The organism is Streptosporangium sp. NPDC048886 (assembly GCF_055586905.1).
Window position 1 is genome coordinate 57672 of the sequence record NZ_JBVJHH010000012.1, and the last position, 40487, is coordinate 98158.

At 72.7% G+C, this 40487-nt stretch carries 36 protein-coding genes (1 of these 36 only partly in view); 21 read left to right on the forward strand and 15 right to left on the reverse strand.

Annotation, left to right across the window (positions count from 1 at the left end; genetic code table 11):
- Together ACZ6R6_RS16650 and ACZ6R6_RS16655 are read left to right on the forward strand one after the other, a co-directional pair.
- Positions 1-763 carry the 3' portion of an MFS transporter gene (locus ACZ6R6_RS16650; RefSeq protein WP_470094157.1) on the forward strand. 590 nt of this gene lie to the left of the window's left edge, so only the last 763 of its 1353 coding nucleotides appear in the window; its start codon lies beyond the left edge, outside the window; the stop codon is at positions 761-763.
- A gap of 101 nt (positions 764-864) precedes the next feature.
- On the forward strand, positions 865-1869 hold the full coding sequence (locus ACZ6R6_RS16655) for an enolase C-terminal domain-like protein (protein WP_470094159.1): 1005 nt from the start codon (positions 865-867) through the stop codon (positions 1867-1869).
- On the opposite strand, the gene ACZ6R6_RS16660 is transcribed toward ACZ6R6_RS16655, so the two are convergent.
- A complete protein-coding gene (locus tag ACZ6R6_RS16660) occupies positions 1857-2090 on the reverse strand; it encodes a hypothetical protein (protein ID WP_470094161.1) in 234 nt (77 codons plus the stop codon). The two genes, ACZ6R6_RS16655 and ACZ6R6_RS16660, sit on opposite strands and share 13 nt — an antisense overlap.
- Before the next feature lie 239 nt (positions 2091-2329).
- On the opposite strand from ACZ6R6_RS16660, the gene ACZ6R6_RS16665 reads away from it, so the two are divergent.
- Together ACZ6R6_RS16665 and ACZ6R6_RS16670 are read left to right on the forward strand one after the other, a co-directional pair.
- Positions 2330-2638: a hypothetical protein gene (locus ACZ6R6_RS16665; protein WP_470094163.1), complete on the forward strand. Its 309-nt coding sequence runs from the start codon at positions 2330-2332 to the stop codon at positions 2636-2638.
- 70 nt (positions 2639-2708) lie between these two features.
- Positions 2709-4640: a hypothetical protein gene (locus tag ACZ6R6_RS16670; RefSeq protein ID WP_470094164.1), complete on the forward strand. Its 1932-nt coding sequence runs from the start codon at positions 2709-2711 to the stop codon at positions 4638-4640.
- A 14-nt stretch (positions 4641-4654) separates the two neighbouring features.
- On the opposite strand, the gene ACZ6R6_RS16675 is transcribed toward ACZ6R6_RS16670, so the two are convergent.
- Positions 4655-5131: a hypothetical protein gene (locus ACZ6R6_RS16675; protein WP_470094166.1), complete on the reverse strand. Its 477-nt coding sequence runs from the start codon at positions 5129-5131 to the stop codon at positions 4655-4657.
- A gap of 495 nt (positions 5132-5626) precedes the next feature.
- On the opposite strand from ACZ6R6_RS16675, the gene ACZ6R6_RS16680 reads away from it, so the two are divergent.
- Together ACZ6R6_RS16680 and ACZ6R6_RS16685 are read left to right on the forward strand one after the other, a co-directional pair.
- On the forward strand, positions 5627-5875 hold the full coding sequence (locus tag ACZ6R6_RS16680; protein WP_470094168.1) for a helix-turn-helix domain-containing protein: 249 nt from the start codon (positions 5627-5629) through the stop codon (positions 5873-5875).
- 84 nt (positions 5876-5959) lie between these two features.
- A protein-coding gene (locus ACZ6R6_RS16685; protein ID WP_470094521.1) for an IS5 family transposase occupies positions 5960-6747 on the forward strand; the annotation gives its coding sequence in 2 pieces (ribosomal slippage) (positions 5960-6293 and positions 6293-6747; 789 coding nt in all).
- Positions 6748-6765: 18 nt separating this feature from the next.
- Here the strand turns inward: ACZ6R6_RS16685 and ACZ6R6_RS16690 are convergent.
- The gene (locus ACZ6R6_RS16690; protein WP_470094170.1) at positions 6766-7536 is read right to left on the reverse strand and encodes a phosphotransferase family protein; all 771 of its coding nucleotides are present in this window, start codon (positions 7534-7536) and stop codon (positions 6766-6768) included.
- Between the two features lie 189 nt (positions 7537-7725).
- Between ACZ6R6_RS16690 and ACZ6R6_RS16695 the strand changes: the two genes are divergently transcribed.
- Both ACZ6R6_RS16695 and ACZ6R6_RS16700 read left to right on the forward strand, forming a co-directional pair.
- Positions 7726-8259: a DUF5753 domain-containing protein gene (locus ACZ6R6_RS16695; protein WP_470094523.1), complete on the forward strand. Its 534-nt coding sequence runs from the start codon at positions 7726-7728 to the stop codon at positions 8257-8259.
- Entirely contained in the window at positions 8250-8450 is a 201-nt protein-coding gene (locus ACZ6R6_RS16700) for a DUF397 domain-containing protein (protein ID WP_470094172.1), read from the forward strand. The genes ACZ6R6_RS16695 and ACZ6R6_RS16700 overlap by 10 nt, the downstream gene beginning before the upstream one ends.
- A 282-nt stretch (positions 8451-8732) precedes the next feature.
- On the opposite strand, the gene ACZ6R6_RS16705 is transcribed toward ACZ6R6_RS16700, so the two are convergent.
- Positions 8733-10217: an LCP family protein gene (locus ACZ6R6_RS16705; RefSeq protein WP_470094174.1), complete on the reverse strand. Its 1485-nt coding sequence runs from the start codon at positions 10215-10217 to the stop codon at positions 8733-8735.
- A 142-nt stretch (positions 10218-10359) separates the two neighbouring features.
- Between ACZ6R6_RS16705 and ACZ6R6_RS16710 the strand changes: the two genes are divergently transcribed.
- Positions 10360-11241 (forward strand): crotonase/enoyl-CoA hydratase family protein, encoded by an 882-nt coding sequence (locus ACZ6R6_RS16710; RefSeq protein WP_470094176.1) that lies wholly within the window; start codon positions 10360-10362, stop codon positions 11239-11241.
- 4 nt (positions 11242-11245) lie between these two features.
- Positions 11246-12211: an alpha/beta hydrolase gene (locus tag ACZ6R6_RS16715; RefSeq protein ID WP_470094178.1), complete on the forward strand. Its 966-nt coding sequence runs from the start codon at positions 11246-11248 to the stop codon at positions 12209-12211.
- Here the strand turns inward: ACZ6R6_RS16715 and ACZ6R6_RS16720 are convergent.
- On the reverse strand, positions 12195-13685 hold the full coding sequence (locus ACZ6R6_RS16720; RefSeq protein WP_470094180.1) for an alpha/beta hydrolase family protein: 1491 nt from the start codon (positions 13683-13685) through the stop codon (positions 12195-12197). The two genes, ACZ6R6_RS16715 and ACZ6R6_RS16720, sit on opposite strands and share 17 nt — an antisense overlap.
- 183 nt (positions 13686-13868) lie before the next feature.
- On the opposite strand from ACZ6R6_RS16720, the gene ACZ6R6_RS16725 reads away from it, so the two are divergent.
- The 3 genes from ACZ6R6_RS16725 (at position 13869) to ACZ6R6_RS16735 (ending at position 19883) form a co-directional block, all read left to right on the forward strand.
- Positions 13869-14996: an exonuclease SbcCD subunit D gene (locus tag ACZ6R6_RS16725; protein WP_470094182.1), complete on the forward strand. Its 1128-nt coding sequence runs from the start codon at positions 13869-13871 to the stop codon at positions 14994-14996.
- Entirely contained in the window at positions 14997-19010 is a 4014-nt protein-coding gene (locus tag ACZ6R6_RS16730) for an AAA family ATPase (protein WP_470094184.1), read from the forward strand.
- A gap of 306 nt (positions 19011-19316) precedes the next feature.
- Positions 19317-19883 carry a TetR/AcrR family transcriptional regulator gene (locus ACZ6R6_RS16735; protein ID WP_470094186.1) on the forward strand — a complete coding sequence of 189 codons (567 nt, stop codon included), beginning with the start codon at positions 19317-19319 and terminating at the stop codon, positions 19881-19883.
- Positions 19884-19986: 103 nt separating this feature from the next.
- On the opposite strand, the gene ACZ6R6_RS16740 is transcribed toward ACZ6R6_RS16735, so the two are convergent.
- The 4 genes from ACZ6R6_RS16740 to ACZ6R6_RS16755 are packed head-to-tail and all read right to left on the reverse strand — an operon-like array spanning position 19987 to position 26846.
- Positions 19987-21333 carry a threonine/serine exporter family protein gene (locus ACZ6R6_RS16740; RefSeq protein ID WP_470094188.1) on the reverse strand — a complete coding sequence of 449 codons (1347 nt, stop codon included), beginning with the start codon at positions 21331-21333 and terminating at the stop codon, positions 19987-19989.
- 41 nt (positions 21334-21374) lie between these two features.
- The gene (locus ACZ6R6_RS16745; protein ID WP_470094189.1) at positions 21375-24443 is read right to left on the reverse strand and encodes a coiled-coil domain-containing protein; all 3069 of its coding nucleotides are present in this window, start codon (positions 24441-24443) and stop codon (positions 21375-21377) included.
- Positions 24444-24457: 14 nt separating this feature from the next.
- On the reverse strand, positions 24458-25639 hold the full coding sequence (locus ACZ6R6_RS16750; protein WP_470094191.1) for a hypothetical protein: 1182 nt from the start codon (positions 25637-25639) through the stop codon (positions 24458-24460).
- The gene (locus ACZ6R6_RS16755; RefSeq protein WP_470094193.1) at positions 25629-26846 is read right to left on the reverse strand and encodes a hypothetical protein; all 1218 of its coding nucleotides are present in this window, start codon (positions 26844-26846) and stop codon (positions 25629-25631) included. Before ACZ6R6_RS16755 ends, ACZ6R6_RS16750 begins: the two co-directional genes overlap by 11 nt.
- 148 nt (positions 26847-26994) lie before the next feature.
- Between ACZ6R6_RS16755 and ACZ6R6_RS16760 the strand changes: the two genes are divergently transcribed.
- The 3 genes from ACZ6R6_RS16760 to ACZ6R6_RS16770 all read left to right on the forward strand — a co-directional run bounded on the left by ACZ6R6_RS16760 (position 26995) and on the right by ACZ6R6_RS16770 (position 29312).
- Positions 26995-27150, forward strand: a complete 156-nt coding sequence (locus tag ACZ6R6_RS16760; RefSeq protein WP_470094195.1) for a hypothetical protein — start codon at positions 26995-26997, stop codon at positions 27148-27150.
- An 8-nt stretch (positions 27151-27158) separates the two neighbouring features.
- Complete coding sequence (locus ACZ6R6_RS16765) at positions 27159-28394, forward strand: winged helix DNA-binding domain-containing protein (RefSeq protein WP_470094197.1); 1236 nt, start codon at positions 27159-27161, stop codon at positions 28392-28394.
- Positions 28395-28880: 486 nt separating this feature from the next.
- Positions 28881-29312, forward strand: coding sequence for a DUF732 domain-containing protein (locus ACZ6R6_RS16770; protein WP_470094199.1), 432 nt, complete (start codon positions 28881-28883; stop codon positions 29310-29312).
- Here ACZ6R6_RS16770 and ACZ6R6_RS16775 read toward each other — a convergent pair.
- The gene (locus ACZ6R6_RS16775) at positions 29309-29476 is read right to left on the reverse strand and encodes a hypothetical protein (protein WP_470094201.1); all 168 of its coding nucleotides are present in this window, start codon (positions 29474-29476) and stop codon (positions 29309-29311) included. The two genes, ACZ6R6_RS16770 and ACZ6R6_RS16775, sit on opposite strands and share 4 nt — an antisense overlap.
- 367 nt (positions 29477-29843) lie before the next feature.
- Here ACZ6R6_RS16775 and ACZ6R6_RS16780 point away from each other — a divergent pair, with 367 nt between their 5' ends.
- The 4 genes from ACZ6R6_RS16780 to ACZ6R6_RS16795 all read left to right on the forward strand — a co-directional run bounded on the left by ACZ6R6_RS16780 (position 29844) and on the right by ACZ6R6_RS16795 (position 32729).
- A complete protein-coding gene (locus ACZ6R6_RS16780) occupies positions 29844-30014 on the forward strand; it encodes a hypothetical protein (RefSeq protein ID WP_306868099.1) in 171 nt (56 codons plus the stop codon).
- A 212-nt stretch (positions 30015-30226) separates the two neighbouring features.
- Positions 30227-30679, forward strand: a complete 453-nt coding sequence (locus tag ACZ6R6_RS16785; protein WP_470094203.1) for a hypothetical protein — start codon at positions 30227-30229, stop codon at positions 30677-30679.
- A gap of 64 nt (positions 30680-30743) precedes the next feature.
- Positions 30744-31886 (forward strand): Scr1 family TA system antitoxin-like transcriptional regulator, encoded by a 1143-nt coding sequence (locus tag ACZ6R6_RS16790; protein WP_470094204.1) that lies wholly within the window; start codon positions 30744-30746, stop codon positions 31884-31886.
- Between the two features lie 81 nt (positions 31887-31967).
- Complete coding sequence (locus tag ACZ6R6_RS16795) at positions 31968-32729, forward strand: SAM-dependent methyltransferase (protein WP_470094206.1); 762 nt, start codon at positions 31968-31970, stop codon at positions 32727-32729.
- Here ACZ6R6_RS16795 and ACZ6R6_RS16800 read toward each other — a convergent pair.
- On the reverse strand, positions 32716-33879 hold the full coding sequence (locus ACZ6R6_RS16800) for a cytochrome P450 (protein WP_470094208.1): 1164 nt from the start codon (positions 33877-33879) through the stop codon (positions 32716-32718). The genes ACZ6R6_RS16795 and ACZ6R6_RS16800 overlap by 14 nt on opposite strands.
- 262 nt (positions 33880-34141) lie before the next feature.
- Between ACZ6R6_RS16800 and ACZ6R6_RS16805 the strand changes: the two genes are divergently transcribed.
- Positions 34142-34798 carry a response regulator gene (locus ACZ6R6_RS16805; protein ID WP_470094210.1) on the forward strand — a complete coding sequence of 219 codons (657 nt, stop codon included), beginning with the start codon at positions 34142-34144 and terminating at the stop codon, positions 34796-34798.
- A gap of 32 nt (positions 34799-34830) precedes the next feature.
- On the opposite strand, the gene ACZ6R6_RS16810 is transcribed toward ACZ6R6_RS16805, so the two are convergent.
- From ACZ6R6_RS16810 to ACZ6R6_RS16825, 4 genes are all read right to left on the reverse strand, one after another.
- Positions 34831-36831 (reverse strand): prolyl oligopeptidase family serine peptidase, encoded by a 2001-nt coding sequence (locus tag ACZ6R6_RS16810; protein ID WP_470094211.1) that lies wholly within the window; start codon positions 36829-36831, stop codon positions 34831-34833.
- On the reverse strand, positions 36828-38633 hold the full coding sequence (locus ACZ6R6_RS16815; protein WP_470094213.1) for an ATP-binding cassette domain-containing protein: 1806 nt from the start codon (positions 38631-38633) through the stop codon (positions 36828-36830). Before ACZ6R6_RS16815 ends, ACZ6R6_RS16810 begins: the two co-directional genes overlap by 4 nt.
- On the reverse strand, positions 38630-40315 hold the full coding sequence (locus tag ACZ6R6_RS16820; protein WP_470094215.1) for an ABC transporter ATP-binding protein: 1686 nt from the start codon (positions 40313-40315) through the stop codon (positions 38630-38632). Before ACZ6R6_RS16820 ends, ACZ6R6_RS16815 begins: the two co-directional genes overlap by 4 nt.
- Before the next feature lie 77 nt (positions 40316-40392).
- Positions 40393-40487 (reverse strand): SapB/AmfS family lanthipeptide (locus ACZ6R6_RS16825; protein ID WP_470094525.1); only part of this gene is annotated, 95 nt, incomplete at its 5' end.

The following is a 40487-nucleotide window of genomic DNA, read 5'->3' on the forward strand; positions in this document are numbered from 1 at the left end:
GCCGGCCGACGACGGCCCCGAGGTGGGCGAGCGCACCCCCATCATGCGGCGGCTGGGCTGGGCGGCGCTGACGGCCGTGGGCGCCGCGCTCATGCAGTACGGCGGAGCGGCGCGCGGCGCCGGGCTGATCCTGCTGGCCGCCGGGCTGCTCGTCCTGGTGCTCACGCTGCCCCGGCTGCTGCCGCCCGGCACCCTGCGCGCCGCGCGGGGCCTGCCCTCGGTGATCGCCCTGCGCGGGATCGCCGCCGGCACCGTCTTCGGCGGCGAGGTGTTCCTGCCGCTCATGCTCACCGGGGAGCGTGGCCTGTCGCCCGCCCAGGCCGGGATGGTGCTCACCGGTGGCGCGCTCGCCTGGTCCTTCGGCTCGTGGGTCGTCGGGCGCAAGCGCTACGACCGGGTCCTGATCCTGCGGACCGGCCCCGCCCTGATCGCCACGGGCATCGTGCTGATGGCCCTGACCGTCTTCGCGGCCGTCCCCGTGGCCCTGGCCTTCGTCGGCGAGGCCGTGCTCGGGTTCGGCATCGGGATCGTCTACCCGACGCTGTCGGTGCTCGTCCTGGAGCTGTCGCGCCCCGGTGAGGAAGGCGAGAACAGCGCCTCGATGGGGATCGGGGAGTCGGTCTTCACCGTGGTCACGGTCGCCGTCGTCGGCGCGATCGTCGCGGCCTTCGGCGCGGCCGGGCCCGTCTACCTCGTGTGCTTCGCGCTGACCGCGCTCATGGCGAGCACGGGCGTGCTGGTCGCGGGCCGGTTCAGGGACTGACCCCGTGGCACTATGGGAAGAACGCCGCCCTCCTCCGCGTTGAGGGGGAGTCCCGCCTCCGGGCGGGATTCGCGTTTTCCGAGCAGAGATGAGGGAAATTCATGCCGCGCGTGCGCGAGCTTGAGATGTTCCGCCTGGTCCTGCCGTACGGCAGGCGGCCGGAGAGCATCCTCGTCCGGCTCACCGACTACGGGGGCATGACCGGTTGGGGAGAGGTCGTCGACCCCGACCCGAAGACCTGGGCCTCCCTGGAGGAGGGGCTCGCCCACGCGCTGATCGGCGTCGACTGGGAGCACCCCGACGAGCTGGGCGCCGTCCCCGGCGGCCCCGCGGCCGACATGGCCTGCTGGGACCTGTGGGCCAGGATGCGCGGGGTGCCGCTCTCCCACGCGCTGGGCGGCAGCCGCACCTCGCTGATGGCCACCGTCAGGATCGGCGCCGAGCGCAACCTGGAGAGCCTGGTCGCGCGGGTCAACCGCCATGTCTGCGCCGGCTACGCCCACATCACCCTGGACGTCCACCCCGGCTGGGACATCGAGCCGCTGCGCGCCGTCCGTCAGGCGTACCCGGCGCTGGGCATCGGCGTGGACGCCCGTGGCGCCTACACCGACGTCGGCGCCCTGGAGGCGCTGGACGCCTACACGCTCTCGTCCATCGAGCGCCCGTTCGCCGGTCTCGCCGACCACGCCGAGCTGCAGGAGCGGGTCGCCGCCCCGGTCCTGCTGGAGGTGTCCTCGCTGGCCGAGCTCGACGAGGCCGTCCTCGTCGGAGCGGGCCGGGCGCTGCTGCTGCGCCCGGCCGTCCTGGGTTCCCTGCGCGAGGTGCGGCGGGTCCACGACCGCGCCCTGGCGGCGGGCTGGGAGATCGCCTGCGCCGGTGGCCAGGGCACCGGCCTGGCCCGGGCGGCCACGGTGGCCGCGGCCAGCCTGCCCGGCTGCGGCCTGCCCTGCGACGTGGCCGAGCCGCCGCGCAGCGCGCAGATCGTCACCCCGCCGGTCGGCGCCTCCGGCGGCGTCGTGGCCGTGCCGCTCACCCAGCCGGGCCTCGGCCACACCGTCGACGTGGCCCGTGTCCGCCGTCTGGCCAAGGAGTCCTACGCCGCCTGAGCGCCGCCGGCGCTCTCCGGCAGCGGGGCGCCGGCCGGCGTCGTGGAACACGGGAAGGTCATGATCGGAGCCCGACTCTCCTTGATATGACAAATGGTGATGTGTGACACCTGGATGATGACGGCCGCGATGGCCGGAGGCGTGCCCGGACGGCCGGTGGAGAACAGCGCGGAAACGGCGCCGGAAAACACCTGTGACGCGGCCTCGGCGGCGTTTTCCACCGCGTCGACGTGTCCTTCGAACAGTGACGTCCGTTACTCCGATTCTGTCGGGTGGAGTAGTCGTTTCGGCGTGAGATGGAATGACCGAAATATCAGACCAATCCGCTCTCGTGGTTATAGCTCCAAGGGTAGAAACGCGATGCCGGCGGCGTCTTGGCCTTGCCGGCATAGACGATCTATACCCGGTGTGGTATTAATTTTTTCTTTCATCACGGGGTCCTGGAGAGGACGGGGGCGGCGTGGCCGAGCCGATGGTGCCCAATCCCCGGCACGCGGAGCTGCAGCGCCTCCTCGTGGAGGCCGAGGGCAGGGCTCAGGACGTACGGCAGGCCTATCAGCGCGCCTCCTCGGCGATGCGGTCGGGGAAGGTCTGGACGGGGCCGACCGCCGCCAGGTGGACCACCGAGCTGGAAGAGCGGCACCAGCGGCTGGGACGGCTCGCGCAGCGCGTGGTCGACGCGATCGAGGAGGAGCTGCGCCGCACTCCTCCGCTGGTGACCGAGTCCCAGGCGAACGCCGCGCGCCGGGAGATGGCCGGGCGCACATGACCGTCGTGACCATGAGGGGGAACGCTCCATGGCACCCACCGCCGAGTTCTGCGGCATCGATCCCGAGGGGATGGGGCAGCTCGCCACCTCCTTGAGCGGTGCGGCCGACCGGCTGACCGCGTTCAGCAAGGAGTTCGAGGGAAAGCTCCGCCAGCACGGGATCAGCACCCCCGCGCTGCGGGAGATCGCCGACATCGCCGACTGGGGCGGCACACAGGTCTCCATGCTCCACGGCCGGATCGATCTGATCAACGACCTGGGCAAGGGCGCCCCGGAGCTGGGCGGCGGAGGCGACCGGTCGCCGCTCGTCCGCCTGCCCGACGAGCTGGAAGGCTTCGAGACCGCCCGAGGCCTGGCGAGCATGTACGGCAACGACATCCTCGTCAACCACGGCGGCGAGCTCCAGGCCGCGCTCATCCACGAGCACGCCGACGAGGTCGCCAAGCTGGCGGAGAACCCCCAGGCCGCCGCCGCCTTCTTCGCCCTGCTGCCGGCGAAGGCCCGCGACAGCCTGGCGAGCCTCATCGCGAGCACCGGCAGCAAGACCGCCAAGAAGGACCTGGCCGCCTTCAGTGCGGCCCTCGGCGCCGCCCTGCGCGCCCCCGCCCTCATCCCGGCATTCGCCAAGGTCAGAAACGACCTGGTGAAGCCGACCGACAAGACCACCGCCTGGAACCGGCTCGCTCTGCTCAAGGGCGCCAACGCCCCCTCCGGCGTCCGCAGCGTGGCGGCCCGCGGGCTGGTCCTGGACGGTTTCACCAAGGATCCCCGCCAGGACCGCCGCGCCGTCGGCCCCATCGAGACGAAGGCGTACGGATACTCCTCCGACCTGGTCGCCATGGGACTGGAGGTGCTCGCCGGAGACGGCGCCGCCGTGCGGGACGCGTTCACCAAGATGGGCGGTACGGACGTCAAACTGAGCCAGGTCGACAAAATGAAACAGCTCCTCGACTATGCCCAGACGATCGACACCGGAGACGAGGTGGCCGACGCCTTCGGTCGGGTCATGGAGGCGGGCGCCGAGGCCACGACCGAGAAGGCCGGCCAGCACAGCCCGGCCGCCGCCGCCTTCACCCTGGACGCGATCAGAGCGGCGGGCTCCTTCGGACAAAATCTGCCGTATACAGCCAAGGAATCCATGGGAGTGATCGCGAAGTCGTATGTGCATGAGTTGATTTCGGGCGGGCGCTTCGACAAGGCCGTGGATCGGGCATCGGGGCTGAAAGTTCCGGAGCATTGGAAACCTCTTCCTGGGGTGACCCCGGCGTTCTACCTCAGTCCCGGCGACACCTCTCAATTCATGAAGACCTTCGTCGGTGAGAAGAAGCTCGCCGACGAGTTCAACTCGACGGTGGCGAGGTTCCGCCATGACACCTTGCTGACCGCCGCCCGTCTGGACGCGCGGAGCGACAACAATTATTTCCGTGACATCTCGATGATGTTCGGCGACTTCGGTAGCGTCGCGTTCAGGACGACGGTAGACGTGCTCGGTGAGGAGGACGCGGTTGCCGACCTGGCGCGCGACTTCACCAAGAACACCGCCGGGTTTTTCCTCGGTGGGATTCCTGTCGTAGACCAATTTGCCGAACTCGGATGGGATCTCGCTCAGGCATACATCGTTAGCTCTCTCTCGGATGACTGGGCCGACAGCTTCGAGACACAGGTCGAAGCGGCCACCGAGAAACGGTCTGACCTCGCTAAACGCATGAAGTACGACATAGCGCATCTTCTCCACAGCGGCGGATACCCGGCGAGTGAACCTCCCAAGGAGCTCATCAGCGCGACTACCGGCGCCCTAAAGACATATGACGAGTTCGTGGTCGAAGCCAGGCGTGAGGTCACCGGTGACGGGAAATGGGAGCAAAAGCTCCAGGAGAAGCTGGCCGTTTACGAGGCATGGATGGACGGCAACGGAAAGCTCGATGATAAAATTGAAAACTCCTCACGGGCCCAGACCAGCGATTTGGCTGAGAACCTACTGAAGGCCCGGACCGGTGACTGACGTGGTCGATTCTCTCAGCGTTGCAGACAGACGGTCTGCGCGTGCAGCCGCCAGGTCGGGGCTTCTGGTGCCACATACACGTTCACGATGATCCCTATCTCCTTGCTGCCATGGATGAATCGCCCTTCCGGGGCGTCTGCCTGGCTTATGTCATATTCCATTCGGTAACCCAGGGTTTGGGAAAGGGTGTTTTCCATGAGCCTCTGGGCTCCGTCCAGGTGAGAGTCCAGCACTTCTTCCTTGCCGCGCTGGTAATCGGCCGTTGCCCGCAGTACCCGTCTGAACCCATCCTTGGCGCAGGGAATGTCCTTGTCCGGACGCTGCAGGATGCGCAGCTTCTTGAGTGGGTTCTTAAAGACGTCGTCGACCTCCAGTTGCTGGGTGTCTTTCTGTAGCTGCGCTGCCACTTCCTTCAATGAAGGCTCGGAAGTGCATCCAGACGCCACCATCACCAGCGCCAAACCGATGGCCAGTAGGCGGGCGACGCGCATTCAGTACCTCCGGGGTGATGGTTTCCGAGACGTACCAATCTTCACCCACTCGGCACGCTTCCGCCACACCCTTCCCGTACCTGGTTGCCGGGGATGGCCGTCTTTGAGGCGATAGCAGGCCTTGCCTCTCGACCTCGAGGCGGCCTTGTCGTCACTGGCCAGAGTCGCGATTCGTCCGGCCGGCGGCTCGCCTGTCGTCATGATTCCCCCTTCCGGATGCTTTCAGATGTTTATGATCCGGGTGTTGAAGAGCACTGTTGTATCCATGTGTGGCCTGGTTTCTCTCTGTTAGAGAAAGTGACGAACTGCTTTCTTCCTCGTGCTGTCGCAGAGAGAGTGTCTGTGTCTAGAATGATTTACCGGCGGTTGGTCGGCTATCGGATCGACAATCCAGAGTAGAGCGGATAATAACAGTCGTTAGTCTACCTGGATCGAGTTCGGTGTCATCGGTCGGCATTAAGTCCATTTTTTCTAATTCGAGAGGAAATATGATGGATGGTGCCCCTCTCTCGACCCGGGTCCCCTCGCGTGCGGTTCGGCGCCGAGATGTGTCGCCTGCGGGAAGCCGCACAGCTCTCGCGGACTGCCGTGGCCTCCCGACTCGGCTGCACCCAGACCCAGGTGTGTCGCCTGGAGAAGGCCACCCGCACCCCGTCAAGGTCCGACGCTGAACGACTGGACCGCCTATTCGAGGCGGCCGGCAATGTCTCCTTCACCCGGCTTTACCAGAGCATTGTCGCTTAGAAGCCCTAACAAAATGATCTAGGAATACCGGTGATCATCTACAGGTTGATCACCTATGTGAGGAAGGGCGAGCAGCCGCCGTGGATCATCCCGGATGAGTTGTGGGCGCGGTTCGAACCGTTGTTGCCGGTCTTGCCACGCCGTACAGATCATCCGGGCCGCAAACGCCTGGACAACCGGAAGGTCCTGTCGGGCATCTTGTTCGTGCTCTACACCGGTATTGCCTGGGAGTTCCTGCCCCAAGAGCTGGGCTTCGGCTCAGGGATGACCTGCTGGCGGAGGCTACGGGACTGGCATCAGGCCGGGGTGTGGCAGAAGCTGCACGGACTACTGCTGGCCGAGCTGCATGCCACGGGCAAGCTTGACTGGTCCAAGGGGGTGATCGACAGCTCCCACATCCGGGCGCTGAAGGGCGGCCCAAAACAGGGCCGAGCCCGGTCGACCGCGCCAAGACGGGCTCCAAGCACCACATCATCGCCGACGGCAACGGCATCCCCCTCGCACTCAGCCTGACCGGCGGCAACCGCAACGATGTCACCCAGCTCATGCCGCTGCTGCGGGCAATCCCGCCGGTGCGTGGCCAGCGGGGTCGGCCCCGCCGGCGACCGAAGGCGTTGTACGCCGATCGGGGCTATGACCATGACAAGTACCGCCGGATGGTCTGGGCCGCAGGGGTCAAACCGGTCATCGCCCGCCGTGGCACCCCGCACGGCTCCGGCCTGGGTAGGCATCGCTGGGTGATCGAGCAGACGATCGCCCTGTTGCATTGGTTTCGCCGCCTGCGCATCCGCTGGGAGATTCGCGACGACATCCACGAAGCCTTCATGACCCTCGCCGCCGCCATCATCTGCTGGCGACGCCTCATCCACTGATCGTTCCGATAGGACTTCTCATAGCAGTCGGGCCCGCGCAGCCTCACAGCGGGATCTCAGCACGTCGATCTCACAGCCCGGCGCGAACGGGTCGAAGCCGTGCTCGACCAGCCAGCGAACATTCAGCAGGCTTCGCAACGACCACCACGCGCGGATCACGTCGAGGTCGACGTCGGTGCCGTAGCCGGCGACGACGTCGCCGAGGTGCTCCTCGTGCCCGAGCGTCAAGGTGGCGAGGTCGTACAGGGCATCACCTTGGCCCGCCTCGGACCAGTCGATGATGCCCGTGATCCCGTCGCCGTCGACGAACACGTGATCGATCTGCAGGTCGCCGTGCGTGAAGGCCGGTGTCCACGGCCGGAGCGCGGCCTCGGCGACCTGGCGGTTGCGGGTGACCAGGTCAGCGGGTAGGACGCCGTTCGTCACGAGCCACTCGCACTCGCCATCGAGATCCGCCGCCAACTCGTCGAGGCCCCGGCCGGCCTGGCCGGGCCTGGGCGGCAACGGCGCGTCGTGCAACCTCCGGATGGCGGCGCCCGCCGCGGCCCACGCCGCCGGGGACGCGGTCGACGGCTCGCCGAGGCGGCCGAGCGCCGTCCCCGGGACTGCGGCGATCGCGAGCACCGGCGGCTTGTGCCACAGGACCTTCGGGGTCGGGACCGGCGCCAGGGCCATCGCCTCGACCTCGACGTCGATGCGCGCCTGATCGGCGTCCACCTTCAGGAACACGTCGCCGACGCGCAGGGTCGCGCGCTCGGAATGGGCGACGACCATTTTGACCTCATCCATGGGCGACCAGTATCCCGGTGATGATCGTCGACGTCACCGGGTTTATCGCGTGCGATTGCGCGGCTGACCGCGTCCCGCTACCAAGCAGCCTCGTGCGCGACACCGACCGCTGACCAGGTCAAGTCCACCACTTTTGTTAGGAGCCCTTAGTCCCGCAGCCCGGCCTGGTTCCACGACTGGGCCGAGGAGATCGAGCCCACCGCCCTTGTCCTCCGCTCTTGGGACCCTCTTCTCGTCCCGGGCCTTCTCCAGACGGAGTCCTACGCCCGACACATCTTCAACCTGGAGCCCCGAGCAACTCCCGAGGCGGTGGAGGAGCGAGTCCAGGCTCGGATGCGGCGGCAGCAGATCCTTGATCGGGACAATCCTCCCTTCGTCCCTGTGCTTATCGACGCAGGCGTGCTGCGCCGAAAGGTCGGTGAAGCCGAGGTGATGTGCGGGCAGCTCGATCACCTGCTGAAAGTTTCTGAGCGCCCATCTGTCTCCGTCCAAGTCGTCGACCCGGAATGCCTCCCCGGCTTGGCCGACGCTTTCATGATCGCTGAGCTTCCGGGCGGGCAGCCGATCACCATCCACGCAGACTCGCCAGCTCAGGGGCACGTCACGAATGACTGTGAATTCGTAGCTTCCATTCAGGAACGATATGAGGCGATACGACTGTGGGCCTATCCTGAGCGCATATTCCTCAAGATGATCGAGGAAGTGAGACGCGAATGGACCTGAGCGCCGCCATCTGGCGGAAGTCGTCGCGCTCTGGAGACAGCGGTGGCCGGTGTGTGGAGGTCGCCGCCAATCTCCCCAGGGTGGTCGCGATCCGCGACAGCAAGAACCCTGACGGTCCCAAGCTGCTCTTCACCCCCGCCGGGTGGGGAGCGTTCATCGGCGGCGTCAAGTCCGGCGAGTTCGACCGCTGATCTGGTCTCGGTCAGGAGAAGCCGTCCATCCTAACCAGGAGGCCGGTCCTGGCCGAGATCAGGGCAACGCCACCCTCTTCATCGATGTCAGCCCGTCAGAAGAGAGCCCCGTCCGGCGGGAACAGGCCGTCCCCGACTCATCCGGGGGCACGCCGGAGGATGAGGACGCGCTGACTCATTGGCAGGATCTCCGGCGTGAGCGATGTCTGCTCTTCGTGGCATGCACCCGAGCCCGCGACGCGTCGTACGTGTCGCACAGCGGCAAGGCGAGCCCGTTCATCGTCAGCCGCAGCCCTCGGTGATGCTCTTGGGGGCGGTCGCGTCCGCCTTCCCGGTGACGGGCCGGGAGGTGGGGGCGGGTGTGGCGGTGGACCGGGGGTCGGGCGTGGTGGCCGAGGTGGCGGTGGACCGGGGGTCGGGCGTGGCGGTCGCGGTGAGGTGCCGGCGGGGGGTGGCCGAGGCGCGGACGGCCTTGGCGGTGACGGTGCGGATCTTGGCCCAGTCGGGATAGCCGGTGTTGATCAGCGGTGGCACGAACTGCACGCTGGTCACCTTGGCGCCCTTCACCTTCAGGGCCAGCGGGACCAGGTGCTCCAGCATCGGACGTGGGATGTCGGTCCGCAGGAGTTCCTTGGTGGCCAGCGCGATCCGGTTGAACCGGGACAGCACGGTCGCCGGGTCGGCCTGGGCGAGCAGGGCGCCCAGCACGCAGCGCTGGCGTCCCATCCGGACGAAGTCGCTGCTGTTGGTGCGCGAGCGGGCGAACCACATCGCGTCGGCCCCGCGGAGCTTGCGGGTGCCCGCCTTGACCAGGCCCTCGTTGTACTTCCCGAAGACCACGTCCTGCGGCACGGTCAGCCGCACGCCTCCGATCGCGTCGATCAGCCGGGCGAAACCCCACATGTTCACCAGGGCATACCAGTCGATCTTCAGGCCGAGGGTGTAGCCGATCGTCTCCATGAGCGTCCGGGTGCCCTGGTTCCTGCGCCCACCGAAGATCTCCGGGTGGGCGTCGGAGTATTCCCAGACCGCGAACAGCAGGTCCTCGCGCGAGCCGTCCGGGTTGGCCGGCAGCCGGAAGCCGTCGGGGAAGCGCCTGGCCATCGGCGAGCCCGGGACGAAGCGGACGTTCTCCAGGTTGCGCGGCAGGCTCAGCAGCACGGTGTTGCCGGTCTCGACGTCGATGCTGGCCACGTTGATGCTGTCGGTCCGCACGCCCACCCGGTGGGTGTCGGCGTCGCCGCCGAGCAGCAGGATGTTCACCCGGTCCCGGCCCGCCCACGGGTCGTCCTCGCCGGTCGAGCTCGACGGGCGCGGCGGCGTGGCGGGGGCGCTGAAGACCTCCTCCAGTGCCGACTGCGAGACCGCGGCGTACTGCCCGACCAGGCCGAAGGGCACGAGCATGACGACCGCGAGCACTCCCGCGAGGGTCCCGGCGACGGCCTGGCCGGCCCGGGGGAGCGTGCCCGGGTTGAGTACCACGAAGGAGTGCACGACGAGTGCGGACCAGGCGGCGCCGAGCGCGATGGAGGCCACGGTGACGGCGGTCAGCCAGGAGGAGGCGACCAGCTTCCCGGCGAGGTCGCCGAGATCGGCGGTGAGCGCCACCCACAGCAGGGCCAGCAGCAGCGCGGCGTAGACCGACAGCAGCACCAGCCCGGTCCTGCGCCATCCGGCGCGCAGGTGCGCGGCCCCCGGCGCGATGGCGGACAGGGCCGTCCATCCGATGACCGCGCCGACCCCGGACGGCCTTGATCTGTCCCGCACCTGCTCCCCAATTCCTCCGCGACTTGGGCGTCGCACGGGAGATGGTAGGGCGGGGATCGGAGCCCGTGGGCGGCGAATGGGTGAACAGTATGAGAAGCAATCCGGCTTTATCGTGATATTTCCACTGGAATAAGGTTCTGCCATGCCTTTCACCGAGATCGAGTACGGCGTGGCCGACGGGGTCGCCACCATCACGCTGAACCGCCCCCACCGCCTCAACGCCTTCACCTACGTCATGCGCGGCGAGCTGATCGAGGCCTTCGACCGGGCGGACGCCGACGACGAGGTGCGCGCGGTGGTGGTCACCGGACAGGGCCGGGCCTTCTGCGCCGGAGCCGACCTCGGCGGCGGCGGCGACACCTTCAACCATCGCAGGAGCGAGGAGATGTACGGCGGTGAGGACACCGTCGACGGCTCGCCCCGCGACGGCGGCGGCACGGTCGCGCTCCGCATCGCCCGCTCCCTCAAGCCGGTCATCGGCGCCGTCAACGGTCCGGCCGTGGGCGTCGGGGTGACGATGACGCTCCCCATGGACGTCAGACTGGCCTCCGACACCGCCAGGTTCGGCTTCGTCTTCGCCCGGCGCGGGATCGTGACCGAGGCGGCCTCCAGCTGGTTCCTGCCCCGGATCGTCGGCATCGCCCAGGCCATGGAGTGGGCCGTCACCGGCCGCGTCTTCTCCGCCTCCGAGGCGCTCCAGGGCCGCCTGGTCTCCAGGGTCCACGCCCCGGAGGAGCTCCTGCCGGCCGCCTACGCGCTGGCCCGCGAGATCGCCGACAACACCTCGGCGGTCTCGGTCGCCGCCATCCGGCGGCTCATGTGGTCCGGCCTGTCGGCGGCCTCCCCGTGGGAGGCCCACCGCGCCGACTCCTTCCTCATGAACGCCCTCGGCGCCGCCCCCGACGCGGCCGAAGGCGTCACGGCCTTCCTGGAGAAGCGCCCGGCGGAGTTCCCGATGAGGGTCAGCGAGGATCTTCCGGACGCGGTCCCCTCCTGGCCCGTCAACCCCTACGGACTAGCCTGACCGCATGCTTGACGTTCTCGGTCCCGACTACGAGCTCACGGTCCTGCCCATGGCCGACGACTACGAGGGGGCGGTGGTCGCCTCGCTGGTACGGCGGCGCGCCCCCGAGCCCACCGGCAGGGCCGTTCTCTATGTCCACGGCTTCACCGACTACTTCTTCCAGACCCATCTGGCCGACCACTTCGTCGCCCGGGGCATCGACTTCTACGGTCTGGACCTGCGCAAGTACGGCCGCTCGCTGCTGCCGCACCAGACACGGGGGTTCGTGCGCAGCGTCACCGAGTACTTCCCGGAGATCGACGAGGCGATCAGGATCATCCGTGAGGACGACGGCCACGACGAGGTGATCCTCAACGGCCACTCCACCGGCGGCCTGGTCGCCGCCCTCTGGGCCGACCGGGTCCGGGGCCGGGGGCTGATCCAGAGCCTGGTGCTCAACAGCCCCTTCCTCGACCTCAACGTCCCCTCGCCCCTGCGGATCGCCGCCGACCTGCTCAAGGGGCCGTTGTCCAGGATGCCGGCCCGCGCCGTCCTGCCCCTCGGGCTGGCCACCGCCTACGGCACGAGCCTGCACCGCGACCACCACGGCGAATGGGACTTCGACCTGGAGTGGAAGCCGATCGGCGGGTTCGCGGTGCACGCCGTCTGGCTGGCCGCGATCCGCCGGGCCCAGCGGCGCCTGCACGGCGGCCTCCAGGCGGACGTCCCGATCCTGGTGCTCTGCGCCGAGAAGGGCCTGCGGCTGCGCGACTTCGCCCCCGAGGCGCAGGGGGCCGACATCGTGCTCGACCCCGGGCAGATCGCGCACTGGGCGACCAGGATCGGCCCCCACGTGACGTGCCTGCGGGTGCCGGGCGGCATACATGACCTGGTGCTGTCACCCGGGCCCGCGCGCAAGCAGGTGTTCGCCGAGATGGACCGCTGGCTCACCTGCTATCACGGGAACTCACCTGCTACCACGGGAACGTGAAGAGGCTGTAGTAGGCCGCCGCGACCAGCAGCAGGCCGGTGCCGCCCAGCACGCCGGCGATCGCGACGCTCTGCGGGCGGCTGGGCTGCCAGCCGTCCCGCAGCCCCGAGACGACGGCCGCCACGGCGGTGACCTCCTGCAGCAGCATGAGCACCGCCAGGATCCGGATGACCAGCCAGCCGGCGAGCACCGCCGGCCAGGCTCCGGCCTGGTTGACCGAGAACAGCACCAGCAGCGTGATGAAGGCCAGCACCGAGACCAGCAGCCCGAGCCCGGTCCAGGCCATCCGGCGGAAGCGGCGCCGGATGGGCTGCCAGATCAGGGCGTTGGCCTCGGCCGACAACCGCCGGCCGCGCAGCCGTACCACCATCTCGGCCACCGGGCCGACCACGTAGCCCACCGCGGCCAGGCAGAGCGTGAGCCCGAGGACCGTGCCCCCGGCGTACCACGGAGCGGTGGGGACCTCGCTGGCCTCGTAGCGCTGGACCGGGGTGGCGCCCGCGATGTGCACCACCGGCCTGGCCGTGCCGGGCAGGCCCTTGACCCAGTTGGCCAGCGTCTCCAGATAGCCGGGCGCGAACGGCCCGCCGTGGATGCGCATGCCGTGGTCGGCGCCGGCGAGGTAGCGGATCGTGTAGTCGGCGTTGCCGCCCTCGGCGAGCGCGCCGGTGAGCGCCTTGCTGCTCTCCACGAACGGGATCGACGGGTCACGTGTGCCGTACAGGGCCAGGACCGGCTGGTGGATCCCGCGCAGCGCGGGCAGGCCGTCGTAGCGCAGGAAGTTCATGTGGACCGCGCTCATCGCCCGGATGATCAGCTCACGGACCCCTCTGGGCGCGTACAGCCGGTCGAGCTGCTCGCCCATGGCCCAGGTGACCTGCCGCATGGGCGAGACGTTGGGGGCCGAGACCAGCACGGTGAAGCCGACGTCGTCGCTCTTGGCGGCCGCGATCGGGACCACCCAGCTCCCCTCGCTCACCCCCCAGAGCCCGATCCGGGCCGGGTCGACGTCGGCGCGCGTGCGCAGCCGGGCCAGGACCCGCAGCGCGTCGTCGGCCAGCAGCCCGAAGTCGCGGTCGCGGAAGTCGTAGCGGACGGTCCGCTTGTCGTAGACGAGCGTGACGATGCCCGCCCTGGCCAGCAGCTCCGCCTGCGTGGTGAACTCGCCCCGCACGCCGGGCCCGGCGCCCTGCACGAAGACCAGGGCCGGGTGCCTGCCGGGGGTGAGCGGGGCGCGGATCGTGGCTTCGAGGGTGGTGTCCCCGGCGTCGACGGTGATGTCCTGCGTGACGATCTGTCCGGCCGTCGCGACGGGCCTGGTCTCGGCCGCGGGCTGGGCGGGCAGCGTCTGGAAGACCGGGTCCACGGTCAGCGGCGGCGGATCGAAGGGGGGCGGCAGAGCGTAACCCACCGTGGCGAGAGCCACCAGGATCAAGCCCGCGGCCACGCTCAACACGCCTCGGCCAGCCCGCATGCCGATCCGCTCCCCGATCGTCGCCCGCCTCCGTGAGGACCGTATGCCGGTATCGTTCCCTCTGATCAATAAGCGTACTCACCTTCCCGATCCCACGACAGAGGGCGAGCGGTTGACAGGGGGCGCGATCGGTGTGGTCAGAGTGGACGCATTTGTGACTGGGGCCTGTTAGCTTCAAGCGACATGCGGGTGCTGCACACATCGGACTGGCATCTGGGCCGTCCGTTCCATCGCGAGAGCCTCCTGGCCGCCCAGGGGGTCTTCGTCGACCACCTGATCGAGACGGTCAGGGCGGAGCGGGTCGACGTGGTCGTCGTCTCCGGCGACGTCTACGACCGGGCGCTGCCCTCGGTCGACGCGGTCGACCTGTGCGACCAGGCCCTGCGGCGGCTGGTCGCCGAGCGGGTGCGCACGGTGCTGATCAGCGGCAACCACGACTCGGCGCGCCGTCTCGGCTTCGGCGCCGACCTGATCGACGCCGCGGGCGTCCACCTGCGCACCGACCCGGGGCGGGTGGGCGAGCCCGTGGTCGTCGGCGACGTGGCGTTCTACGGCATCCCCTATCTGGAGCCGGAGCTGATGCGCGGGCCGTGGGAGCTGTCCGAGCGCACCCACACCGCGGCGATCGGCCACGCCATGTCCCTGATCCGCGCCGACCTCGCCCGCCGGGGTCCCCGGTCGGTGGTCCTCGCCCACGCGTTCGTGACCGGAGGGCAGGCCAGCGACAGCGAGCGCGACATCAGCGTCGGCGGGGTGGCCCACGTCCCGGTCTCGGCCTTCGACGGCGTCGACTACGTGGCGCTGGGCCATCTCCACGGACGCCAGAAGATGAGCGAGACCGTCCGCTACTCCGGATCCCCCATCGCCTACTCCTTCTCCGAGGCCGGCCAGGTGAAGGGCTCCTGGCTGGTGGACCTCGACTCCGGGGGGCGGGTGAGCGCGGAGTTCGTCGAGGCCCCGGTACCCCGGCCGGTCCACCGGCTCCGCGGCCGGCTCGACGACCTGCTGACCTCGGCCGAGCACGCCCGGTACGAGGACCACTGGCTGCAGGTGACGCTCACCGACCCGGTCCGGCCGAAGGGCGCCATGGAGCGGCTCAGGTCCCGTTTCGAACACACCCTCGCGCTCTCCTTCGAACCCGAGGGCGGCGTCCGGGAGGCCGTGGCGCGCCCGAAGCTGGCCGGGCGCCCCGAGATCGAGGTCGCCCTCGACTTCGTCCGCGAGGTGCGCGGCGAGGCCGCCGACGCCGAGGAGATCCGGTTGATCCAGGAAGCCGTCGAGGCCGGCCGTACCAAGGAGGCGATGGCGTAGATGCGCCCGCACCGTCTGTGGATCAGCGCGTTCGGCTCCTTCCCCGGTGAGGAGGAGGTCGACTTCGACGCCCTCGCCGAGGCCGGGCTGTTCCTCATCCACGGTCCCACCGGCGCGGGCAAGACCACCGTGCTGGACGCCCTCTGCTACGCCCTCTACGGCAGGGTGCCCGGCAAGCGCGACAGTGCCAAGAGTCTGCGCTGCGACCACGCGCCACCGGACCGGGGGCCCGCCGTGGCGCTGGAGGTCACGGTCAGGGGACGGCGGTTGAAGATCAGCCGGTCGCCTGCCTGGCAGCGCCCCAAGCGCCGGGGGACCGGCACCACCAGGGAGAACGAGAAGGCCCTGCTGCAGGAGCTCGCCCCCTCGGGGGAGTGGACCGGGCTGACCACGCGGGTCGATGAGGCGGGGGAGTTCATCGGCACCCTGCTGGGCATGAACGCCGAGCAGTTCTTCCAGGTCGCGATGTTGCCGCAGGGGGATTTCGCCAAGTTCCTGCGCGCCGACGGCGAAGACCGGCGCCGGGTCCTGGAGCGCCTGTTCTCCGTCAGGATCTACGCCGCCGCCGAGTCCTGGCTCGCCGAGCGCCGGACCGAGGCCCACCGCGAGCAGCAGGCGTTCCGCAGGGAGGTGGACTTCGTCGTCAAGCGGCTGGAGGAGGCCGCCGGCCCCGACCTCCTCGCGTCGATGGCCGCCGCCGCCCCACGGGCCTCCGGTGCCGGGCAGGCCGGGCCGCCGGCCCTGCCCGGCCCGTCCGACCCGCCCGAGGACGGCGGCGGACCGCCGGCCGTGGCGGTCTCGGTGGTCTCGGTGGAGGACGATCCGCTGGGCTGGGCCGGGGCGCTGGAGGAACTGGCCGCCGGCACGGTCGCCCGGCTGAGCCGGGGCCACGGCGAGGGCGAGGCGGCCGTACGGCAGGCGCGCGCGGAGCTGGAGCGGGGCGCCGCGCTGGCCGAACGGCGGCGCCGCCACGCCGAGGCGCTGACGCGGAGCCGGGCGCTGGAGGAGAGCGCCGAGGAACGGGCCGACCTGGAGGCCATCCTGGCGGAGGCGGTCCGGGCCGACCGGGTGCTGCCCCTGATCCAGGCGGTCGAGCAGCGGGCCGAGGCGGCGGCCAAGGCCCACCGGCTGGCCGCCGACGCCGTGGCCCGTGCCCTCCCCCTGATCCACACCGACCTGATCCACACCGACCGGGACGCGGCCCCGGACCGCCTGGCCACTCTCGACCATCCGGCTACCCCGGACCGCCTGACCACTCCGGATCATCCGGCCACCCGCGACCGCCTGGCCGCCGCGGGGCACCGGGTCTCCCCGGACCAACTGGCCGAGCTGGAGCGCGACCGGCACCGGGAGATCACCCGGCTGAGCGAGCTGCGGGCCGAGGAGCCGCGCCTGGCGAAGATCGTCCAGGACCGCGAGGCGGCCGCCCGCGAGATCACCGGCCTGACCGCCGCGCTGGCCGCGGCCGACGCCCGCCTGGCGCTCCTGCCCGGCCTCCGCCGCGACGTGGACGCCCGCCTCACGGCCGCCCGCCTGGACGCCGCCCGGATCCCGGCCGCCGAAACGGCCAGGGAGGCCGCCGCCGGCCGCCTGCGGGCCGCCGAGCAACGCGACGGCCTCGCCGCCGCGCTGGCCGCCGCCCGCGACGAGCTGGCGGCCAGGTTCCGCGCCCTGCCCCCCGCTACGGGCGGCACCGGCGCGCCCGCCGTCCCGGACGGGGCTGCGGCCCGTGAGCTGCTGGCCTCCTGGGAACGCGAGCGCAGAGAGGAGCTCGCCGGGCTGGAGGGCCTGCGCGCCGACGAGGCCAGACTCACCGAGCTGGCCGGGCTGCTCGCCGGGCTCCACACCGGGCTCCGCGACGCGGCCGGGCAGGAGTCCGCGCTCCGCGAGAGTCAGGAGAGGCTGCCCGCCGCGCTGGCGGAGGTCTCGGCGAGGCTGGCGGCGGTCAGAGCCCGGACGGCCAGGATCCCCCTCGCGCAGGCGGAGGCGGACGCCGCCGCCGCCCGGCTCGACGCCGTCCGGCGGCGCGACGCCCTCGGCGCCGAGCTGGAGGCCGCGCGCGCGGCCCAGGCCGGAGCCACCGACCAGGCCCAGCGGCTCCGGGAGCGTCACCTGGACCTCCGTCAGGCCAGGATCGACGGCATGGCCGCCGAGCTCGCGCTCAAGCTCGCCCCCGGCGAACCCTGTGCGGTCTGCGGCTCGCCCGACCACCCGGCCCCGGCCGCCCCCGCCGCCGCGGCCCCCACCGCGCAGGACGAACGCGCCGCCCAGAGCGCCTACGACGCCGCCACGGACCGGCGCCGGGCCGCCGAGAACACCGTCACGGCCCTGACCTCGCGGCTGGAGGAGGCCCGCGCCGCAGCGGGCGGGCTGAACGCCCAGCAGGCGCAGGAGATCCTCGCCGGGGCCCGGCGGGAGCTGGAGTCCCTGACCGCGGCCGCCGGTGCCGAGACGGCGCTCAGCACGGAGTCGGACCGCCTGGCGGCCGAGCTGGAGGGCACACAGGCCCGGGCCGCGGAGATCGCCCGGACGCTGGCCGAGGGGCGGGCCCGCCAGGCCGGGTGGCAGGCCGAGCGCGACCGGCTGACCGCCCGCCTGGAGGAGGCCCGGGGTGCCGACCCCACCGTCCAGGCCCGCCGCCGCCGCCTCACCGAGGAGGCGGCCCTGCTCGGTGCCGCCCTCACCGTGGCCGTCCGCGCCGCCGACCTCGCGGCCGGTCACCGCGAGGCGAGCGAGAGGACCGAGCTCACCGCGGAGCACGCGGCGCGGGAGCTCCGGGAGGCAGAGGCGGAGCTGGCCCGGCTGCGGGAGTCGGCCGGGGCCGAGCCGGCGCTGGCGGCGGAGGCGGACCGGACCGCGGCCGAACTCGGTGAGCTGGAGGAGCGCTCGCGCGCGCTCGCGGTCACGCTCGCCGCCCGCCGCGCGGACGTGGACACGCTCACCGCCGACGGCGAGCGGCTCGTCGCGCGCATCGACGGGGCCCGCGGCGAGGACCCGACCCTGGCCGCCAGGCTGGAGCGGCTGGCCGACGAGGCAGAGCTGCTCAAGGAGGCGGTCGAGGCCACCCGGGAGGAGCGGATCACCGCCGCCGAGCTCGCGGCGGCCCGGACGCGGGCGCAGGGCGCCGCTGCGGAGGCGGGTTTCCTCGGGCTCGACGACGCCCGCGCGGCGCTGCGCCCTCCCGCCGAGCAGGAGGAGAAGGCCGCCCGCCTCCGCGAGCTCGACAAGGAGCGCCTCGCGGTCGCCGCGGTGCTGGCCGATCCGGAGCTGGTCGCCGCCGCGGCCGGGCCCGAGCCCGACCTCGACGGGCTGCAGCGCGCGCGGGACGCCGCCGAGACCGCCCACGCCGGGCTGCTCTCCGCCCGGCACCGGGCCGAGACCCGCCAGGCGCGGCTGGCCGAGCTCCGCGCCGAGCTGACCCGGTGCCTGGAGAGCTGGCTGCCCGCCGCCGAGCGGCACCGCCTCGCCGACCGGCTCGCGGCTCTGACCGGAGGGAACTCCACCGACAACCAGTGGAACATGCGGCTGTCGTCCTACGTGCTGGGCGAGCGCCTGCGCCAGGTGGTCGAGTCGGCCAACGAGCGGCTCGACCACATGTCGGGCGGCCGCTATCTCCTCGAACACAACCTCAGCCGCTCGGCCGGAGACCGGAGCAGGTCGGGTGGCGGGCTCGGCCTGCGGATCCTGGACGGCTGGACCGGAGTGGACCGCGACCCGGCCACCCTGTCCGGCGGCGAGAGCTTCATCACCTCGCTGGCGCTCGCGCTCGGCCTCGCCGACGTGGTCACCGCCGAGGCCGGGGGAGTGGAGCTCGGCACGCTCTTCGTCGACGAGGGCTTCGGCACCCTGGACGAGGACACCCTCGACGGAGTGCTCGACATCCTCGACGGCCTGCGGGACGGCGGTAGGGCCGTCGGCATCGTCAGCCACGTCGCCGAGCTGCGCACCCGCGTCCCCGCGCAGCTGCGGGTCCGCAAGGACCGTCGCGGCTCCACCCTTTCGGTGACCGTCTAGCGCCCCGCGGCCGTCCCGCGCCCCGCAGCTCGGAGCCGTCCCGCGTCCCGGGCCGGCCCGGCGGGGTGGGCGCCGGGGCGGTCTCCAGGCGCCCAGGGGCCAGGGCGGTCTCCGGACAGGCCAGGGCGGTCTTCGGACAGGTTCGGAAACCAGAGGCCGAGGTGGTCTCCATGCGGCCAGCGGCGGGGGCGGTCTCCGGACAGGTCCGGAAGGAGGCGAGGGTGGGGCGCGCCGGTGGCGCGGTAGCCTTTCGGAGGCCGACTCCGCCGCATCTGCGGGGGGAGCCCCGATCAGCAGGGAGTCGTGGTGACGACCACTCAGCGCCCCATGCGCGCCGACGCGCGCCGCAACTACGGACGGCTGCTCGCCGCGGCCCGGGACGCCTTCGCCGAACACGGCACCGAGGCGTCCCTGGAGGACATCGCGCGCTCGGCCGAGGTGGGCATCGGCACCCTTTACCGGCATTTCCCCACCCGCCGGGCACTGCTGGAGGCGGTGCTCCACGACGGCATCGCCACCATCGACGCCCGGGCCCGCGAGCTGCTGGAGTCTCCGTCACCGGAGGAGGCGCTCCTGGTGTGGCTGCGCCACCTGGTGGCCCACGCGACCACCTACCGGGGCCTGGCCGCGACGCTGATGAGCAGCATCCGTGACCCCAGCTCCGAGCTGCACGGCTCGTGCGAGACGATGCAGCGCAACGGCGACCGGCTGCTCGCCAACGCCCAGCGCGCCGGCGCGATCCGTCCGGAGGTCACCGGCGCCGACCTCGTCAAGTTGGTCAACGCGATCGCCTGGGCGGGCGAGCACGGCGGGAGCGACGCCGACCGCCTCCTCGACCTGGTGACGGACGGCCTGCGGACGCGTGACCGGTGACGGCGGCGCGCGGTCGGTGACGGCGGCGCGTGGTCGGGAGCCGCGGGCGGCCGGGTGGGTGACCGACGGTCTGCGGTGGCGTGACCGGTGACGGCGGCGCGTGTCAGAAGCCGCGGGTGCGGCGGGCGGCCGGGCGGGTGATGAACGGCCTGCGCCGGCCGGCCGGGCGGCGCACGCGCCTGGTCAGGTCGGAGCCGGTGACCGCGCGCAGGATCTCCGAGCCGAGCATCACCCCGGCGCCCAGGGCGAGAGCGGTCGACAGGGCCTGCAACAGGCTGACCAGCCCCTCGTCGGCGTGGCCGAGGCTGGCTTCGAGCATGCCCCGGTAGAGCGCGGTGCCTGGCAGCAGCGAGCCGATCGCCGGGATCGTGACCACCATCGAGGGCACCCGCGCGCGGCCGGCGTAGGCGCTGCCGAACAGGCCGACGACCGCCGCCGAGACGGCCGTCGCCAGGATGACCGGGACCTGCCAGCTGTAGAGCTGTACGAAGACCACCCAGACCATCCCGCCGCCGATCGCCGCGGGGACCAGGTGACGGGGCGGCACCAGCAGGGCGACGGCGAACGACAGCGTCAGGCCGACGGCGCCGAGCAGCTGCTCGGGCCTGATCACCAGGGGCGCGGCGGGCACGTTCTCCACACTGAGCGGCACACCGAGGCGGACCGCCGCGTAGAGGGTGACGCCGATCCCGGAGATGATCGCGGTCAGCATGAAGAAGATCTCGAACAGCCGGCCGGTCGCCGTGACGTATTCGCCGGCGATGCCGTCCTGCACGCAGGCCACCATGGGACGTCCGGGCAGCAGCGCGACGACCGCGCCCACCACCACGGCAGCGGCCTGCACCGGCGCGTCGAGCCAGATCATGAGCACCGCGACCAGCGAGCCGAGCATCGCCGCCACCGCGAGCTGGAAGAACTCCGCGACACCCCGTCGGGCCAGCCAGGCGCCGGCCCGGTCGCCCAGCACGGTGGCGCAGAAGGCGGCCACCGCGACGGGCACGCCGCCGCCGACCAGGATGCTCGCCGAGGAGGCGATCAGCGCGAGCGCCGTGATCAGGACCCAGTTCGGGTAGACCGGCACCCGCCGGGTGATCTCCCGCAGCCGGGTCTCGGCGTCGTCGAGCGGCAGCGACCCGTCGGAGGCCTCCTTGACCATGTCGTGGACGGCGATCAGCCGGTCGTAGTCGGGCAGGCGCCGGCGGACCCGCCGCTCGGCGGTGACCGGCGCGCTGCCGTCCGAGGGGACGTGCGACAGCGTGATGGCCGACAGGTTGACGTCGGCCTCGCAGTGCGGCACGCCGTAGGCGTTGGTGATCCTGCGCATGCTGCCGGACACCGTCTCGGTGCCCTCCCCGCTGCCGAGCAGCAGCTCGCCCACGCGCAGGGCCAGCACCATGGCCCGGTAGAGGTCGGGCCGGGGAGGGGACTGCTCCAGCGACGACGCCGACACCGATCCCCCTCGATCCTCTCCGAGACCAACCTCCGCTGAGGTTATCTGCTCACCGCGGAGGCCAGGACACGTACGCGCTCGGCGTGGTCGTCGTGACCGATGATCACCGGCGGCTCGTTGTACGGCATGGCGTCGGAGGAGCGGCGCAGCTTGATGTACTGCCCGCAGGCGTCGACGGCGTAGGGCTCCATGTCGTCCTGGAGCGCGCCGATCACCGTGATCCCGTAGGTCTCGCCGATCCGCCGGAACAGTGCCACCGCCTCCCGGCGGTGCTCCTTGCCGAGGTTGCGGCCCAGCTCGTCGAGGACCAGGCACAGGTGCCCGCCGCCGGAGGAGGCGATCGCCGCCGCGCAGACCAGCTTCACCGCCTTCTCGTCCATCAGCGCGGTGTTGGCCCGCCGGTTGTAGGGCACGTAGCCCTGCCCCTCTCCCCGGCGCCACTTGGGCGTGACCCGCCACGCCCAGCGCTGCTCCGGGTCGGCGGGCGCGGCCGGCACCGGGAACTCCAGCGTCGCGCCGTAGCCGCCGTAGGAGGTGTCGAGCTTGTCGAACTCCTCGGCGACCCGGGTCAGCCGCGCCTTGATCGCCGCGGTCAGCGCGGCCCGGTGCACGGCGGTGGACTGCGCGGCCTCCTCGGCGCCCTTGGCCGCGGCGGTCAGGTCACGCTGCCGGGTGGCGATCTGGGTCTGGATCTGGCGGCGCTGGTGCCGTTCGTACTCCTCCTGGCCGCGCAGGTAGGACGAGAGCGCCGCGCAGACGCCGGGGAAGGTCGCCTGCTCGCGTGCCGTGCGCCCGGCGCCGGGCTCGGTCCGCTCCCTGACCAGGAAGCGCAGCTCCTCGGGCATCTCCCCGTCCTCGCCCGGGAAGGTGTCGCGCAGCGCCTCGTCGAGGCGGCGCTCGGCGGCCCGCCACCACTCCTCGGCCGTCAGCGGGCGCTCCTGCTCGCTCAGCGCCTCCAGCCACTCGCGGGCCCCGTCGACCGTGCCGCCCCAGTCCCTGGCCAGCGCGTCCATCCCCAGCGCGTCGCGGTCCGCGGTGACCTTCGCGGCCTGGTCCCTGGCCTGGTCGCGGTCGGCCTCGTGCCGGGCTCGGCGGCCCTCCAGCCGCTCGACCTCCATGTTCCTGGTCCGGGCACGGAAGTCCAGCGCGCTCGCCCGCCGCTCCGCCTCGCCCACCTTCGGTCCGACCTCGGCCAGCGCCTCGGTCAGCTCGGTGAGCGCGGCCCGCCGCTCGGCCATCCGCCGCTCGATGTCGGCCAGCTGCACGGCGGCCCGGGCGCCCTCCAGCCGCCGGCCGGCCTCGGCCACCCCGTCCTCGGCGCTCCGCACGGCCGCGGCGGCCGTCTCCTGCGCGTCGCGTGCCCGGTGCAGCCGCTGCTCGGCGGCCTTGATCCGGGCCTCCCGGCCGGTGGCCACCGCCTCGAACGAGCCCACGACGGTGACGCCCGCCGCGCTGACCAGCACCGATCCGGGCAGGGCGGCCAGCGCCCGGGCCGCCGCCGCCAGGTCGGACGCGTCCACGATCACCGCGTGCTCCTGCGGCCAGCCGCGGGCCCCCAGCGCTGTCGCCGCCTGCCCCGCGCGGCCGGACGCCGACTCCTCGTCGCGGGCGTGCTCGGCCACGTCGACCGCGTCGAGCAGCCCGGTCGCCCCGACCCCGGCCTCGGCGAGCGCGTTGAGCTGGGCCGCCGCCGGGCCGCCCTCGGCGTCGTCGAGCGCGGCCCTGGCCCCCTCGACCTCCCGGTCGGCCACGCCCAGCGCCTTCAGCGCCTCGTTGAGCCGGAGCCTGGCCTGGGCCAGCTCGGCGTCGGCGGTCTTCACGTCGCGGCCGTCGGCCAGCCGCCGCTGCTCCTCCAGCCCGGGGATCCAGCCGCGCAGCTCGTCGGCCGAGTTCTCCGCGACGGCCCGGTCGGCGTCGAGCTTGGCCGCCCGGGACTGCAGGGCGGCCAGCTCCTTGCGGGCCTCGGACAGGGCCCGCTCCAGAGTGTCGTCCTTGAGCGTGGCGATCTCCGCCTTGACCACGCCGATCGCCTCCACCGCCCGCTCGCCCGCCGCGCGGGAGCGCTCCAGGTCGGCGGCGAGCGCCCCGTCCCGCTGCGCCGCGTCGGCGAGCCTGCGCGCCAGCCGTCCCCGCCAGCAGCGCAGTGCCTCCGCCAGCCGCGTCCGGGCCCGGTCGCGCCGGTCGAAGGTCTCCAGCAGCGTCCGGGACTCGTCTTCGAACTCCTTGAGCAGCTCCACGGCCTGTGCCGCCCGCCCCCGCTTGACGTGCTCGTCGCGCCGGGCCTCCCGCTCCTGATCGAGCTCGGTGTCCAGCCCGGTCAGCGCGGCGATCGCCTCGAAGACCCGCTCCGGGGAGATCTCGTTGAGCGGCTGGGAGAGCAGGTTCGTGGCGACCTTGCTCCGCACCGAGGTGGACAGGAACGACACGCACCTGACCCGGTCGCCGTAGAGGAACCTGGTGAGGTCGCGTGCCACCACGTCGCGGCGCCCCGCCGAGCGGGGCAGCGCCGCCCACACCTCGTCGGCCCGCGCCACCCGCTCCGCCTCCGAGGCGGCCGCCGCCACGCGCACCCCCGGGACCCATCTGATCTCCAGGTGCGGCGCCTCCTGGTTGACCCGCAGCCACACCGTCACCGCGTCGTCCACGGACCCGGCCCCGGCGAAGACGCCGACGATGTAGCCGTGGTCGGCGCTGGCCCACGACCTGCCGCCGCCGCCCGCGGCGAGCTCGGCGTTGAACAGCAGCTCCGACACCGACTTGGCGCCGGAGGCGAAACGCCACTGCTCGTCGCCGAGCAGCGCGGTGATCATCGCGATGAACGAGGACTTGCCCGCGCCGTTGGAGTCCTTCGGCCCCGCGCCCGCGACCACGATCAGCGTGCCCGGCACGGTCGGCACCGGATGGGTCGACAGCCGGGAGATGTTGACCGCCTGCACGGCGATCAGCACGCGGTCGCCGACCACGTTCTCGCTCGGAGCGTCGGCCCGGACCTCCACCGGCACCAGGCTCGCCTGGCTCCCGTGCGTCCGCTTGGCGCTCTCCTCGTCCTGGGCCGCGTCAGCTCCGCGCTTGCGCGAGCTCCTGGCCGCCTGGCCCGGCTGTCCGGTCAACCCCGTCGTTCCCTTCATCTGCGGTTCGCTCTCACTGCCGCCGCCAGCGGGGTGTGCGGCCCCGCGGCGAGGATCAGCTCTTCCTGCAGGCGGCGTCTGGCCTGCGGGGTCAGTCGGTGGAACTGCGGGCCGGGGGTGTATCCCCCGGCCTCCTCGCCCGCCTTGACCTGGGTCACCAGACCCGCGTGGCGCAGGGTCCGGAGCGCGGCCTCCAGCTCGCCGATCGGCAGCCTGGTGTGCCGGCGCAGCTCCTCCAGCTGGGCGGGGAACGGCGACAGCCAGCTGTCGGCGGGCAGCAGGCCGTCGGCCCGCGGGATCGCCACCGAGTGGATCAGCACCAGCACCAGCACCGCCCGCTCGGCCTCGCCCACCGTCGTGCCCGTCTCGGCGGCCGTCTCGGGGGCGTAGCCCGAGGTCCACGCCTCACGGTCCTGGATCAGGACCCGGCCGCGCCGCTGCAGCATCTCCGCGAGAGTACGGCGGAGCACCGGGTCGCGCAGCGCGGGCAGGCGCGCCTCGTGGACCGGCTCGGCGGCGTGCTCGACCGCCATGAACGCCGCCACGATCTCGGCCCTGCGCCGCTCGTCGAACGGGCCGAGCAGGTCCTCGTCCACGCTCTCGGGGACCACGACGCTCGCGACCGCCCCGGCGGGGGCGGGCTCGGCCGCCGGGAGCACGTCCAGCCCGGTGAGCTCCTCCTCGCCGGTGGGCAGGCGGCGCATCAGCTCCCTGAGCTGGGCATGGGAGCCGGCGGGCCAGCAGGCGCAGCGGGGGCCGAGCCGTACGACGCCGCCGTCCACCTCCAGCCAGGCCGAGTCGTGCAGGCGGCGCAGCGCGCCGACCGCCCAGTTGCGCATGAGGTCGTCGCCGCGCCCGATCAGGGCCCGGTAGGCCGCCAGCACGTCGTCCACCGGCGCGGGGACGCCCGGCCACGGGTCGGCGGTCAGGTCGCTCCAACAGCACTTCAGCGCCGCGGCCAGCACCCGCCGGGTCTCACCCGACCGCTCCACGTTCACCGGTGCGACCTGGTATTCCTCCAGCAGCGAGGGGGTCGCCCCGTCCGGCCAGACCGGCAGCGCCAGGCCCGTCCCGTCGCCGTGCGCCAGCCGTGCCATGCCCGGGGGAGCGGGCTCGCCCGCGCCGAGCGGGAGCGGGCCGGCCGCCCTGGCCCGCGCGTGTGCCAGCTCAGGCGTCATGTCCGGTCCTCTCCAGGTGGCCGTGCGACAGCCAGGTGGGTTCGGCGTCGGGGGCGGCGGTGAGCGAGTCGGACCAGCGCAGGCGGTAGGGGGACTCGGGGCGCAGGTCGGCCGAGACGAGATCGGCCAGCAGGCGGCGGGCGGAGACCCACTCGCCGTCGGCGGTGAGCAGCTCCTCCAGCCGGGCGGAGTCGCGCCCGGCGAGCGCGGCCTCGGCGACGGCGCTCAGGTGGTCGAGACCTCCGGTGCCGGGGTCGTAGGAGTCGGCGGGCCCGGGATCGGGCAGGGCTGAGCGCGGGGGAGTGGGCTGGGCGGGCGCCGGCCGGGGACTCTCGTCCACCGCCCGGACGATCGCCGCCGGGTCGTGCCAGGGGGCGGGGGCGTCGAAGACGAATCCGTCGAGCACGGCGGCCAGGCGCTCCTTGGTGGCGGTCTGCGCGAAGGTGCGCCAGGTCTCCGCGGGCAGCAGCGTCAGGTTCCTGGTCGTGCCGGCCGAGTCGGCCAGCCGCCCGGCGGCCCGGCGGGAGGCGTCGCTGTAGGCGTAGATCGCCGCGCGCAGCTCGGTGCAGGTGCGGTCGAGATCGGGCCAGCGGGTGAGGATCGTGCCGTGCAGGCTCTGCGCCCTGCGGGCGATCTCCTCGGTGCCCCAGAGCTTGGGGGCCTGCTCGCGCAGCTCCTCGATGGTGCCGCTGGTCAGCGTGATCAGCTCCAGCGCCCAGAGCCGGAAGGCCCGCGACAGGTTCTGCGCGCTGAGCCGCGCCTCCTCCATGGTCGTGCGGGGGTCGGCGACGTTGAGGTCCTCCAGCGCGAGCAGCCGGTGCATCTCCGACTGGCCGCCGTCGTCCATCATCCGCCGGATGAACATCAGCCCCACCACGCTGGTGAACGACGCGCGGTAGCGGAGCTGGTTGGGCTTGGGGAACACCTCACGGATCGCGCCGAGACCCTTGAGCACCCGCAGCCGGTTCTCGAACTGGTCGAGCGGGTAGGCCCGGCAGACGTGGCGCATCTGCTCGTGGGTCAGCCACTCCTCGCCGGCCTCGGCGAACGCCGCGAACAGCGTCTCGGCGATGTCGACCAGCACGGGCTCGTCGACCACCGCGCCGCTGTCGCGCGCCAGCGCGGCGAACATCCGGCGGTAGGTCGCGAGCACGGCCTCCTCGGTGAGGGCCGAGTCGAGCGTGATCTCGTGGTTGGTGTCTGGCACGCGCCCTACCGTAAGGCTTTCGCCCGACAATCCAGGCCCGTACGCCGGGTGAGCGTCCGCACTGCGACCGCCGTCACCGACACGCTAGGGTAACCCCGGTAAACGGGGACGAAGGTCAATTAATAGTGGCATACAGGGTGAGTTACCGATGAGTATCCCCCCGTCGCGGGGCGATCGTACGGCCGCCGGGATCGCAGCCGCCCAGGCCGCGGTGGCGGCGCCCGCCGCCCGCGCCGCCGCACTCGGGCATGGGGCCGGCCGGGCCGCCGCCCGGGCCCGCGCCGCGGCCGGGCGGCACGGGTAGTGGGCGACATGGACGATCTCCGGAGGGAACGGCTCGCGGCGCAGTCGCTGTACCGGCCCGGCCCCGTGGGCGTGCCCGAGCTCGTCGGGCGGCTGCTGGCCGTACAGGCCCAGGACGTCACCGCGGCGGCTCTGGCCTTCCGCGCCCGCTCGACCGCCCTGACCTGGCTGGACGTCGAGAGCGCCCATCAAGACCGCTCGATCGTCCGCGCCTGGGGGCCGCGCGGCACCCTGCACTACGTCCTGCCCGGGGACCTGGGCTGGCTGACATCCCTGTCCGGCCCGGCGCTGGCGCGCCAGGCGGTCCGCCGGATCGGCCAGGAGGGGGTGAGCGGGTCTCCCGAGACGCTGCTGGCCGCCGTCACCCAGGCCCTCGAAGGGCAGGGGCCGCTGACCAAAGCCGAGCTGGGGGAGCGGCTGGCCTCCCGCGGCGTCCCCGCCACAGGCCAGGCGATCGTCCACCTGGCCGCGCTGGCCGCGGCCCACGGCCTGGCCGTCCTCGGTCCCGCCAGGCGGCCGGCCGGGGCCCGCGGGCCGGCCGCTCCCGCCCCGGGGACGGGGAGCCCCGGGCGGGGCGGCGCGCCGGGCGCGGGGAAGCCGACCTACGTGCACGCGGCCGACTGGCTCGGCGCCCCGGTGCTCTCCCCCTTCGACCGGGACCGCTCCCTGGCGGAGCTCGCCCGCCGCTATCTGCGCGCGCACGCCCCCGCGACCCCCGCCGACCTCGCCGCCTGGTCCGGCCTGCCGCTCGGGGACGCCCGGACCGGCTGGCGGTTGATCGCCGGCTCGCTGGAGCAGGCACCCGAGGGCGGCTGGCGCCTGCGGGGGAGCGCCCCCGGACCTGAGTCCGGCCCCGGCCCCGGCCCTGGACCCGGACTTGGTCTCGGACCTGGTCTCGGACCTGGTCCCGGCCCTGGACCCGCGCCGCACGCCGTACGGCTCCTGCCCGCCTTCGACGAGTATCTCCTGGGCTGGCACACCCGCTCCGCCGTCCTGGCCGACGCCCACGCCCGCGCGGTCCACCCCGGCGGAGGCGTCCTGCGTCCCACGGTGCTCGTCGACGGGGTCCTGCTGGGCACCTGGAGTCTGAACGGCGCCAGGCTCGCGCTCTGCCCGTTCGAGGCGCTCCCCGCCGGGACGGGGCCCCTGCTCGCGGCCGAGGTCGAGGACGTCGCCCGCTTCCTCGGCCGTCCCCTCGCCCTCGCGGAGCCCGGCCGGGGCGCCTCCCCGCCCCCCGGTCGCTGACGCGTCCGGGGAAGGACCGCCGCCCGCCGAACATCGACATGCGGACCCTCCAGGGGAACGCGGTAGTGGACGGTCGACGCCTGGCCGTCCGGAGTGTTTTGGACCGCCCTGGCGATCCTTTTGGGCATCCATCCCGGCGTTTTGGGGTGAAATGTCAGGGGTGGGGCGTATGGTGCGCGGGTGCATCCTCCGCAGCAGCCCCAGCAGTGGCCGGGCCAGCCTCCGCAGCAGCAGCAGCCGTACCCGACTCAGCCCCAGCAGTGGCCGGGCCAGCCTCCGCAGCAGCAGGCGCACCCGACTCAGCCCCAGCAGTACGGGCAGCCCCAGCAGTACGGGCAGCCTCAGCAGTACGGGCAGCCGACTCGGCAGTATCCGCAGCCTGGGCCACCGCCGGGCTGGCAGCGACAGCCTCCGATGGGGCCGCCACCCGGATGGCAGCCGGGCCCAGGCCAGCACCGGCCGCCGAAGAAGAGCGGGAAGGGGGCGGTGATCGGTGTGATCGTCGCGGTGGTGGGTGTGCTCGCCTTGCTGGGCGGACTGGTCGCCCTGCTGGGCGGGGATAAGAAGCCAGTCGCCTCGACGAGCGCATCAGTGAGCGCCAAGCCGTCCAGTACGGCCGAGGCTGAGCCGAGCGAGAAGCCGACGACGACCTCGACTGATCTGTCGGGCGGGAAGGACAAGGGGAACGAGACTGCGTTCATGGCCACCATGCGGCAGCGGGCTGACCTGAAGGACAAGAGCGCGGCTGACCTCATACGGCTCGGCCGAGCGGTATGCAAAGCCATGGACGGAGGGCAGAGCCTGATCGATGTTGCAGTGAGCAACGCCGATGAGCTTGGCGCTGAGAATTCTGGATACGTGGCAGGTGCGGCCGTCGTCACCTTGTGCCCGCGTCACCAGGACAAGGTTCCCAGCTAGAGCAGCGTCTGGGCCACGAGTGGTTGTAGGTCGCTGACGGGGCCTCCTTTGGGTCCGCCGGGGCCCTGGACGCCGCCGGCGCCGATCTGCTCCCGGTATGGCAGGCACGTGAGCTTGGGATGCGCGGTGAGGCGGTCGCGTAGCTGGGCCTGGGCGGCGCGCACGCGAGCGTTCGCAGCCTTCTTCGCCTCAGGGTAAGGGCACCGAGCGGCCTTCTCCTTCTCAACTTCTCAGCGCGGATCTTCCGCTCCAGGGCGCGCTGACGCTGCCGGGCGACGTCGCCTTCAAGGTCGGCTGTGTCTTCTTGAGCTTGGTCACGCCCGGGATGTGGCCGACGCCGAGTGCCGGCAGTCGGGGTGGGACAGGCCCTTGGCGCGCGCCTGGTCGAGGAGGTCCTGGTCCACAGCCATGAGGGGGCCTCCTCGCGATGGTCAAAACCCTGGCGACCGGGCATATCGTCGTGCCCTAGGCTCCTCGTGCTGCGGCGCGCCGCCGGACCCCTTTTGGCCAGCAAGATGGATGGAACCTACGGTGAACCAGCCAGACATCACCACAACGGTGGATATCGCGATCGCGAATGCTGCTCGTCTGCTCTACAACGCAGAAACGATCACTGATCTGGCGCTGATGGAGCGACTCGAACGTCTCGCTGACTCGTGGGTGGCCATTGCTCAGTTCCTTCATGAACGAGATAAGGCGTAAGCGGCCGGTGACTCCCCACCTATCGACTTCCAATCGGGGCCCGTCCTACTGCTCGTATGCGGACGGATCCATCGCCGGCGCCGGCCGTGCATCGGCGATCCGATCCACCTCGGCCTGAATCTCTGTGTCATCCCGGTCGGGATGCAGGAGCCGGACGAAGGTCTCGTCGGAGGCGGCCTCGGCGCGGCGGGCAGCTCGGCCGCCGTGTCGCGATGCTCGGCGATCCGGATGGGAAACCGGGTGACGGACAGCTCCATGCAGTCGCGGCCGGTGGCCCGCAGGCAGGAGACAGGCAGACCGCGGCTGGTCTCGATCTCGACAGGGACGGGAGTCTGCGGGCTGTCGTCGTGTTCGGCCAGCACTTCGACCAGAACTCGCCGGCCGTCGGCGTCGCCGCTGATGCGCCGTTTGGCCACCGGTTTGCCGGTCTCGTCGACCAGGGCGACGTCATGGTGTTTTCCGTCCAGTCGATTCCGCATGTCACCGTCACCGGTCGGCTGTCGGGCATGGGCGTCTCCTGGTCGGGCCAGTGCGGATCTGGGTTACCGGCGGAGACGGCGATTATCAGGACTATCGACTACATGCACCGGGTTTTGATTAGGCGTGATGCATATATCAGCAGATCAGAGCGTTTGTCGAGTGCCAAACCGACCCTTGTTAACTGAGGGTTAACGCGCGTATTCTGACCTTCTCGCGTCATGTACAGGCTGTTCCGGACAGGAGGTATGTGTGGCGAACCTCGCCGACCGGCTGGGGGAGGCGCTGCGTCATCGCGGCTATTCCACCCGGAGGGCAGCGAGAGCCGTCACCGACGCGGGAGTACAGACCACTCACGTCTACATTCACCAGCTGAGCAAGGGCCAGCGGACCAATCCGACCCTGGAGCAGCTCACGGCGCTCGCTGTGCTGCTGCGGGTGCCTGTGGGATGGCTTGTGGGGGATGACATCCCTAGCCCTTTCTCTTCCGGCGACAGCGGTCCGGTCCTCCCCGACATCGAGGAGAACCCGCCGCGCCTCGTCGGAAAGCTCGACGCCGGCCAGCGCGCTGTTCTGGGCGAGCGGCTGCGGCTCCTGCGGGAGGCGCGCGGGCTGTCTCCGGCGCAAGCCGGGGACATGGTCGACGTCGATGAGCGGGTGGTCACGTCCGTGGAGAACGGCGCCGCCGAGGCTGAGACCCCACTCGACGACGTCGAAGCGCTGCTCACCCTCTACGGCGTGACCGCCCGCTTTCAGCGGGAGGCGATCCTGTCGATCGCCCGCGGCGAGCGCGAGCCAGGCTGGTGGGACATGCCCGCCATCCCGCTGTGGGTGTCGGCGACGTTCGGGCTGGAACAGCGCGCGGAGCTGATCCGCACCTACCAGCTCCAGTTCGTCCCCCCGCTGCTGCAGACCGCCGAATACGCGACGGCCGCGGTCCGCGTCTCCCAGAACCCGTTCCCGTCACCCGAGCTGATCGCGGGGGCGGTGGAGACGACGGCGCGCCGGCAGGACGCGCTGGCCCGGGAGGGCGGCCCGGCGCTGTGGGCGGTCGTCGACGAGGCGGCGCTGATGCGCTGCATCGCCGGGCCGCAGGTCCAGGCCGACCAGCTGAGCCACCTGATCGGCGTGTCGAAGCTGCCGCACGTCACGCTGCAGGTGACGCGGCTGGCGTCGTCGTACGTGCCGAGGTCGGCGCCCTTCACGATGTTCCGCTTCCCCGACAGGGACCCGGTGGTCTCGGTCCACCAGTTCGACAACGACTTCGTGCTGGACGGCACGGACGTGGACGGCTACCACGAGGCGTTCGCCAGGCTGACGGTGGCGGCGTGCATGCCGCAGGAGACGCCCGACGTGCTCACGGAGATCCGCGACAGGCTCTGCGCGCTGACGTGACCGGTGTTCCGGCCGCCCGGCCCGCGCCGGGGCACTACTGTGGCGGCGCGCACCGCCCCCCGACAGTGAAGGTGATCACGCGTGAACTTCGACACGGCCAGACCGCACCCGGCGCGCGTCTACGACTGGATGATCGGCGGCAGGGAGAACTTCCCCGCCGACCGCGAGGCCGCGCAGCGGATCCTGGAGCTCAACCCGGACGCGCGCAGGTCGTTCGTGGAGAACCGCCGCTTCCTCGGCCGGGTGGTCGGCCACCTCGTGGACCAGGGGGTCCGCCAGTTCCTCGACATCGGGGCGGGCCTGCCGGCCAGCGGCAACGTCCATGAGATCGCCCACGCCGTCGCGCCCGACACCCGCGTCGTCTACGTCGACCACGACGAGATCGTGCTGGCGCACGCCCGCGCGCTCATGGCCGGCTCCGACCGGGTGCGCATCGTCGGCGGCGACGCCACGAGGCCGCGGGAGATCCTGGACGAGCCGGTGGTGCGAGACTTCATCGACTGGTCCCAGCCGGTCGGCCTGCTGATGGTGGCGCTGCTGCACTTCGTCCCCGACGAGGCCGACCCCGCACGGATCGTGCGCACCTTCCGCGACGCCCTCCCCGCCGGGAGCTTCCTGGCGATCTCCCACGGCGTGGTGGAGGGCTGGGAGGATCGCAAGGAGCAGATCCGCAAGGCGTCGCAGGCGTACGTGCGCACCCGCGACGAGGTCGCCGACCTGTTCGCCGGGTTCGAGCTGCTGGAGCCGGGCATGGTGGATCTGGCGTTCTGGCGTCCCACCGACCCCGCCCCCGCGCCCACGGGGCTGTACGGCGGGGTCGGCAGGCTCCCTAGCGGAGTTTGACCGAGGTGGGCAGCGCGCGGAAGCCGCGCAGGTTCGGTGAGTGCACGAACTCGATGCCCGTCTCGTCGACGTCGTAGCCCTCCACCGCGGCGACGAGCTCCTCCAGGACGACCCTGAGCTGGAGGCGGGCCAGGGCCGCGCCGAGGCAGAAGTGCGGGCCGGACCCGAACGCGATGGCCTGACCCGTGTCGCGGGTCAGGTCGTAGCGGTCGGCGTGCGGGAAGACCCGGGGATCGCGGTTGGCGGACGCGCCGAGCAGCACCACGCGGGCGCCGGCCGGGACCGTCGTGCCGTGCAGGACGGTGTCGCGGGTGAGGCGGCGGGCGACCATCTGGGCGGACCCGTCGTAGCGGAGCGTCTCCTCCACCCACGCCGCGACGGCGCCCGCCCAGGCGATCGCGCGCTGGCCGGGATGGAGCCAGCCCTGGTACCAGGCGTTGGCCGCCAGCTTGGTCACCGACTCGTTGCCCGCGACGCCGATCAGCGACAGCACGGCGACGATCTCGTCGTCGCCGAGCCGGTCCCCGTCGATCTCGGCCAGGACGAGCGCGCTGACGAGGTCCTCGCGCGGCCGGGCCCGCCGTTCGGCGATCAGCTCCTTGTAGAAGGCGGTCAGGGCGGCGGCGGCGTCCCAGAACGTCTGCGGTATCCCGGTGTCCCCGTCGTAGCGGGTGATGATGATCTCGGACAGGCGCAGCATCTCCGCCCGGTCCTCCCGCGGGACGCCGAGCAGCTCGGAGATGACGTACACCGGGACCGCCGAGACCACCCCGGCGAAGTCGAACCTGGCCGCCTCCAGCGCCGGGGCCAGGAGCTCGCGGGTGAGCGCCCGTACGGCGGGCTCCAGGCCGGCCACCCGGGCGGGGGTGAAGCCCCGGGAGACGAGGGCCCGCATCCGGGTGTGGCGGGGCGGGTCCATCGCCAGGAACCCCACCAGCTCGGACGCGCCGGCGTCCCACATCTCCAGGGTGACGCCGTGCGCGCTGGAGAACAGGGCCGGGTCCCGGAAGGCCGCGTTGACGTCGGCGTGCCGTGACAGCGCCCAGAAGTCCAGCTCGGCGTTGTGGTACAGCGGCGCCTCCTCACGGAGCCGCGCGTAGGTGGGGTAGGGGTTCTCTTGCAGCGCGTGGTCGAACGGGTTGTAGAGCAACAGGCCCTCATTCCGGCGCGGCGGACACGACCTTCATCATCAGCGGACCGGACGATAAGGGCAATACGGTCATGGCTGCCTGTCGTGCCGGTCCGAGGGGCGGGGGTGAAAGGCGGGGCCGCCTCCGGGAAGGCCATGATTTCCCACCCGGAATCGATGATCCGGTGCTTAACTCGGCTATCCAGGGTAGTCGGCTGACTGCCTGGGGTAGCAGCCGTGCTCCGGGAGACACCACTGGGTCGCCGAAAAGGGGAAACAACCGGTGATAAGCGTCCTGATCGCCGAGGACATGCATCTCATCCGTGGAGCGATGGTCGCCCTGCTCTCCGCCGAGCATGACATCAAAGTGGTCGACGACGTCGGGCACGGCGACGACGTGGTGCCCTCCTGCCTGGTCCACAGGCCCGACATCGCGCTCGTCGACATCGGCCTGCCCGGCACCGACGGCCTGGCCGCCACCGCGGAGCTGAACCGCAGGCTCCCCTCGTGCAAGGCGGTGATCCTGACCGGGCTGGCGACGCCGGCCGCGCTGCGCCGGGCGCTGGACGCCGGGGCGCGCGGGTTCGTCGTCAAGGACACCCCGGCCGGGCAGCTCGCCGAGTGCGTGCGCCGGGTGGCCGCCGGCGAGCGGGTCATCGACCCCGACCTCGCCGTCGCCGCGCTCAACGCCAGGCAGAACCCGCTCACCACCCGGGAACTGGAGGTCCTCAAGGCCGCGGCCGAGGGGGCGCCGGTCAGCGAGATCGCCGACCGGCTCTTCCTGTCCGGCGGCACGGTCCGCAACTACCTGTCGCGGATCCTGTCCAAGATCGGTGCCCGGACGCGGGTGGAGGCGGTCACCATCGCCCGGGAGGCCGGCTGGCTGTGGCCGGACGACGTGCGGGAGATCGGGCTGATCCGCTACCGGGACGTCAACTGAGACCGCCGCCGGCGCGCGCCGGCGGAGACCGGCTAGCGGGGCCGTTCGAGGCCGGTGTGCGCGGCGAGGAAGGCGAGCATGTCGCCCGCCAGCCCGACCGACCGGCTGACCGCCCGGGGCCCGTGCCCGACGCCGCTCTCGTGGCGCAGCAGGATCGGCCGGGAGCCTGAGGTCGCCCCCTGCAGCGCCGCGCACATCTTGCGGGCGTGGAAGGGGTCCACGCGGGAGTCGCCGCCGAAGGCGGTCAGCAGCGTCGCCGGGTAGTCCACCCCGTCCCTGACCCGGTGGTAGGGGGAGTAGCCCAGCAGCCAGCCGAGCTGCTCGGGGTCGGCGGCCGTGCCGTACTCCGAGCGCCAGGAGGGGCCGAGCCCGGAGCGCTCGTAGCGGACCATGTCGAGCAGCGGGGCCGAGCAGACCGCCGCGGCGAACAGGTCCGGCCGCTGCGTCAGGGCGGCTCCGACCAGCAGCCCGCCGTTCGACTCGCCGCAGATGCCCAGCCGGTCGGCGCTGGTCCAGCCGTCGGCGATGAGCCGTTCGGCCGCCGCCACGAAGTCGTCGAAGACGTTCTGCTTGCGGTCGAGCATTCCGTCGCGGTGCCACTGCGCGCCCTGCTCGCCGCCGCCGCGCAGCTGGGCGAAGGCGAAGACCCCGCCGGCCTCGACCCAGGGCAGGACGTAGCTGGAGTAGGAGGGGGTGAGCGAGAGGCCGAACCCGCCGTAGCCGTACAGGATCGTCGGGCGGGGGCCGGTCCCGGGCCGGGCCAGCACGACCATCCGCACCGGCGTGCCGTCCGCCGAGGTGTAGACGAGCCGGCGGGCCGACAGCTCCGGCACCTCGACCGTGCCGGGCGCGGCGGCCCAGAGCGAGCTGCGGCCGGTGCGCGCGTCGTAGCGGTGCACGCTCCCGGGGGTGACGCTGTCGGTGTAGGTGAACCAGACCTCGTGGCCGCCCCCGGGCCGGGTGGACATCCGCCCGGCCGTCCCGAGGCCGGGCAGCGGCACCTGGCCGAGCGGCTCGCCGCTCGCCAGGTCGTGGACGCTGATCTCACTGATCGCGTGCCGGGTCCAGCCGACCAGGAGCACCGAGCCGTCGAGGACCGCGAAGTCGCCGATCACCGCCTCCGGATCCGGGCCGACCAGCTCGCGCCAGTGCTCGGGTCCGGGGCGCGCCGGGTCGGCGACGCACAGGCGGCCCCGGGGCGCGCCCAGGGTGGTGAGGAGGTACAGGCGCCCGTCGCGGCCGACGGCGGGCGCCGTCACCGCGCCCGTCCCCTCCTGGACCACCCGCAGTTCGGGGCGGTCGGGAGGGGCGGCGGACAGGTCGGCCAGCCACAGGTCGTTGCCGCCGCCGTCGGCCGCCGCCGCCACCGTCAGCCAGCGGCCGTCGTGGCTGATCCCCAGGCCGTAGGAGCGCTCGGCGGGGCAGATCACCACGTCGTCGCCGGCCGGGGTACCGAGCCGGTGCAGGCAGACCTGGCGGGAGCGGACGTAGAAGAACGCCTTCCCGTCCGGCAGCCACGCCACCGGCGCGTAGCGGCAGCGGTCGATGGGACCGTCGACGACCTGCCGGGTGCCGACGTCCATGACGTACAGCTCCGACCGCTCGTCGCCGCTCCTGGACAGCTGGTAGGCCAGCAGCCGGCCGTCGAGGTCGGGCTGCCAGTGGTCGAGCGTGGTCAGGCCGCTGGGGTCGAGCTCCGCCGGGTCGACCAGCGCCTGTTCGGCCTGTCCCGGCCCGGCGGTGTAGAGCACCGCGTGCTCCTGCCGGGCCGTACGGCGCAGCAGGAAGCGGCGCTGCCCGCGCCAGACCGGCGGGCTGACCGTTCCGGCGCCGGAGAGCTCGGCCACCCGGGCGTGCCACGCGTCGCGCCCGGCGAGCGTGGCGGCGTGGTCGCGCCACAGCCCGTCCTGGGCGGCCAGCCAGTCCCGGGTCGCCGCGCTCGCCGGATCCTCCAGCCACCGGTAGGGGTCGGGTACGGCGTGACCGTGGAGGTGGTCGACGATCGGCTGCCGCCCGGCGGGGGGGTAGATCATGGCACCAGCTCCTGGGTGTCCGAGGGGTTCCAGTGGCCGACCAGGTCGGCGTAGAGCGGTGAGGCGGCGAGCATCTCCTCGTGCCCTCCCAGCCGGACGCTCGTGCCGTCCATGACGAGGATCCGCCGGGCGCGCCGCGCGGAGGTCAGCCGGTGGGCGATGACGAGGAGGGTGCCCCCGCGGCGGGCGAACGCCTCCTCCGCGCGGGCCTCGGCCGCCGGGTCCAGATGGCAGGTCGCCTCGTCGAGGATGACCAGGCGGGCCGGGGTCAGGTAGGCCCGGGCCAGGGCCACCAGCTGGCGCTCGGCCGGCGACAGCAGGCCGGAGTGGATCTCGGCGTGGTGGCCGCCCAGCCGGGCCACCAGGGCGGTCAGGCCGACCGCCGCCACGGCGTCGTCGACGGCCTGCTGCGGCGCCTGCGCCAGGTAGGTCAGGTTCTCCAGGAGCGTGCCCCGGAAGACGTAGGCCTCCTGGGGGATGAGCACCCGCTGGGCCGGGTCGAGCCGGTCGGCCGGCACACCGCCGACGGTGACCTGTCCCGCGTCCGGCCGGAGCACGCCGGTGACGAGCGCGGCGAGGGTGGACTTGCCGATGCCGCTGGGCCCCACCACGGCGATGTGGTCCCCCTCGGGGACGGACAGGTCGAGATCGGAGATGACCGGTTCGGCGTGCGGGCCGTAGGCGAACCGCACGCCGCGCAGCCGCACCTCCACGTCCCGGGCCGTGCTCCGCGCGGTCGCCGGGTGGACGGGAGCGCCGGAGCGGAGGATGCGGTCGAGCGACACGCGCAGCCGGACCCCGCTGATGCCCAGGCCCTCCACGAGGTTGCCGAGCGCCGGCGCCAGTGACTGCGTGACGTAGGCCAGGGCACCGAGGATCACCCCGGCCCCGGCCCCCTGGCCCAGCAGCCAGGGGGTGCCGGCCAGCACGAGCAGGACCGGCAGCCGGCCGCCCACCGCCAGCGACAGCGTCCGCACGGCGGTGACCCTGGCGAGCGAGCGCCCGGCGGCGGCCTGCTCCGCCACCTGCCGGCCGACCCCGGCGGCCACCCGGTCGTCCGCCACGCAGGCGGCGACGTCGCGCAGCCCGCCGGTCACGGCGGTGACCGCCTCGGCGGTGCGCTCGTCGGCCAGCAGGAACGCCCGCTGCCGCCGGGCCATGGCCGGCAGCGAGAGCAGGAAGAGGCCCAGGCCGGCGACGAAGGGCGGCAGGACCAGCACGAGCACCTGGGGGATCAGCGTCATCAGGCCGAGCACGACGCCGGCCACGGTGAAGACGAAGGACCTGACGACGGTGATGACCGAGGCCAGGGCGTCGCGGGCCAGCTCGACCTGCAGGTTCGACCGGGCCACCGCCGCGGTGTCCGCCCCGTGCCCGGATGCCGCCGACCGCTCCAGCGTGCTCTCGACGACGTGGCCGAGCAGCTCCTCCCGGAACGGCTCCACGATGGCGGCGACGGCCAGCACGACCTGCCGCGCGCCCGCCGCGGCCAGCAGCCAGGCGCCGGCGAGGACGGCCAGCCAGGCGGCCCCGGTGCCGGGCCGGCCGGCGGCGAACCCCTCGTCTACGGCCCGCGCGATGGCGAGGCCGATGACGAGGGCGGGTGCGGTCTCCGCGACGGACCAGAGGCCGAGCCTGACAAGCAGGCGGGGGTCCCGCCGGAGCGCCCGGCGGATCGGGCGGTCGACCGGGCCGGCCTGGGCGGGGGCGCGGTGGCCGCCGCCCGCGGGGCCGGCCGCGGGGCGGGCGCGGTGGCCGTCGGCGGTGGCCGTCCGGGGCGGGGGGCGGCGGCCGCGGCTCACGGGGCGTCCGCCTGGAAGACGGCCCGGTATCCGGGGTCGTCCCACAGCGCCCGGTGCGTGTCGTAGGCGCGCACCCGGCCGCCGTCCAGCCAGATCACCCGGTCGGCCGCCGCCGCGGTCGCCACCCGGTGGGTCACGATCAGGCGGGTACGGCCGCGCAGCTCGCCGGCGAGCGCCCCGCCGACCTGCCGCTCGGTGACGGTGTCCAGGCTGGAGGTGGCGTCGTCCAGGACGAGCAGGCGCTCCCCGTGCGCGAAGGCACGGGCCAGGCCGATCCGCTGCCGCTCCCCGCCGGACATCGGAGCCTCCCGCAGCGGGGTGTCGTATCCCAGCGGGAGCCGCCGGACGAAGGCGTCGGCGCGCGCCGCGCGGGCGGCCGCGCGCACGGTCTCGGGGGCGGGGCCCTCGAGACCGAGGCCGATGGCGTCGGCGACGGTCTCCCCCACCAGGACGGGGCGTTCGAAGGCGTGCCCGACGGCCCGGCGCAGCGCCTCGCGGGAGAGGTCGGGCAGCGGCACGCCGTCGAGGCGGACGGTCCCGCGGAGGGGGTCCACCAGGCGTCCGGCGAGGGCGGCCAGCAGCGACTTGCCGGCGCCCGACCGGCCGACCACGGCTACCGCGCATCCGCCGGGGACGACGAGGTCGACGTCGCGGAGGCCGTCGGCGGCGACGCCGCGCAGCTCCAGCGTGCCGGGACCGGCGGGCAGCGGCCGCCCGCCGTACGTCCGGGGTCCCTCGGCGATCAGCTCGACCACCCGGCCGGCGGCCGCGCGCGCCCGGGCCAGGCGGTTGACGTAGCCGAGCGCGGCGCCCAGGCCGGCTCCCAGCACGGCGTAACGGGCGGCGGAGTAGAGCTCACCGGCCGTGAGGTCACCGGCCGCCAGGCGCAGGCCGCCCACTCCCAGCACGGCCACCTCCAGCAGCGGCACCACCGCGCCCGCCTGGACGCCGGCCCGGGCGTTGGCCCGCCACATGTCCATGGCGTGCGCGCGCAGCCGGGGGAGCGCGGTCAGCACCCGTGACTTCTCCTGCGCGGCGGTGCCGGCCGCGGCGATCGTCCGGGCCCCGGCGAGGGCGTCGACCAGGCGGGCGGCGATGTCGCCCTGGGCCCGCTGGTAGTCGCCGGCGATCGAGGTGGTCGTGTGGAAGAACGCCCGGAGCACGAGCGCGATGAGGACGAGGGCGGCGACCAGGGTCAGGGTCAGCCAGAAGTCGATGAGGGAGAGCGCCACGACGCCGCCTGCGGTGGGGATGACCAGTGCCGCCCCGGTGACGATCGCCTCCGGCGCGCGCCCGGCCTCCTCGGCGTTCACGCCTATCCGGGTGACCAGGTCCCCCTCGGGGAACCGGCGGGTCATCGCGGGGCCGGCCCCGAGGACGTGCCGCACGATCCGGTGCCGGAGCCAGGCCGAGACCTGGGCGCCGCTCGCCCCGGCGCCCCAGACGCCGAGGGTGTCGCAGAGCACCGCCACGGCCACGACCGTGGCGCAGGCGCCCAGCCAGAGTCCGCTCGCGGGCTCGGCCGCGACCAGGCTGTCGACCGTCCTGCCCAGGAGAGCGGGCAGCGCCAGCTCCGCGAGCGCGCCGAAGACGGAGGTGAGGGCGAGGACGCCCAGCCAGGGGCCGCCCCGCCGGACGGTCTGGGCCACCAGCCGATCCGCCAGCCGATCTGCCGTCCGCACCGGTCGGTCCTCCTTCTTCGAGAAAGGGCGATGCCCGGGACGGCTGCCGTCGCCGGCCGTCCCGGGCACCTGACTCACTAGTGGCAGAGCAGGAGGCTGAGGTTGCTCGGCTTGGCCGACTCGCAGCCGAGGACGGTCAGGGTGCTGCCACCGCCGCCGCCGTGGCCGCCGC

What these genes read in the sequence shown, in the direction of transcription:
- ACZ6R6_RS16655 (WP_470094159.1), top strand. Translation starts at nt 865, where the DNA reads ATGCCGCGCGTGCGCGAGCTTGAGATGTTCCGCCTGGTCCTGCCGTAC.
- ACZ6R6_RS16670 (WP_470094164.1), top strand. Translation starts at nt 2,709, where the DNA reads ATGGGGCAGCTCGCCACCTCCTTGAGCGGTGCGGCCGACCGGCTGACC.
- ACZ6R6_RS16675 (WP_470094166.1), bottom strand. Translation starts at nt 5,131, where the DNA reads ATGCGCGTCGCCCGCCTACTGGCCATCGGTTTGGCGCTGGTGATGGTG.
- ACZ6R6_RS16680 (WP_470094168.1), top strand. Translation starts at nt 5,627, where the DNA reads ATGGTGCCCCTCTCTCGACCCGGGTCCCCTCGCGTGCGGTTCGGCGCC.
- ACZ6R6_RS16690 (WP_470094170.1), bottom strand. Translation starts at nt 7,536, where the DNA reads ATGGATGAGGTCAAAATGGTCGTCGCCCATTCCGAGCGCGCGACCCTG.
- ACZ6R6_RS16700 (WP_470094172.1), top strand. Translation starts at nt 8,250, where the DNA reads ATGGACCTGAGCGCCGCCATCTGGCGGAAGTCGTCGCGCTCTGGAGAC.
- ACZ6R6_RS16710 (WP_470094176.1), top strand. Translation starts at nt 10,360, where the DNA reads ATGCCTTTCACCGAGATCGAGTACGGCGTGGCCGACGGGGTCGCCACC.
- ACZ6R6_RS16715 (WP_470094178.1), top strand. Translation starts at nt 11,246, where the DNA reads ATGCTTGACGTTCTCGGTCCCGACTACGAGCTCACGGTCCTGCCCATG.
- ACZ6R6_RS16720 (WP_470094180.1), bottom strand. Translation starts at nt 13,685, where the DNA reads ATGCGGGCTGGCCGAGGCGTGTTGAGCGTGGCCGCGGGCTTGATCCTG.
- ACZ6R6_RS16725 (WP_470094182.1), top strand. Translation starts at nt 13,869, where the DNA reads ATGCGGGTGCTGCACACATCGGACTGGCATCTGGGCCGTCCGTTCCAT.
- ACZ6R6_RS16730 (WP_470094184.1), top strand. Translation starts at nt 14,997, where the DNA reads ATGCGCCCGCACCGTCTGTGGATCAGCGCGTTCGGCTCCTTCCCCGGT.
- ACZ6R6_RS16750 (WP_470094191.1), bottom strand. Translation starts at nt 25,639, where the DNA reads ATGACGCCTGAGCTGGCACACGCGCGGGCCAGGGCGGCCGGCCCGCTC.
- ACZ6R6_RS16760 (WP_470094195.1), top strand. Translation starts at nt 26,995, where the DNA reads ATGAGTATCCCCCCGTCGCGGGGCGATCGTACGGCCGCCGGGATCGCA.
- ACZ6R6_RS16765 (WP_470094197.1), top strand. Translation starts at nt 27,159, where the DNA reads ATGGACGATCTCCGGAGGGAACGGCTCGCGGCGCAGTCGCTGTACCGG.
- ACZ6R6_RS16785 (WP_470094203.1), top strand. Translation starts at nt 30,227, where the DNA reads ATGCTCGGCGATCCGGATGGGAAACCGGGTGACGGACAGCTCCATGCA.
- ACZ6R6_RS16810 (WP_470094211.1), bottom strand. Translation starts at nt 36,831, where the DNA reads ATGATCTACCCCCCCGCCGGGCGGCAGCCGATCGTCGACCACCTCCAC.